Origin of the sequence: Litoribacterium kuwaitense, assembly GCF_011058155.1 — a bacterium.
GTDB lineage: Bacteria > Bacillota > Bacilli > Bacillales > DSM-28697 > Litoribacterium > Litoribacterium kuwaitense.
Genome location: NZ_JAALFC010000003.1, coordinates 1 through 57,671 on the forward strand (window position 1 = coordinate 1; position 57,671 = coordinate 57,671).

Below are 57,671 nucleotides of genomic sequence, written 5' to 3' on the forward strand. Positions count from 1 at the left end.
GGATTCAGATTAAGGGCTGAAAAGACAGCCTCAAAATGATTGGAAGGCTCCATCTCATATAATTCATGCATGTCAAATAGACTTAGTTGTCGTATAATGGACATAGGGCATCTCACCTCTCTGTTAGGTTAGTGTGGTAACTACCATTATACAGAATTTGGGGAGGTGCTCCATTTTTTGTGCCTTGAATACCTTGAGACTCAAGGGCCCTAAATTATGAAATTAACTCGGATGAGTTAACATTGTAACTTTCTTTCAGTGTTTATAATAAATCTCTTTTTGAGATCATTTTTTGTTTTTCAAACACAAACAAGGTAGGATTCACACCCTTCAAACTGAGAGGATAATATTCCAGACAAAAAAGCCCTAATCGTTTTACTTCCCAAAATAATTGATTGACACTCTCAGACAAAATAATAGCTCTTCCATTTGGCTTCAAGATTCTACATATTTCATTCATAATATGGTGATTGAACAATTCTAGATCCTCGTCAAGTGAAATCTGTCTCCCAAATGGCAGGTTAGTTACTATTTTATCGACACTACCATTAGAAAAAGGTAATTCCCGTGCATCCCAAACATTAATTTGCACCTTTAAATCGTCAAGATTACTCTTAGCAACCTTTGTGACTATATCAGATATATCTCCACCAACTATCTGATTTGCAGGGTATGTGGCTCGTTCAGACAAAATTGTGCCTGAACCACAACAAGGATCTACGAAAATATCTGTCGATTTAGGATCTGACAACCACACCATCGCATGAGCTACAGTAGGAAGTAATGATGCACGAGAGAACCGTCGATTCTCATTGCGAAAACGAAACGTCGCATCTGTAAGTCGAAATGAAAAAATCACATTATGATGTTCAATGTCGAGCCTGAATTCTACCTGATGATTTTGAGACGTTCCAATGTTCCAATCAGGGTACCGCTGTTTAATGCCCTCCATTGCTTTTTTTGCCACGTCAAAACGACTATAGGTTTGTTTTCCTTTACGACTTGCATTTACCCAATATGAATCTTTATGATCAATAAAATCCAAGTCTAACTGGGATATTTGCTTACTTACCTGAGATAAGTGCTTTTTATGTGGACCAATTTGAAATTGGTCAATTACCTGAAACAAATTATCTGCCGATTTTAAAGAACTTAAGCATGAAAAAGGCTCAGGTGTGCTAAAGAATACCTTCCCTCTATTTATTTGAATTACTTCAGAATCACGCAATTTGATGCTAATTTCATTTGATAAAACGTATTCTAATCCTGGTAATACGCTCGCAAAATAAAGAGTCATACTAACGCCTCCCAATTTTTGAACACCGTTTTGAGAACACAAAAAAGTCGTGAATGAACCAACCAAGATTCATCACGACCTTTTTGTAGACCAAATCTATAAACTGTTTTTACACGTAAGTGCAGACAGTATAATTAACGGCATTATGATGGTTTAGTTCATTGACTTCTGATGCTTGAAAAGTACACGACAAAATACCCCCATCTAAAAGAGGGGTTTTTCAAGTATCATTTTTATTCGATTTGTGATTATCGAATAACTGTCAAGAACACTGCCATCATCATAATTAGAATACCTCCACAAATTTAATCTAACTATTATCTTAGAACATTTGATTTTAAAAATCAATGTGGGACTGTCAAGAATTTTGTGTAAATAAGAATGCTTTTTTGTATACATTGTTTAGCTTTTCGTTTGAAACATGGCAACCAGTTCCGAACGTACCTGATCAAACCCACGGTGGCAACGGGTGGCGAGTACTGATCAACCTGGAAACCTAGAAACCGTTCAAGTGACTCTTCGCTCGGAAATTGTTATTACGATTACTATATTTCTTGATCTGTAAACCCTAACCTCCAGTAAAATAACATCACGATCTATTTTACCAAAGTAGTAGGTTGATTGAGCAAATGTGTAAAATCTAATCTGAATATCTTTAGGTGGTATTAACGAGAGAAGTTACCCGTTATGAATAAATGACCCTTTGTTTATAACGGGTTTTTTTAAAAATTTGAACAGTTTGTTGTAATAAGTTCCAAAATGACCTTCGGAAGCGAATAAACAGTTCAAAAAAACTGTGAAAATAACTTTTTTATGAAACTAAGTTGTCTACTCCACACTCTAATAAGTGTCAGATAAAAGGAGTGTTTCCCTAAATATGAAAACAGAACTTGAAGAACAATTTTTAAGAATGTTAGAGGAGAATAAAAATGACTTTTATAAGCTTTCATACAGTTATGTGAAGACAGAGGCTAATTCGTTAGATATGGTCAGTGAGGCAATTTATAGTGCATTAAAGTCACTTCCAGGACTTAAAGAACCTAAATATATGAAAACTTGGTTTTATCGCATACTAATCAATACGTGCAAGCAGTTTCTAAAAAAGAATAAGAGGATTGTTTATACAAGTGATCTTTTAGAGCATATTCCTGCTGATATGGTAGACAGAGACGAATTATTGAACCTTTATAATGAAGTACAACGACTTTCCCCTAAATATCGCGAGGTCATTTTTTGAAGTATTACCAACAAATGACGATTGAAGAGATATCAACAGTATTACAACGAAATCAAAATACAATAAAGTCTCGTTTGAAAAGAGCCATTGCTATGCTAAAAAAACAGATCGGGGGAAGTGTCATTGAATAAGAAATTAAATGAACTACACAAAATTTATAAACATATTGAAGTCCCTACAAAGCTTGATGAAACAATGAAAGGTGTAATTCAACAAGGACACGGAAAAAGGTTACAATACATAAATAAAAGAAATAAAAAAATAAAAATGATCGGGACTACGGCTGCTGGATTATTTCTTAGCGTAGCACTTGCGCTAAACACTAGTGCCGCTTTTGCACAAACGCTCTACAATATTCCCGGTGTTGAAGACATTGCTCGGTTAATTACATTTAGAGACTACGAATTTGAGAATGAAACATCAAAGGGAAGCGTTCACAGTCCCGTTGTCGATTATGAACAAGATAAGTCCATTGAAAATAAGATCAATGAAATTATTCAACAAAAACTCGACTCTGTTTTAAAAGAGCAAGAGCAATTAGATGCCGAATATAAAAAAGCATTTATTGAAACAGGAGGAAAAGAGTCAGAATTTCGCAAGGTAGAAACGACCATCGATTACAAAATAGGTTATTCAGACGAAACGATTCTATCTTTTGAAATATATAAACATCAAACATTAGCACCGGCTTATAATGAAAATGCCTACTATACATTTAACCTTGAAACAGGAGAGTTATTAACTCTTAAGGATTTCTTAGGACAGGACTTCAAAACCATTGTGACAGAGAAAGTAACAAAAGAAATGGAAGAGAGAATGAAGACAAACCCTGAGGATACTTATGATACTCATTTTCATGAAATATCTCCAATTGACGAAAATCATAGCTTCTATATCAATAAAGAAGGTGAGATTGTCGTCACATTTGCAAAGTATGAAGTAGCTGCAGGCTATATGGGCGTTCAAGAATTTTCTGTTGGACATATTGATAGATGAAATGTAAAGGTTTGGCTGTGATAAGCCTAACATTACCGTCTTCACATAAGTCCAGTTCATTTCTCAAAGAAACTAAAAAATCAATAGCTTGACCGATAAAAAACTGGTAATTTATACGAATTAATGAGAAAATGAGAAAAATATATTGTACACGTAGAAACATAATGTACATTGCAAACCGATGAGTAAGTAATTAAGTAATGAAATGAGGGGAACGATTGAATGAAAAGGTGGATTAATAAAACCTTTGTCGTCCTCGTCACAATGGCTACATTCGGTAACATTTCACCCCAAGGGGCGGTTGCGGATAATAGTGATACACACAATCATCAACAACCGAAAAACCCTCCATTTGCAAACGAGGTGGAGCCTCCTCAACTTCCAAAAGAATTGAACATGTTGAGTGTGGATTGGCCGGATGCTCTAGCTTGGCAGCAGGAAGCCGAACAATTTGAGAATCGAGAGGAACTGATTGCTTCATTTATTAATTATGCGACAGTGCATGCCTCGCAGGTCACTTCGACCAAATTTGGAAAAGCGATGGCGCCTCGAGTTCGCAAAGGATATGCTGAAGATGTGGAGCCAGGACTTAAAAACGTTCTACGTACACTGGCTGAAGGACTAGATGATCACCGCATTAAACAGCTCATGTTTACGAGTGTTCCTGCCGGCGGCACAGGTGAAAAAATCTTTCATATTTACGACGGCGAAACAGGAAATGATCTTTTCCGTTTTCACGTAAGAAGAGATCATCCTCCAAAAGATCAGTACTATTTTAACTTCCATTACCATACGAACCATGACAATTTTCAAGCGCATTATGAAATTGCCTCACTCCCATGGGGGATGAATACACCTCCCCACTGGACAGTGTGAAGACTTAAAACCTGCTTTAAAAAGCAGGTTTTTTTATTTGGCGAAGACGCTATTTTTTCAATGAAAGGGGATTCTAAGGGTCGCTCTGATTGCCTTCAACAATCACTTCTCAAGTCAAGTCGCGGCGGATGGTCCTCGGTCATTTTCAACGTGCCCTTGGATTCTGTGCGTGCAATTCGTATAACAAGGATTTCAGTAGTCATGTAAAGAAAGATTAATAGAAGGAATTGTAGCAAGGTCATTTTAATGAGGAGAGAGTTACTTAATGAGAATTCCTGAGGGTTGTTTTGAAAAAGCGACAGTATTTATGAAGTCAAAAGCTCGAGGATTAGAGCGCTCTCGGTTTGAATATCTGTTTGAAAATGCTAGTAAGGAAAGTGTGATCGCGCAACTAAAAGCTTATCAAAATGAGGACGGCGGTTTTGGTCATGGCATAGAGCCTGATTTTTGGCTGCCACTTTCCTCCCCTATGGCTACATGGGCGGCTGGGCAAATTTTGCTGGAAATAGATGCAGATGCAAATGAACCAATGGTTAAGTCAATGGTTTCTTATTTGGTAACTACATTGAATATAGAAACAGGGATGTGGGCCTCTGTACTACCCGAAAATAATGATTATCCACATGCACCTTGGTGGCATTGGCAAGAAGGTGTGCAAGTAAATTGGATGTTTAATCCAAGTGTAGAACTGGCTGCTTTTCTCGTGCATTGGTCTCCTGAAAAAAGCAAGGGTGCGGAAAAAGGCTGGACCTCAATAGGGAAAGCAATACATCGTTTGATGAATCAGACTGACATGGACAGACACGAAATTAACAACTATCAACAATTTCTAAAAATCATTAAACCTTATGAATCTACCTTTAGCACTAAATTTAAGTATACATTGGATACCGTTTCTGAAAAAATCGTGGCGTTAGCCGAACGTAGTATTGATAAGATCATTTCTACTTGGAAAAATGGATATAAAGCACTTCCTTTAGATTTTATTGATATTCCTGAGCACCCTCTATGTGACAGACTAGGTTTGTTGGTTGAACAAAATTTAAATCTATATGTTGAAGAAATGTCTGACGAAGGAATTTGGGACATTTCTTGGAGATGGGGGAGTTATCCAGATGAATTTGAAGTTGCACGAAAAAATTGGCAAGGGATTCTTGCCATTAATAGATATAAGCAACTTAGGGCTTTCGGTTATTTAGAATAGAAATTTTATATCAACTTTTTAATAACTTACATTACTAATAGATTTCATGAAACGATCAAGCAGATGAACATCCATCATGTTCAATAATCTAACTTATTTTCGTATTGTACATAAGCTGTTATAGAAGACATGCTGTAAATAGGGTTTGCTAGTTCAGTGAAATGGGAACGTCATAAAAGCAAACTCAGCTAGGTCTTCAACCCATTGAATGAGAGGGAGGAATCCGTATATGAATATCGCTTTTATCGGAACAGGTGTTATGGGAAGAAGCATGGTGCGCAATTTACTCAAAGAAGGGCATACCGTTCAGATATACACTCGAACGAAAACGAAGGCCGCTTCACTGATCGAAGAAGGAGCAGAATGGCACGACTCCGTGAAGCAGTGTGTGCGCAAGGTCGACGCCGTCATGACGATGCTCGGCTATCCCGAAGATGTTCGCGACGTATATCAAGGAAAACAAGGTATTTTACAATCGAGCTCAAAAGGAACGCTTTTAATTGATTTTACGACATCGTCACCGACGCTTGCTACACAACTGGCGGAAGAAGCAGAGGACAAAAAGCTACACATGCTGGATGCACCCGTATCTGGCGGAGACATTGGTGCACAAAATGGGACATTATCTATTATGGTTGGCGGAAAGGCTGCCACGGTGGAAGAAGTGAGACCACTATTTGAATGCCTTGGCACTCAAGTTGTCCATCACGGTCCTTCTGGTGCCGGACAATTGGCAAAGCTAAGTAATCAAATTGCCATTGCCTCTAACATGATGGGTGTCGTCGAGGCACTTCGGTTTGCAGAAGTATCAAGATTAGATCCACAAAAGGTACTACAGAGTATTCAAGGTGGCGCGGCAGGTAGCTGGTCGTTAACAAACCTTGCGCCAAGAATGCTTGCAAACGACACAGCCCCAGGATTTTACGTCGAGCATTTTGTCAAAGACCTGCGCATTGCTTTAGAAGAAGCGAAAAAACTCGACTTACCGTTACCTGGCTTACAGAAGGCAGCCGAATTGTATGAAGGGATGCTCCATGACAGCATGGGTCAGTTAGGTACTCAGGCACTCTACGTCTATTATCAAAATTTTTCTTGAAAAATGTCTTCAAGCAACAGTGTGACAGCACCGATGGCAGCTGCTTTGTCTTTTAATGCGGAAACAATGATGGGCGTATGCCTCACTTCTTCGGTGAGGCCGCGCCGTATAACGACTTCTTGCGCCTGAGGTAAAAAGAACGCGGCAGCATTTGACACCCCGCCGCCAATAATGATGGCAGAAGGATCAAATGTATGAATGACATTTACGAGTGCTAGACCAAAAACACGACCGGCTTCTTGAAAAACCGATAAGGCAACCTCATTGCCACGAAGGGCAAGATGACATACATCTTCTCCACATTCGAGGCGAGGCACGTTCGTGTCACCAGTGGCAAGCTGCTCTTTTGTGGATGATACTAAGGAAGGACCGGAAATATACGCTTGCAGACAGCCTTGTTGACCACACGCACAACGCGGACCATCCTCAGAGATCACCAAATGACCAATTTCACCACCGACATTATTCGCCCCATGATGTAGGGTTCGGCCCATAACAATGCCTGCACCAACCCCACGTCCAATATTTATAAACACATGTGAAGGCACATCCTTGCCATGACCAAACCATGCTTCTCCTAAAGCCATGGCCCGTGCATCATTTTCCACATGAACATTCGTTTGGTATATCTGTTCAAAATGATCACGAATTGGGATGTCACGCAAATTCAAATTGGGTGCGAACAGAGAACGCCCTTCAACAATGTCAACTAAACCGTGCATCGCAATGCCGATGCCGGTTAAGATCCGTTTGGAATCCTGTGCTTGAAGCAGCTCATCAGTCACCTGCGTAGCCGTTGCTAATAGTGACTCCTTGGAACAAGGCAATGGTAATGCTCGCTCAGTTGCGTCGATCACTTCGCCTAAAAGATTTGAGAGAACACCTTTGACCGCTGTCGAACCGATGTCCAGTCCAATGACCGAAAATACATCTCGATTTAATTGAAGCAAGGTTGGTTTACGCCCACCACTTGAAGGTCCAGCGGTCGTTTCACAAACATATCCCTCATCGACGAGTTCCTTGACAAGCTTTCCGACAGTAGGGGCAGTGAGCCCTGTTTCCTTGGCAATATCTGCCCGCGAGATCGGGCTTAATAAACGAATGGCATTTAAAACCGTTGCTCGATTCATCGTCTTCATCCGTTTAAAGCTACTAAGTGTCGTCATCACTTTCACCTACACCTTCATCTAATCAAAATAGTAAAAAAGCATTGCTTTCATTGTAAACAAAACTTATAATGAAGGCAAATACTTAATTAATTTAATAAAGTAAGATAAGAGGAGGCATTCATATGGCTGAATTAAGATATAACCCTTTGCTCGATGATTGGACAATGGTCGCAAGCAATCGGCAAAAGCGTCCAGATATGCCAAAGGGATCCTGTCCATTTTGCCCTGGAAGTGGAAAAGTGCCGGACGATTATGATGTTTACTTATATCCAAATGACTTTCCAGTGCTTTCTGAAAATCCTCCAGAGCCCGATGACGTTGGCGGTGGGGTTTACGAAACGAGAAAAGCCTACGGACGTTGTGAAGTCGTGTTGTATTCTAAGGAGCATACAGCAACCCTTCCCGACCTGTCGCGACCACATATGAACCGCCTGATGGACTTATGGACAGAGACGTATGACCGTTTACGTCAACAACCTAAAGTCGAATATGTCATGATTTTTGAAAACCGTGGAAGAGAAGTAGGTGTCACGATGCCTCATCCACACGGCCAGGTGTATGCGTATCCTTTTGTTCCAAAGAAGGTCAGAACTGAAATTGCCTCGTGTCAAGCACATTACGAAAAAACAGAGCGAAATTTATTTGCTGACATGCTGTATGAAGAACAGGTCTTTAAACAACGAATTGTTGCTGAAACGGCGCATTTTCTCGCTTTCATTCCGTTTTTTACTGATTATCCTTTTGGCGTCTACGTCGTCGCAAAAGACAACGTCTGCCATTTGACCGATATGGAAGAGAGCGTTCGTTATGAGCTGGGAGTCCTTTTACAAGATATTGTCGGCGGGATGGATCTCATCTATGACCGTTCATTTCCATACATGATGGTCATGCATCCAGCGCCGGTAAATGAAGAAGATGCTCAATCGTATTACCGTTTTCATATCGAATTTTATCCGCCGTTACGTGGGGAACAGGCGATCAAATTTAATGCGTCTTCAGAAACAGGTGGCTGGGCTGCAGCGAACCCGACGAAGGTTGAAGACAACGCAGCCATTTTAAAAGACTGCATTAAACGATTTCAAGTTACAAAGGGGGGAGAAGGATGACCGTCAATGTAAAAGAACAGGCCGCAGCCTTATTTTCGCAAGAAGCAAATGCATTTCTGACGTATTTTGCCCCAGGGCGAGTCAACTTAATTGGCGAGCACACCGATTACAACGGCGGCTACGTCTTTCCGGCTGCGCTAACAAAAGGCACCTATTTAGCCATATCCAAGCGTAACGATCAGCAAGTCGTCATGAAAAGTGCCCAATTTGACCAAACCGTTTCCCTTGACCTGCAGTCTTTGGATTATGATGATGCACATGACTGGGCGAATTATCCGAAAGGGATTCTGCGTGAATTTGTGACGAATCATGCGTTCGATACTGGCTTAAACTTTTATTTTCACGGAAACATTCCAAATGGCGCCGGACTATCTTCATCAGCATCGATCTGTTTAGTCACTGCATATGCCTTGAATGACCTCTTCCACTTCAAGGTGTCGAAAACAGACCTCGCGTTTTTATGTCAACGCGTCGAGAACAACTATATCGGTGTAAACAGCGGCATTATGGATCAGTTTGCCGTAGCATTTGGCAAAGAAGATCATGCCCTGTTCTTAAACTGCGAAACACTAGAAAAAGAGCTTATCCCTTTAACACTCGGTGCTTATCAACTCGTCATCTCAAACACAAACAAGCGTCGCGGCCTCGCTGATTCTAAGTACAATGAACGGCGCAGTGAATGTGACAAAGGACTAAAAGAGTTACAACAAGAGATTCCTACGCTGCAAAATTTAAGTGACGTTACGATCGATTTATGGAAAAAAAACCGTTCTGCTCTTACAGATCCAACTGTCGCAAAGCGTGTCGAACATGTCGTTCAAGAAAATGCCCGCGTCGTCGCCGCCGTACAAGCCTTAAAAACGAACGACTTAGAGCACTTCGGCAAGTTAATGATCGAATCACATGAATCGTTACGAGATTTATATGAAGTGACAGGAAATGAGCTTGATACAATGTTTGACCTCCAAAAAAAGGAAGCAGGCTGTTTAGGCACACGAATGACTGGCGCTGGTTTTGGCGGATGTACTGTAAGCATCGTACACAAGGACCATACGGATCAGTTTATCGACAATGTCACGAAAGCTTACGAAAAAGCGATTGGTTGGTCGCCGGAAATGTATGTTTCTAATATTGGCGATGGCGTAAAAAGTCTATAAGGAGGCGTTTTGTCGATGAGTATTCTCGTTACAGGTGGCGCAGGTTATATTGGCAGCCATACCGTGGAATATATGAAAGAACAAGGAAAGGACATTATCGTTTTTGATAACGTCCGCACAGGTCATCGAGAAAGTGTGCAAGGGACAACGATGATTGAAGGTGATCTCCTTCACAAAGATCAATTGGAACACGTTTTTTCCACATACGACATTGACGCAGTCGTGCATTTCGCTGCCCGCTCTCTCGTCGGAGAGAGTGTGGAAGATCCGCTCGCGTATTACGAAAATAACGTTGTGGGGACTTTTAATCTCATCAACACAATGGTGAAGCATGGAGTAAAAAAGATCGTTTTTTCATCAACAGCTGCCACCTACGGTAACCCTGAAGATGTACCAATAAAAGAAAATGCACCAACGGTCCCGACAAACCCATACGGTGAGACAAAGTTGGCGATTGAACGTATGCTTCATTGGTGCGAAAAAGCATACGGATTGAAATCCGTCAGCCTGCGCTATTTTAACGCCGCTGGGGCTTCTCCAAAAGGGACAATCGGAGAAGATCACACGGTAGAAACCCATCTGATTCCAATCATTTTACAAGTGGCTCTCGGGAAGCGAGAATCGATTTCAATTTTTGGTGATGACTATGAAACAGAAGACGGAACTTGTGTTCGTGATTATATTCATGTGATGGATCTCGCCTCTGCACACGATTTAGCGCTCGAATACCTTGAGCATGGTGGAGAGAGCGACATCTTTAACCTCGGGAATGGACAAGGCTTTTCTGTCCTTGAAGTGATCGATACGTGTCGTCAAGTTACCGAACATCCGATTCCAGCAAAAACCGCACCAAGACGAGCTGGCGACCCAGCAATTTTGATTGCCTCGGCTGATAGAGCGCAGAGAGATTTAGGGTGGACGCCTCAATATCCTGCCTTAAACAATATTGTCGAGCATGCATGGCGCTGGCATAAAGCGCACCCAAATGGATATTAGACCATGCGTCATTCATTTGTTAAACTAACATAAGCGGCGCTCTGAAACATTTGTTCCTAGAGCCACACGAAGCTGCAGATATTCATCTGCAGTTTTTTTAATAGAAGGAGGAATGACGATGATTTCAATGATTTGGGCAATGGACGAGGATCAGCGCATTGGTCAAGAAAATGATCTGCCGTGGCACTTGCCGAACGACCTCAAGTATTTTAAAGCAAAGACATTAGAAAAACCGATTGTCATGGGGCGGAAAACGTACGAATCTTTTGGTGCTAAGCCTTTACCGAAACGAGAAAATTGGATATTGACGACACAAAAAGGTGCGATTGAACCAAAGCCGAATGTCCATGTTGTTCATCATCTAGAATCCGTTGTGCAAAAAGCAAAAGAAGATGATCAAGAATGGATGATTATTGGCGGAAGCCAAATATACCGCTTATTTTGGCCCTATGCAGATCGGTTGTACGTCACGCGAATCCATCATACGTTTACTGGAGATACTTTCTTTCCAGAAGTGGACTGGTCGATATTTCAACTGGTCAATACAGAACAAGGTATTGTCGATGAAAAAAATAATTATGCGCATACATTTGAAATTTATGAAAGAAAATCGTAAGTTCTTTTGACGTAGCTTTATGAAATATGATTAAATAGGAAGAAAACGTTACAGGTGGCCAGCCACCTTGCCACGAAAGGAACATCCTATGATGACGAAAACTAAATTAACCCACATGGAAGAGATCATAGTGGCCAACCATACGCTGAAGGACGTTATTGTCCAGACGCCTTTACAGCGTAACGCTGTGCTGTCTGAGCGTTATCAGTGCAACGTCTATTTGAAAAGAGAAGACTTACAAATCGTCCGTTCATTTAAAATTCGCGGAGCCTTTAATGCAATTGCAAGTCTTTCTGAGGAAGAGCGTGCCTCAGGTGTCGTCTGTGCATCGGCAGGAAACCATGCCCAAGGCGTCGCCTATGCTTGTAGCGCATTGCAAATTCGCGGCAAAATTTTCATGCCTGCGCCGACACCACGCCAAAAGGTTAACCAAGTGCAGCGATTCGGCGGCTCCTTCGTAGACGTCATTTTGACTGGTGATACGTTCGATGATTCGTATCAAGAGGCGATGACTTGTCAAGAAGAAGAACAGATGACGTTTATTCATCCGTTCGATGATCATCGCACGATTGCTGGGCAAGGTACGATGGGCATTGAAATTATGAATCAAATGGAAGAGCAGATTGATTATTTATTTGCTGCGATCGGTGGCGGCGGCTTAATTTCAGGCGTCGGTTCGTATATTAAAGGGCTTAGCCCACACACGAAAGTGTATGGCATCGAGCCTAAAGGAGCACCAGCGATGAAGACGGCTTTAGAAAAAGGAGAAGTCGTCACACTGGACAAAATTGAGAAATTTGTCGATGGCGCCGCGGTAAAACGAGTCGGCGAACTGCCATTTTCAATTTGTCAAAACATCCTTGATGGTGTCACTGTCGTCCCTGAAGGTAAAGTCTGTAAAACATTACTCGAACTTTATAACGAAAATGCGATCGTTGCTGAGCCAGCTGGTACATTATCAGTCGCTGCCCTCGACCTGCATAAAGATGAAATTCGCGGAAAAAATGTCGTTTGTATCATTAGCGGCGGAAATAATGACATTGGTCGGATGCAGGAAATTAAAGACCGTTCGATGATTTATGAAGGCTTACAGCATTATTTCATTGTTCATTTTCCGCAACGCGCAGGCGCCTTGCGTGAGTTCCTGCACGAAGTATTGGGGCCGGACGATGACATTACGCGTTTTGAATACACGAAGAAAAACAACAAAGATCAAGGGCCGGCACTCGTCGGAATCGAATTAAAACGCGCAGAAGACTATTGGCCGCTCATCCAACGAATGGACAGCTCAGGTTATCAATATACTGACGTGAATAAAGACCCTGCGTTATTTGACCTTTTAATTTAATCATTGCAAAAAGAAACAGCCCTAGTTGGATCATAATCGATCCTTAGGGCTGTTTGTCATGTTTACAGATAACTGAGTAAGATAAGGGCGGGGAAGTGTTTCTGCCAGCTTACACGATAAGTATGTCGATCCTATTTCAATTATTTCATGATTAGATTTTTAAAATCTTATTCTATCCTTATTTGTTGGAATCCCATTTTTCACTTTTTCCCATGTGCCATTTTTAAATAATTCGTATTGTTCAAAAGCACAAGGCAATCCGTTTGCAGTAGCTACGTCACTACGATCCATTAGTTGAAAATGCAAATGTGGCGTAAAGGAGTTACCTGAATGACCCACTCTACCTATAACGTCACCTTTTTTTACATTCTGACCAACTGAAACCTGAATTGACCCTGTTTGAAGATGGACTAATCCAGCATATACATTGTCGCCACATTCTATCATGATATAGTTGCCAGCAATTGATCGTATGTCGTCTTTATCTAAGTCGAAATAATGAGCATTTTTATAAGCGTTAGACATATCTGATAGCCATTTTGTTCGTGTTCGTTCTTTATAACCATCCTCTGCTTTGACAATGATCCCGTCGCAGGGTGAATATACTTCTTGCCCCCAACAATAATATTCATCTAGGGGGACCCCAAAAAGTAAATATTTCGCCAAACTAACGCGATAAGCGGGCCACCCCTTTCTTGCCCAATCCACTTGTATAAAGTCAAAAGCATATCTAGATCCAAATTTGTTTGTGCCATGACTCGGAATTTTTGTCCCTGGGGTGTTTGGAGAGTGCCATTCTCCCCTCAAAGGAGACCCTACAATGATCGGCTCACGCGTATCAATCATCACATATCCCTCCTCAGTCGATTCTTTACCCTTATTAGAGCCACAAGGCAAGTGCCAGTACGACTCTCATAAGTACATGCATACGTTTTTTTCGAGTTGAACGCACATTCGCCTATTATTCATTGCTTCACATGTAGAATACTCTCAGCTCATTAAAAATGTCCATCAAGATCTTCACTTACATTTAAGCATCTTCATCAATTCACTTTGGAAAATGATCTACTACATCAATGTATCGATATTCTAAAAAAACAACATCATACTGCGTCCATATAGTGCTCAACGAAATAAAACAAAAAACCTTTCCTTTATATCTTGTTATACGATATAATCCTATATAACGACATAAAGGAGTGGTTTTATGAACAGTGACGTTTCACGATTAAATGAATATTGGACTGATATTTATTTTTATTTACATTATCCACACAAAGAAAAGATTACCCACCAAGTCGTGCGGATTCTGCAAATTGTAGATAAACGAAAAGAGGTAGGTGTAAGTGAGATTGCTTCTGACTTACACATTTCTCATAATACTGCATCAGAGCATGTTAAAAGAATCATCGACAAAAAGTACTTGAACAAGAAGAGAGATGCTCTTGATGAGAGAAAAGTCATTCTTTCCCTGACAGATCTCGGTAAAGAAGTGTTACACCGAAACACAAGTTTAGACGAAGGTAAATTAGAACAGATCATGAGCCAACTAGATGAAAATGAAAAAAATGGAATAGAACGAGCTCTAAAAACCTTAAGCGAGCGTGCAAAACAATGTATGTGATCATGAAAATTATTGCTTCCGCTACTGTAATCGGTATTGTAACAGAAATTGCGCGAAGATTTCCTTCTTATGGAGGGATCATAGCGGCTCTTCCATTAGTTAGTTTACTGAGCATCATTTGGCTGTACGTCCAGGGGGAAAAAACGGCCACGTTAAGCAAGTTTGCCTTAGGGGTGCTTTGGGGATTTCCGGCGACTGCCGTGTTGTTACTCATCGTTTATATTGCATTACAACATTCGGTCAATTTATTGATCTCTATAGGTTTAGGGGTGTCAGGATGGTTCATATTTTTACTGCTCCAAGACCTTGTTTTTAAATATGTCAGAGTTTTTTTCTTCAGCTAATATAGGGAGAGACAAATTTGCCTTTAGCGTAGGGGAAGCCACCTTTTCACATCCGCAAAGAGTGGATTGACATCAAAAAAGATGGCTGTATCTCTAAAAGCGATCATTTATTTGTTATCTGTCCTATAGCTAGGCTTTCCAAGTCTCGCTCGTGTAGAAAGTTCATACTTAGCACCTATTTAATTCGATATCATTTTTTTATTGTAGGCTTTACCGATCATGATTAACTTAAAAAGGCGTAAAAGGGTTTAACCTTCTACGTCTTTTTAGACTTCACGACTTTTTAAACATCCGGTAATAGACAAAACCGAGACATAATGCTCCGCCAATGGAGCATACATAAGGTAGGATGTCCACACGAATCATCTCCTGCTCGTTTCAGCATTTCAATGTAGTGTTGAACACGCCAATCATTCCTATACATTATTGCGCAAAAACGTGTCCGCCAATTTGTGTAATGGTTGCACGCGTAAAAATCCACTGCGACGTTGCTGTGTTCGGATTATAATAATACAGTGCCTGGCCTGTAGGATCCCAGCCTTGCAACGCATAATACACCGCCTCATAAGCCTGGTCATTTGGTTCTAAGGCATATTGCCCATCCTGAATGGCAGTAAATGCATTCTCTTGATAAATGACTCCAGAGACTGTATTCGGAAACTCTTGCGATTCAAGACGATTTAAAATAACAGCAGCCACGGCGACCTGACCCCGCATTGATTCTCCACGTGCTTCCCCATGAACTGCTTTTGCCATTGAACGGATTTCTTTTTTAGTAATTGTTTGTGAGTATAGCTTTTGCAATGTATCGTTCGTCAGCTCACCATTTGAATGCAAGCCGCGACTATCTTGAAATTGTTTCAGTGCATTTTCAGTTTGTGAAGACCATTGGCCGCTTTTTGAACCTACAGCATAGCCTAATGACTTTAAACGTTTTTGCACATCAACAATGGTTGTTTCGGTAAACATTTTCTCTGCTTTTGTATGAAATGGATGCAAGATGACAAGACAAATGGTACATAGTAGGATAGAAGTAATCCTTTTTATATGAATTCCTCCTTTCACATCACTCAGCGATGCGACTTGGTCACTTTTTTGATCATACATAAGCCATCCTACCGAAATGTATGCCGGCGTTCTATAGTGTTCTATTGGTGATAGAGGAGGACGACGTCCAAAAAAGGAAACGCATGGGCAAGGAGGAGATTGATTCTGAAAAAAAGCTTTTATCAATACGTTATGAAATACAGGCAGCCTAAAGCCGTTGATGATTATTCAGCCTTCGCTGAAGACCTATTTAAAGACCATCTATTTCCAAAACACTCTGGAAGTTATGAAGAAATCAGCCGATATTTAGAAGAGAATGCTCTGTCATTAAATGCTGTTCAAGTTTTTGATGACTTGTGGCGTTTATATGAAGAGGAAGAAGTGTAATAAGTAAGTAGTGCTGTTTTTGATAATGAAGTGAGAGGAGTTTTTCCATGAGCATGATGGACACAAAGCAGTTAATCGAACAAACATTCCAAGAACTCGCAAAGGACCCAACGCTTTTAGCTGATATAAGCGAGGCAGAACGCGAAAAGTTCTTAGACTCTGCTGAAGAAATTTTAACGACGACAGACAAAGTAATCAAAAGCTACATACGAGTCACACGTGATAATGGGTCCGTCATCCGTATTCCTGCCTATCGTGTACAACACAGTAATGTCAGCGGTTTCTATAAAGGCGGAATTCGCTTTAGTGAAAATGTCAACGAAGATGAAGTGGAAAATCTCGCTTTTTTAATGACGCTAAAAAATGCCCTTCACGAGCTTCCATACGGAGGTGCCAAAGGTGGCGTTGGCATCCAGCCACGCGACTTTTCCGATCGAGAGCTGTACAGCATTAGTAAAAAATATGTACAACGGTTCTCGCCAGATCTTGGACCAACGCATGACATACCGGCTCCAGATGTAGGAACAAGCGCACGTGTTATGGACTGGATGGTCGGTGAATATAAAACAATTCATCCTGGTGATCAATACTTAAACGCATTTACAGGGAAAAGCGTCGAAAACGGGGGCGCTCTTGGTCGTCGTGAAGCCACAGGACGAGGCACTTTCCTTAGCTATTTTTGGCTTTTAAATAGCTGGCTTGACCAAAAAATGAGCCAGTCTCAAGAAGACCTCCCTAAGATTATGCAACACAAACAGTGGAATACGCTGGATGAACTGAGACAAAAGCACTCCGCTTCAGATCCGATTGATGTCGCAATCCAAGGGTTTGGTAATGTCGGCAGTGTGGTCGCGAAAGAAGCATTTGACGCAAGCAAAATTAACCACCGTGTTATCGGTGTTTCCGACCGCTACACGACCCTTTATCACCCGAATGGCTTAAACATTCCAAAACTGATCCAATATACGGATAAACATATCGATCTGCCAAAAACGGAACAAGATTTATTAGAAGCTGGCATTGAAGCGACGATTTATCCACCGGAAGACGTGTTAACACTTGATGCCGAAGTGCTGTTTCTTGCTGCCATTGAAAACCAAGTGCATGAAGGAAACATGGAAGATATTAAAGCAAGTATTCTCGTTGAAGGGGCAAATGCGCCAGTGAACGCACAAGCTGACAAATATTTGCAGGATAAAGGTGCACTCGTGATCCCTGATATTCTTGTCAATGCCGGCGGCGTCATTGTCTCCTATCTAGAATGGAAACAAGCAAAAATTACTCGCATTTACAGCGAAAAAGAAGTCCATGAAGAAATGGCAAAACAGTTGATCCAAACATACCAAAAGGTTTATGATGCTTACTTTTACGGTGAATCACAATCTATGCGTAAAGTGTGTTACACATTGGCATTAAAACGTCTGATTACCCTGCTCCATCGCCTCGGAAAGCTTTATTAAATTCAACATTCTTGGGGGAGAGATCATGAAGACGATTCCCATTACGAGTATTGAAGGCGTGCGGATTGGCCAAGTGTCAGATCACGACAATTTGACAGGCTGTACGGTTTTATTTTGCCCCTCTGGTGCTGTTGGCGGTGTGTCTGTTCGTGGAGGCGCTCCTGGAACACGTGAAACAGATGCCCTTCACCCTTCGCGTCTCGTTTCTGAAGTGCATGCGATCTTTTTAACCGGCGGATCAGCCTACGGTTTACGCGTCGCTGACGGTATTATGGATTATTTAGAAGAGCAAGAGATTGGCTTTGAAACAGAAGCCGCACGTGTGCCCATCGTCAGTGGAGCCGTCATCTATGATTTAAATGAAGGAGCGCCACATGTCCGTCCCGACGCTGCGATGGGAAGATTAGCATGCGAACGGGTGTCGAACGCATTTGACGTTGGCCGCTATGGTGCAGGTACTGGTGCGACTATTGGAAAAGTGAGAGGGAAAGAAGGACAAATGAACGGTGGCATTGGCGCCGCCGCCTGCCAAATAGGCGATGTGAAAATGGGAGCCGTCGTCGCGGTCAATTGCTTTGGGGATGTGTTCCATCCACTCACAGGGAAACGTTTAGCAGGTGTGACTGGTGAGCAATCCGTCGAAGATATCTTGCTTTCCGGCAATATTCCTGATCAAAAGCGTGAGAATACAACGATTGGGGTCATTGTTACGAATGCTTCGTTAAGCAAAGAGGAAAGCACAAAATTAGCGGATATTGGTCACAATGGATTCGCCCGCACCATCCGTCCTGTACACACAATGGTGGATGGAGATACGCTATTTTCCATGGCGACGGGAGCCGTTAAAGACTACTCGTTCCTTCAGCTCAGCGTACTAGCTGTCAAAGTCGTCGAAGAAGCTGTTATTTCTGCCGTCATTGCTGCAAATGACCTCGATCTCTCTGAGTAAGGTGCTTTTCATTTTCACTTTTTTTTGCTATGATTAACTGTTGTATGAACGGTGAAATAGAAAGGTGAAGAGAATGACACAAAAAGCGTATCGAGTGTTGCTGTACTACCAATATGTAACCATTGATGATCCAGAAACATTTGCTGCAGAGCATTTAGCTTACTGCAAAAATTTAGGAATTAAAGGACGTATTCTTGTAGCTCATGAAGGAATAAATGGCACAGTATCGGGGACAGTTGAACAAACTGAAGCTTACATGGAACATGTCCGGAGCGATGAACGCTTCAAAGATATGGCATTTAAAATAGATGAAGCCGATAAACATGCCTTTAAAAAGATGCACGTACGTCCGCGACCAGAAATTGTTAATTCCTCGCTCAATGAACATATTAACCCTAATCGACAAACGGGGCGCTACCTAGAACCTGAAGAATTTAGGAAAGCGCTAGAGGATGATGATGTTGTCATCATCGATGCTCGTAACGATTATGAATATGACATTGGACATTTCCGTAATGCCATTCGACCAGACATCAAGACGTTTAGAGAGCTACCTCAATGGATTAAAGAGAATCTAGCAGATCAAAAAGACAAAAAGATTCTTACTTACTGCACGGGCGGGATTCGTTGTGAAAAATTTACCGGCTTCCTGATTGACGAGGGTTTTAAAGACGTCAACCAACTTCACGGTGGCATTGTCACTTACGGAAAAGATGAAAAAGTTCAAGGCGAGCTATATGACGGCAAATGTTTCGTCTTCGATGAGCGTATGTCTGTTCCAGTCAACCAAAAAGAAGACGTTGTCGTTGGGAAATGCTATCATTGTGGCAAAGCAGAAGATCGCTATGTAAACTGCGCAAATCCAGAGTGCAACAGGCTATATGTTTGTTGTGAGGAGTGCGAACCAAAATATCGCCGTTCATGCTCAGATGACTGCCGCACACACGGTAGAAACCGTTATGTTGATCCAGAAGAACCGCAAAGTCAGCAAGTCGGATAAATGCTACTTTCAAGTGTAGACAAAGTTAGGCTACTTTTGTCTACACTTATTTTCATTTACAATGTTTCTGCTTATATTTGCAACATGAAACAGGCGGAGCACTAAGGCCATTTTAGGGTCATGCTCAAAATAAAAAATGAAGCCGCAAATATTGTTGTATAAAGAGGATTTCTCTCACATATCTCGAATTGATTTGTGTAGAACGCCATTAAGATTAGGGGAGAGACATCATATGAAAATTGGATTAAGCTCATACAGCATCGTGAGAGCATTAAATGAGGGGACTTTTGACATTTTCGGGGCGATGGACTGGATGAAGGAAAAAGGGGCAGAGCATATTGAAATTGTACCCTTTGGCTTCGACATTAACGTAGAAGTCGCTAAACAAATCAAACAAAAAGGGCAAGACATCGATCTTGATATTTCCAATTATGCTATTGGGGCTAACGTCTTAAATGAAGATGGAAGTGTCAATCGCAAGGAAGTGGATCGCTTAAAAGAAGAAGTCGATATTGCACACGCCCTCGGTGTAAAACGGATGCGCCATGACGTTGTCGGCCATCGTGACAACCCACTTGATTTTAATGCATTCGAGAAGGATCTGCCTAACCTTGCTGAAGCATGTAGAGAAATCGCTCAGTATGCGCGCGAAGCTGATATCGTCACAAGTATTGAAAATCACGGATTTTACGTCCAAGGTTCTGACCGAGTGTCGAGACTGATCCATGAAGTAAACGAACCAAATTTCCGCCTTACACTTGATGTAGGTAACTATTTATGTGTCGATGAAGATCCTGAAGCCGCCGTTGTGAAAACGCTTGATCTAGCATCTATTGTTCATTTTAAAGATTTTCTTATTCGTAAAAACTGGAATCCAGGCAATCACTGGTTAACAACACCTTTTGATACATATTTGCGAGGGTCGGTCATCGGGGAAGGGGACATCAATTTACAAAGGGTCGCTCGTCGTGTCGCTGAATCGTTTGACGGCTATGTGTCCGTCGAATTTGAAGGCCCAGAAGACTGCTTATGGGCTTCTGAGATTTCGATGAACAATGTACGACGTCTGTTTGCAGAAGTACCATCGACTAACGAAGGTTAAGAGGGCAAAACTCATCTTCTCTAAGTCAAAGTGATCGTTTTATAGCATGCAAGAAAAGCATCCCTACTTAAGGGATGCTTTTTCGTTGAACGGAAATCTCACGAGGCCCGAATAGCGTATGCATTAGTGTGTCTGTTTCCACCTCATTCAAAGGAACTAAAGGAAGGCGTACATTTCCTGCCGGAAGTCCTTTTCGGTACATCGCTGCTTTTAGCGGCACCGGATTTGGTGAGGAAAAGAGAGCATTCATCCGCGGTACGAGATCGCGGTGGATTTGACCCGCTAAGGCCGGTTGTCCGCCAAAGAAGGCATGCAGCATTTGCTTCATTTCCGGTCCAAACAAATGACTTGCCACCGATACTGCGCCGGAACAGCCGACAGCGACTGCTGGCAGGGTCAAATGATCTTCACCAGTATAAATATGAAAATCGTGTGGTGTTTTTTCCACCATTTCAGCGATTTTAGCAAATTCGTCGCTTGCTTCCTTTAAAGCAACAATGTTTGGTAGCTGCGCAAGGCGAATCAGCGTTTCTGCTGACAGATTGGAAGCAGTTCGTCCAGGGACATTGTATAACATGACCGGCAGAGAAGTCGCCTCAGCTATTGCTCTAAAATGCTGATACAATCCTTCTTGACTTGGCTTATTATAGTAAGGCGCGACGAGCATAATCCCTTGAACACCGAGAGCTGCAGCTTTTTTTGTCATCTGAATCGATTGTGCAGTATTATTTGAGCCAGTACCTGCGATGACCGGAATTCGTCCAGCAGCGGCCAGAACCGTTTCCGATAAAACGACTTGCTTTTCATCCTCACTTAAGACAGGGCTCTCACCTGTTGTCCCGCAAGCAACAATAGCATCGGAACCATTTTCAATGAGATGATTTACAAGTCGATGAATACCAGGAATATCGACCTCATCATCAGCCGTAAAAGGGGTGACCATCGCTGTAATTAGTTGTCCAAAATACATAATAAAACCCTCCAGGAGAAAAAATAAAAATCCTTTGGTCTACCAATGAAATAAATGACCAAAAAAGGGCTTCAGACGCAGGCTGCAATACATAAAAAAGCAGCATAAGAATCGCAATCGCTATCCTCATGCTGCTTGAAACGTATTCGCTTCTACATACATGTGATAGCCCTCCATATAGTTTAAAAACAAACTATATGACAGTTCTGCATTTATTTAATGCAAAACCAGCAGTCTCGTGTATGAGTGCACGATTGACTTGCTTCGGCGGCTTCCCCTTTCAGCTGTCTTCTTCGGTCTCATCTCCTCCAACGGCTTACTGATGGCTTCCGCACCTCTATCGTTCTTATTCAAAATGTGTTTAAGCACTTTTAACGTCATGTTATGTAACAATATATCAGAAAAAATCTAGTGACGCAATGCGATTTATCTACGTTACTCAATTCTGTCAAATAAATGTAAAGGTCGGAACGTTTAAAATGAAGAAGCAAAGGGAAAAATGTCAAATAATCAAAAAACGATCATGGAGGTGTGTCGGTTGACCATTGAACGGATCGCATTAGTTATTGACAGAGCTCCCGAACAGCTTCAAGGTATTGATGTCGTTGCTCCCCTTGTTGAAATGTATTCTGCTCACCTCACACTGTTATACGTTGCCAGTGAAAAGCGCAAACATTCTACGGCTTTCCAAGGCATGAGCCACCTGTTAACTGTAGCCGCTAATAAACAAGTATCCGATGAAAAAATGCTTCTCATACAACAAAAGAGGGTGGAAGTGGAAGGAGAGGATGTCTATCGGTCTGCGCGGATCAAGCTATGGAAAAATGGAATTCAAGCTCATTTCAAAGCCATTTGTGGCGACTTCCCTTATGCTGTGTCTGATTTTGCAATTCAAGAGAATATCGATTTAGTCGCCCTTCACAAAGCATCCTCCGCATCATCGCTTTGGCCTCTCCGCCGAAAAAAGATGAGGATCGATTACTTGACATTTGTTCAAGACCTGTCATGATCATCAATAAAAAGTCAGTAGATCGGTTTCTATATGTTCAAGCTGAAGAATCAAGCTCATCTACAAGTCATTCGCACACAAATACACCTGTTTAAATGCATAAAATCTTAATAAAAGGAGTTTTCTCAAATGGTTTACGAACAGTTCATCTTTGAAATCTCTAAAGATTTCAACTCGCTATTTGTTGATTTTGAAGAAGCGTTGCTGCTTCAGGAGCGTATTGATACATTTGATGAATATTTTCATGAAATAACACAGGACGATGACTTAATGAACGAGATTATTGTAGAAGCTGAACGGTTTGGGCGTCCGAAAGATTTATTCTTAGACGATTTATATCAATACGTCAAAAATTTCAATGGGGCGATCGAAAAACACATTACCCTTATTGAGCACAAGATAGATGCCGGTGAAATGCAAAAAGAAGAACAATTAAAAGCACGCTTTAATAAAACACGCCTAGAGCGAGCGTTGGCATAATTCGTCATCGATCGCCAAAACAATTCAAAAAGTAGCATATTTGTTACAAAAGGTTTATACTATAAGTATTGTGGGAATATTCATTCTAAGCAAGACAACAGCTCAGCTTTTTAAATAGTGAAGGGAAGGTGAACGACAGTGACACAAAACCATTGGTTAAATGTCGGCGACTGGGTTAGTGGAAGAACAGTAAATGATGAAATATTTATCGGCTTTGTTGAGTCATTTGAGAATACAAACGGATCCGTAAAAGTGACAGTAACTGAATGCGATCATACTTCCCTCATTCATAAACGAATTGTCACTTTTCAAAACCTCATAAAAAAACTTCCTATTTTTGACATTCAAGAAAAAGGGCAATTGCATAATTTAATAGATATTGCGTTAATGGAAAAAGACCGTGAAACATTCATGCAGCTCACAAGACGATTGCAAGAAATGGAAAATTCGAAAGATCCGGTCGGTGCTATATAATCTTATTGAAACACATTTGAACACAGCGGACACTCGCTGTGTTTTTTTGCTTAATAAAAGGCTAATCTCCGCATATTTCTTGACACATCACCCTTCGTCTCATGATACAATGCCCAAAAAGAGGGGTGACTTCCATTGATTATTCGCCATGAGTCATCAACTGAATTGCATTTTTATCGTCAGCACGATCATGGGATTATTTCCGGCACATTAGCGACCTACTTGCAAGATCGTCTTTTACCTTTTCCAAACGCAGTACGAGATCAATGGCTTACAGCTGTCAGAGACCATGATATTGGTTGGACTGAATTAGACGAGGAGATACTTTGGGACGAAGAAAAGCCAGAGCCTTATCAATTTGAGCATTACCCAGCTCTCGCTAAAACGAGGGCATATGAACGAGGCATTAATCAAGTTGAAAAACAATCTATATTGGCAGGACTTTTGTGTAGTATGCATTTAAGCTCATTTTTTGAAGGAGCGACCAGCTTACTTCCAGAAGAAAGAAATTTTTTAAATAAGGAACATCAAAGACAAGAACAGCTCTATTTACAACAGCCTCTTACGAAAGATCAGCTTGATGCATCACTTCATTTACTTCAATTTTGCGATCATCTGTCTTTATACATTTGTCAAAATAAGCCTGGGAGTTATAAGATCAACGAATTCCCCTGGTATAAAGAAGGGTTTGCGTACCGCTCAGGAGCATTACGAAATCATCCTATTCTCGGCTGGTGGACAGACGAAAATCGTGTCGTTTTGCACCCTTTCCCATTCAAATCGTCTGTTAACGTTTTGATGCCTTACAAAAGGCTCGAAAAAGAAGGATTACACCCGAACAATATTAACGATCGATTTCATCGTGCTTCAGTAGAATATTTGACTGTGCAATTCGCCCCAATTGAGGAGGAAGACGTATGGCAAAAGCAATTTTAAAAAACGATTGGGCGGAGGTCGTTGGCTCAGAATTTACTAAAGACTATTACACAAGGCTTCGCCAATTTTTAAAAAAAGAGTATCAAAACGAGCGTATTTTTCCGCACATGAACGATATATTTGAAGCCCTTCACTTACGTCGTATAAAAATACAAAAGTGGTTATCCTTGGTCAAGATCCTTATCACGGTCCTCACCAGGCACATGGATTGAGTTTTTCAGTTCAAAAAGGGGTTGCGACCCTCCGAGCTTACAAAACATGTATAAAGAACTGTCCGATGATCTTGGCTGCCCAATACCACACCATGGCTCACTAGTAAAATGGGCAGAGCAAGGCGTCTTACTATTAAATACGGTGCTTACTGTACGTCAAGGTCAAGCAGCCTCCCACCGCGGGAAAGGCTGGGAAAATTTCACTGACGCTGTCATTTCTGCGCTGAACGAACGAGAGACACCCGTCGTTTTTTTATTGTGGGGGAGGCATGCTCAACACAAACAGTCCTTACTTGATCTTAATCGCCATCGAGTGATCACGTCACCACATCCGAGCCCGTTGTCTGCTCACCGTGGCTTTTTCGGAAGCAAACCGTTTTCCCGTACAAATCATCACTTAAAAGAGATTGGACAAACACCAATTGATTGGTGCATCGATACATAATGAACTCAGCTAGTTTTAATGTCGTTGGACTAGCTGAGCGACTTTTTTCATATACTGTGTCACGAATAGCGCTTCACAGGAGGACACAGAATGAAAAAATACTTTGCCATGTTTTTTGGCAGTTTTTTCGTCAGTATAGGGATCAATGGCTTTATTATTCCTCATCATCTGTTAGACGGCGGGGTCATTGGCTTAAGTTTATTGCTTAAATATACGTTTGGTACGAACATCGGCTTGACAATCCTCATCATTAGCTTTCCAATTTACTTATTTGCCTGGTTTTATTTTCGTATGTATTTTATGAATGCGATTCAAGGTCTCCTTGCTTCAACGTTATTTATTGACCTTCTTGCGCCAGTGCATAGCTGGTGGCACTGGCCGGTATATATGAGTGCCGTATGGGGCGGACTTTTTATCGGAATCGGTGTAGGCATTATGCTAAGAAACCATACAGGCACTGGCGCAATTGATCTGTTGGCGCAGTGCCTTGCTAGTGTCACTTCAATCCATGTCAGCTATTTTATTTTGGCTATCGACGCCGTTATTATCTTATCTGGTGGTTTCGTCTTAGGTGGTGGATCGTTGATGTATTCGATGATTGTGATCATCATCGTCGCTATTGTCACAAATTTAATCATGCGTGTGAGAGCAATTCACATCTTATCTTAGGCATCACCGCAATACATTTTTCGGCTGATACCCCGCACTTCGGAGCGAGCGTTCCAACCACACCGATTGCGTTAGCTCATCGTCATACCAGACAATCAAATCTCCATCGGTCGTCAGATAAGTGTTTTCAACGCCAAGCAGCCTTTTCATTACTTGATCGGGAGCTGTTTCACAATCTTCGCACGTGCCGACCACTTGTTTAAAAATCATCTTTTCTTGCCCAGCACGGGCATGCGGCTGATTCCCTGTAAAAATAGACATGAAAAAAAGTGCGCTCAACAACGTGCTAATGAGCAATACGTGCTGCCACATCGATTTGTTCATTGGCTATTCTCTCCTTTTTAGATCATTATGATCATAGATTGTGTAAAAAATAGAGGAATATGCACATATGGTTTACTTCGGGCAGTTGTTTTTTTGCGGCAATTACGGCTACAATAAATACAGACACAGTCGACTAGAACATATGTTCCGGTTGTGCTACAATATAAAGCAGAGCTTGTAGAAGGGGGGCCGCCATATATGACGACCTTTGATTATAATGATGATGCGATCCAAGTACTCGAAGGGTTAAATGCGGTTAGAAAAAGACCAGGGATGTATATCGGCAGTACAGATGCTCGCGGCTTGCATCATCTCGTGTTTGAAATCGTAGATAATGCTGTTGACGAAGCATTGGCTGGCTTCTGTACGGAAATTTCCATCAGGATACATAAAGATCAATCGATTACGATTACAGATAACGGGCGTGGAATGCCTACAGGGATGCATAAGACCGGGAAGCCGACGTCTGAGGTCATTTTCACTGTCCTGCATGCCGGTGGTAAATTCGGCCAAGGTGGCTATAAGACGAGTGGAGGACTGCACGGTGTAGGTGCCTCTGTTGTCAATGCTTTGAGTGAAGTTCTTGAAGTGACCATTCATCGTGATGGCAATCGATTTGTGCAACGGTTTGAGCACGGCGGAACGCCAGTGACGACATTAGAGAAAAAAGGACCGACCAAAAAAAGAGGCACAGAAATTCACTTTAAGCCAGACCCGCAAATATTTACGACGACACAGTTCCAATTCGAAACACTTTCCGAGCGTTTCCGTGAGTCAGCCTTTTTGTTAAAAGGGTTAACCATTACCTTTACAGACGAACGACAGGACGTCACTGAATCCTATGTATATGAAGACGGCATTCGTGCCTTCGTTTCCTATTTAAACGAAGATAAAGATCCGTTGCATGAAGGCGTTTATTTTGAAGGAAGTCATGGTGACATTGATATCGAATATGCTTTTCAATTTCATGATGGCTTTTCTGAAAACACGATTTCATTTGTAAATAATGTGCGGACAAAGGACGGCGGAACGCACGAAGCTGGTGCAAAAACAGCAATGACGCGCGTGTTTAACGAGTACGCACGCAGCATCGGTTTATTAAAAGAAAAAGACAAAAATTTAGATGGCACGGATATTCGTGAGGGGATGACTGCTGTCATCTCTGTTCGAGTGCCAGAAGATAAGCTTCAGTTTGAGGGACAAACAAAAGGGAAGCTCGGTACACCGGAGGCTCGCTCATCGGTAGATACACTACTTTCGGAGAAATTGAGCTTTTTTCTCCAAGAAAATCCTGAGATCGGTTCATCACTTATTAAAAAATCGATTCGAGCACAACAGGCTCGCGAGGCAGCACGCAAAGCAAGGGAAGATGCACGAAACGGCAAGAAACGCCGTCGTAAAGACGCCCTCCTCAGTGGCAAGCTGACACCAGCCCAATCAAGAAATCCTGAGCGCAATGAACTGTACTTAGTCGAAGGGGATTCGGCTGGCGGCTCAGCGAAACAGGGGCGAGATCGAAAATTCCAAGCTATTCTTCCGTTACGCGGAAAAGTGATTAACACAGAAAAAGCAAAAATGCAGGATATCCTTAAAACGAAGAAATTAATACGATCATTCATGCGATCGGCGGTGGCGTCGGTCCAGAATTCGCCATTGAAGATACACTGTATGATAAAATTATTATTATGACTGACGCGGATACAGATGGTGCCCACATTCAAGTGCTCTTATTAACATTTTTCTATCGGTACATGCGTCCACTTATTGAAGAAGGAAAAGTCTACATAGCCCTTCCTCCGTTGTATCGAGTGAGTAAAGGTACAGGCAAAAATGAAAAAATCGTTTACGCCTGGGCAGAAGAAGAACTGAAGGAAGCAGTGAAAACCATAGGAAAAGGTTATTCGATTCAACGGTATAAAGGTTTAGGTGAGATGAACGCTGGACAACTTTGGGAAACAACGATGAATCCTGAAACAAGGACACTGATCCGCGTGCGCATTGAAGACCTTGCTAAAGTTGAAAAACGCGTGACAACGCTTATGGGGGATAAAGTCGAGCCGCGACGTAAATGGATTGAGTCACATGTCGCATTTGGCATGGAAGAAGATGGAAGTATTTTAGATAATGAGACGGTGTTGTAACATTGAAAAATTGTAAACGAATGACGAGTGAAATGATGAATAAAGGGGTTGTCCTACGTGCCAAACTCAGAAATCTTTAAAGAATTGCCACTTGAAGAGGTGCTGGGTGACCGTTTTGGACGCTACAGCAAATATATCATTCAAGAGCGAGCGCTTCCGGATGCCCGAGACGGATTAAAACCGGTACAGCGTCGAATCTTATATGCGATGCAGCAAGAAGGTAACTTAGCAGACAAACCCCATAGAAAATCGGCTAAAACTGTTGGTACAGTCATCGGTAATTATCATCCACATGGTGACTCTTCAGTCTATGAAGCGATGGTACGGATGAGCCAAGATTGGAAGGTTCGTGAAACGCTGATCGAAATGCACGGAAACAACGGCAGCATCGATGGTGATCCACCAGCCGCTATGCGTTATACCGAAGCACGCCTTTCAAAAATTTCTTCAGAGCTTTTAAAAGATATTGAACAAGAAACCGTCGACTTCGTACCAAATTTTGACGATACAGCAGAAGAACCAGTCGTATTCCCAGCCATGTTTCCAAACTTGCTCGTTAACGGTTCGACCGGGATTTCCGCCGGTTATGCAACAGACATTCCGCCACACCACCTCGGCGAAGTGATCGATGCAACGATTCACCGCATCGATCGCCCTGATTGTACCGTTGATGACTTAATGAACATCATTCAAGGACCGGATTTTCCGACTGGCGGGATTGTGCAAGGTAAAGAAGGTATTAAGAAAGCGTACGAAACTGGAAAAGGCCGGTTTGTAATTCGCGGCCGCTCAACAACGGAAACTTTGCGCGGCGGAAAAGAACAAATCGTCATTGACGAAATTCCTTACGAAGTTAATAAAGCAAATCTCGTCAGAAAAATGGACGAGCTCCGCATGGATCGAAAAGTGGAAGGCATTAATGAAGTGAGAGATGAGACCGACCGCAGCGGATTACGCATCGTCATCGAGCTCAAAAAAGATGCTGATGCACAAGGTATTTTAAACTACCTGTACAAAAATACCGATTTACAAGTATCCTATAGCGTCAATATGGTCGCGATTAACGACCGGACACCAAAATTAATGACACTGCCTAATGTCCTTGATGCATATATTACACATCGCAAAGACGTCATTACAAGGCGCTCAAAATTTCAGCTCGATAAAGCACTTACGAGACAACATGTCGTCGAAGGGCTCATTCGCGCGCTGTCCATTCTTGATGAAGTTATTCAAACCATTCGCGCTTCAAAAGATAAACGCGATGCCAAAAACAATTTAATGGAGCAGTACGATTTTACAGAACCTCAAGCTGAGGCCATCGTATCCCTCCAGCTATATCGTTTAACGAATACAGATGTCACATCGCTTGAAAAAGAAATGAAAGACTTAGCAGCCGAAATTACAAAGCTTGAAAAAATTCTCTCTAAAGAGTCTATGCTTTTTTCGGTTATCAAAAAAGAACTTCAAGCTTTGAAGAAACAATATGCGAACGAACGACAAACGATCATTCAAAGCGAAATTGAAGAGCTTGAGATAAAGCTGGAAGTGACTGTGCCCCAAGAAGATGTCTTCGTGACGGTCACAAAAGAAGGTTACATTAAGCGCACGAGCCTAAGATCTTATGCCGCTTCCAACGGGCAAGATTTCGGCATGAAGGAAAATGACCATTTATTGTTCCATGAAGAAGTGAGTACAACTGACACGCTACTCATCTTTACAAATAAAGGGCAGTTTCTCTATTTTCCAGTTCATGAACTCCCAGACATCCGCTGGAAAGAACCTGGACAGCATATCGCGACATTAATGTCTGTGCAGAGTGAAGATCAAATTGTTCAAGCCATACGAATTCAATCCTTTGATGAAGAAAAAACAACATTTTTTACATTCGTGACGAAAAATGGCATGCTTAAACGAACACCTGTACAGCAATACCAAGCCTCACGCCATTCAAAACCATTAATGGCCATTCAATTAAAAGGTGACGATGAACTCATCGCAGTCGCAAAAACGACTGGTGAACAATCCGTTTTTATAGCGACGAAAACTGGGTACGGTCTATGGTTTCCTGAAAACGAAGCAAATCCCGTTGGCATACGCGCTGCTGGCGTTAAAGGAATATCTCTTAAAGAAGGAGATGCTGTTGTCTCAACAGCCTTTTTAACTGAAGAAGATATAAAGACAGGCTGGTTGCTGCTAGTAACCCATCGAGCCGCGGTGAAATGATGGCTTTGACAGAATTTGAGCAAGGAAAACGCAGCAACCGCGGTGTGATCATGTTGCGTGAGCTAAAAACGAACCCGCACCGTGTCGCCGGATTGGTGTTTGTTACGCGTGATGACTCTGTGACATTATTTACACCGTCCATACTTCATACAGTTCACATCAACGAACTCAAGCCTAAAGATCGGTACAATAATGGATCTTTCGTGCTTGACGTCAGCAAAACAGGTGATGTCACAGGTGTCAAAAAAGATGTAAAGCTCCCAGACCGTAAATAACAGGCTATAATAAGAAATAATCGAAGAAAACAGCGAAGACAAGGTCGTTAGAGTTTAGACGTACTGCGGGAGGAGAAAGAGATGGATAGCATAGAGCGTTCACTCAAGCTATTAATTGTTCTTTCCAGAGCGCATCGCTCTGTTCATGATTCCTTGCAAAAGAACATTGCGGATAAAGGATTAAATCTTTCGGAATTCGCTGTTCTTGAGCTTTTATACCACAAAGGAGAGCACTCCATTCAAAAAATTGGGGATCGAATTCTGGTGAGCTCTGGAAGCATGACATATATTGTCAATAAGCTTGCCAAAAAAGGGTATGTTCATAGAAGGCAATGTACGGAAGATCGCCGAGTCTATTATGCTTCTATTACAGAGATTGGCTCAGCGCTCATGGATGAATATTTCCCATACCACGCAAAACAAATCGAAAATATGTTTAGCGTGCTCGATTCCCGGGAACAACAATACTTAATTGAAGCTTTAAAGAAAATCGGCTTATCAGCACAATTGGACTGATAAGCTTGTTTTCAAAAATATATCTTGATATTAAGATATATTAAAAAAACTAAAACGAAGGAGTGATGATTAATGAACGTTCTAATTGCTTACTACAGCTCTACAGGCGCCAATTACACGATGGCTTCATGGGCATATGATGCTGCCAACAGCTTAAATGTCGAAGCAAAACTTGCTCGGTTCGCAGAGACTGCCCCAGAAGAAGCCATTGCCAGCAATCCGGCATTATGACGCTACAAAGGATTCTGTCGCAACGATAACACTGGACGATTTAGAGGCAGCTGATGTCATCATTATGAGTACACCAACACGCTTCGGAAACGTTCCGTCACAAGTCAAAGCTTTTCTCGACACAACAGGCGGTTTGTGGGCACAAGCAAAACTCGCGGATAAAGTGTTTACAGCGATGTCATCAGCAAATAATCAAAATGGCGGACAAGAGCAAACATTAACCGCGTTATATACGACGATTTATCATTGGGGTGGGATCGTCGTGACACCTGGATACACAGACGAGTCCATTTTTGCTGCTGGTGGAAACCCATACGGAACAAGTGCAACTGTAGATGGTGAAGGAAACGATATTGAAAAAGCCGTAAAACATCAAGCCAAACGCGCGGAGATCCATCCAGTGAATTTTTAATTTTGTCTCAAAACTATAAGTAAACTTGAATTTTGATATATAATCATTCAACTTCCGATAATATATATTATGTTAACTAGAATTTTTAAAAAGTCATTCGCATGATGACATGATTGATGATTCATCTACCCTTCCCCATAAATATATCGTAAAGGTCTTGTTGCACCATCTAACAACTGCTTGCGAAAACCATCCAATGATTAGTCAGCACTAATATACTGAACCTTTACGCCAAAAAATTCTACCTAAGTGATTGCCAGATGTGATGTTCCAATGGCTAATCGTATGAATGAATAATGATCATCAATTTCGACTTTGACCTTTGAACTTGCCGTTTTTTCATTTTCGGATTTTTATTTACTCCATAATGCACATCCATGAAGCTAAATCCGTTCTCCTCTCGAGTCATGAAAACACCGTCAAAAAATGCTAAGCCTTTCATTTAAACACGACGACATTCATTACAACTCGCTTTTTTTGAATCACAACAATCATCCGATTCAAAAGCGTGTTCATATTCATCATGACGACGAAGCCACGTCTTGCCATTGCCATCATCTCGTCCCGATGGCTTTTCCCAATCCTCCTGCCTGCCAAGAGCTGTTAAATCGAGGTAATTGAAAGTGCCGATGAGCAAGTCCGTTCCACGGGCGTAAGTCGTATACGTATGAAAAATTCTTTCACCCTTGCAAAGAAAAGTGCTAAAGCAAGGTACTTCCATTGACTGGAGAGAATCAAGGGGTACGCCCTTCTGAATAAGCTCATCTTTCGTTAAGTAATTGTATTCGATCTGAGCGACGGATTCGTCCAGCGTAGCATGGAAGTCATAGTTAAAGTCGCTATCAAAAGATGAGTACCAATGTATCTCCCAATTCATACGTTCCTTGTAACATTGGAGCTTAGGAAATGGCGCACGTGATATTAGGGCCAGAGACGTGTTTCGTGCATGCAGGTGTGAAAGATGGCCGATGTTGTCCACAGCAAGTGAGCAAGCCGGACAACCTGCTTCCCAATCAGGATCAAACATAAAGTGATGAACGATCAATTGCGGACGTCCTTCGAACAGATCAAGCAAACTCGTTTTACCATGCGGACCATTAAATACATAGTCCTTATGAATCTCTACCATTGGCAGGCGGCGGCGTTCTTCATTCAGTGCATCTCGTGCTCTAGTAAATTCCCTCTCTTTGGCCAACAGTTTCTTACGATCCACAAGCCATTCGTCTCGTGACACAACATTTGGTAACTGGAGATGATTTTGCGTTTTTTTCATATAATCTCTCCCCTTTCAGTTTTTTTAAGCTTATCACAAGCGTTGGCTTTAGATTTCTTCTTAATTGCTAAATGCATTTTTTCAAATTAGATAGAGGAGAGATAATATCCCTCTTTCTCTTGCATCACATTTATTTGATCGCAAAAGATCTCCTTGTAAAGCTTCTAGAACCGCACGAATGTATATGTAAATATTTTGTAAATGCGATATTAACCGCATTTTAATTTTTTACAAAATAAGAAAAATTTTCTTGACAACGTTTTCAGTACTTTGATAAATTTGATTTAAGTTAATATTTTGTATATGAGATATGGAGATCCGCAGAAAATTTGCCTCGCTGTATAAGGAGGGGTGTTTTTTGTGGATTCGTTTGTTTTAGGGAGGTGTTTTTAATTCATAGACTTAAGCAGGTAAATTATAACAAAGGGGTGGATATACGTTTTGGGAAAGGCGACAAACGGTGGTTATCATAACAGCAAAAAGCTATTCTGGACTGGCATGCTGTATTTATCCCCCGCTTTACTTTTACTTGGTGTCTTTCTTTTTTATCCGATGTTTAAGACACTCTATTTCAGCTTTTTTGAAGTAAGCGGTGGTGGTACAGTTGGTGATTCGGTTGGCTTTGGACATTATGTAGAGCTCTTTCAGTCCAGTGAGTTTCGTAAAAGCATGATAGGCACCTTTTTATTCGTGCTTTATACTGTACCAGCTGAGATCATTATCGCCCTGTTTTTAGCAGTGATCGCGAGTGAAAAGTTGAAAGGGATCGGCTTTTTCCGAACAATTTTCTCTTCCACGTTAGGTGTGTCTGTTGCTGCGGGTGCAACGATTTTCTTGTTTTTATTCCATCCGTCTTTAGGTGTTTTAAATAGCATACTTGGATTTTTTGGCATTAACGGGGTTGAGTGGTTGACTGATTCGAAATGGGCATTAATGTCTGTCGCAATCACGACAGTTTGGATGCACCTGGGGATTAATTTTATCATCTTGCTTGGTGGTCTTCAAAATATTTCGCGTGAATTATATGAAAGTGCCGACATTGATGGGGCTGGGTATTTCCAAAAGCTCTTTAAAATTACACTCCCAATGCTATCACCGGTGTTGTTCTTTGTGATTATCATCGGTGTGATCGGCGCATTCCAAACGTTCGGTCAGATCGACATTTTAACAGGTGGCGGACCTGCTGGTTCAACCAATATTATCGTATATTCTATTTATCTTGAAGCATTTTCGTATGGAAACTTTGGGTTTGCGAGTGCACAGGCGATTTTGTTATTTCTCATTATCTTAATCGTCACCATTATTCAATTTAGAGTCGGCGAAAAGAAGGTGCATTATCAATGATCAAAAAGTTCACTTTATACATATTGCTCAGCTTATCATCATTGATCCTTTTCTTCCCGATTTTATATGCGATTTCCGCAAGCTTTATGACGCCGCAGGAAATTTACGCCGGGAAGTTATTACCCTCGTCAATTAATTTTGATGCCTATAAAGATGTATTTGATCGTGTACCATTGATCCATTACTTAACAGTAAGCTTCTGGGTCGCGTTTATCGTCATGGTTGGGCAGCTAATTGTTTGTAGCCTATCGGCGTTTGCATTTGTATTTATCCCTTTTAAAGGAAGAGAATTGATCTTCTTTATCTTTTTGGCGACGATGTTAATCCCTTGGGAAGCGACCATCATCCCTAACTTTTTAACAGTTCTTAATTTAGGATGGGTCAATACGTATGCCGGGTTGACGTTACCGTTCTTCGCATTACCATTTGGTATTTTCTTATTAAGACAACATTTCTTAACGATTCCAAAAGAATTATGGGAATCTGCACAGGTAGATGGCTGCTCTCGATTCCGTTATTATTTAAGGTTTGCCCTTCCTTTATCAAAATCATCCTTAAGTGCATTAGGAATCTACGGCTTTTTAACGACGTGGAACCAATATTTATGGCCACTGCTCGTTACAAATGACGATACGGTTCGCACCGTACAAATTGGATTAAAAATGCTGATTGCCAATGAAAGTTCATCATCTTGGAATTTAGTCATGGCCGGCGTTGTTACCATCTTAGCCCCGACTCTACTCCTATTATTCATAGGTTTAAAGTATATTAGAGAAGGTTTAACATCAGGAGCTTTAAAAGGATAGACCCTATTTGAAAGAATGTTGCTATTTACATAAATGTGGAGTGACGAGTCGTGATTGCCTCCTCCCTTCTTTTTAGGTGGAGAGCTAAAAGGCACTGTGAGTGCAGCAGAGCCCGGAACATACGCTCAATTCACATTGTGCGAAAAAATCATCTCGCCAATGAGGTCACTCCAAAACGACCATGAATCAAGATTAACTTCAAAAAGCAACACTCTTTAACAAAAGCTCAAAATGAGAAGGGAGAACAGGAAATGAAGAAATTTTTATTTAGTTTTGCGATGTTGTTTGTACTCATGGTTGGACTAGCGGCATGCAGCAATGACCAAAGTGCCGGTGGTGATTCTGGAGGTGGAAGTGATAATGGTAACGGCAGCGGAAATGGAGATGGTGATGCAGCTGAAGAAAAAACAGAGATCTCCTTTTGGCATGCGATGAGTGGAACCAACGGAGAAGCCTTGGAATCTATTGTTGACAAATTTAATGAGCAATCCGAGTCTGTATCCGTAGAAGCCATTTACCAAGGAAGCTATGACGATTCTTTAAATAAGCTTCGTGCTGTTGGTGGGTCAGATGAAGCTCCCTCGATTGTACAGGTATTTGAAATCGGAACGAAGTACATGAGCGAAAGTGGATTTATCACACCAATGCAAGAATTCGTCGACAAAAATGATTTTGATGTGTCGGTTTTAGAAGAAAATATTCTTTCCTATTATCAGTTAGATGGACAATTGTACTCAATGCCTTTTAACACATCAAATGCCGTGATGTTTTATAACAAAGATATGTTTAGAGAAGCTGGGCTGGATCCAGAAAATCCGCCAAGCACATTCAGTGAAGTTGCTGAAGCGGCCGAAGCGCTCTCAGGAGACGACACATACGGATTTACAATGGCAACAATCGGTTGGTTCTTCGAGCAGTTACTTGCTAACCAAGGTGCGTTATATTTAAACAATGACAACGGACGCAGCGGCGATCCTACTGAAGCATTAGTTAATTCTGAAGAAGGACTTAATATCTTCAATTGGCTTAATGACATGAACAACGCAAATACATTCCGTAACTACGGTAGTAACTGGGATGATGCACGCGGTCCTTTCTTCGCTGGTCAAGTGGGGATGTACTTTGATTCCACAGCGAACACAGCACAAGTACTAGAAAACTCTTCATTTGAAGTAGGTTCAGCTTTCTTACCTACGGTGGACGGAACAGACCCACAAGGTGTCATCGTTGGCGGTGCCTCTCTCTGGATTACAAATCAAGTGTCTGAAGAGGAGCAAAACGCCGCTTGGGAATTTGTTGAGTTCATGACCAATGCAGACGTCCAAGCTGAATGGGCTGCAGCGACCGGATACTTCCCGATTACCCCTGCTGCCTATGAAGAAGATGTGCTGAACGATGTTTATGAAGAATACCCAATTTATACAACAGCAGTAGATCAGTTGAAAAACACGACCGTCAGCCCTGCGACTCAAGGTGCTTTAACAGAAGTTTTACCAGAAGCACGTAAGATCATTGAAACAGCTTTAGGAGAAATGTATGAAGGAAAAGAACCAAAGCAAGCATTAGACGAGGCAGCACAAAAAATTACCGATGCTTTAGAATAAAAGAGGATTATAACGGTTTTAATTAACACATAGGGGCTCTCTAATCGAGGCCCCTAAAAACAAACCCTCGACAGCATAATGTTTTTGAACCATCCCTAAATATACTCCATATGGAGGCAAATGATGAGGTTACCATCTCGCTTTATTTTGATCGCATCTCTCCTCCTCCTTCTTTCCGCTTGTTCTCATCAAGCAGATGTCGGCGTACGAGAAGTAGATGCAGAAGCCGTTTTTGCAACAGATGATTATGAAGGACAATTACAAATGCGTTTTTTTCATCTGGAACCAGAGGAAACAGAGAAGACCGGAATGTCAGTGCTGATTACAACGCCTGAGGGACAAAATATCTTAATTGATGCGGGTACTCCAACTGTTGGACCGCTCCTGGACGATCACTTAAACAACTTAAATATCGACACAATTGATGTAGCTATAGCCTCTCATCCCCATATTGATCATATCGGCGGTTTCCATACGCTTTTTGAAACAAAAAATATTGGCAAACTCATTGAAACCGATCTACCTTATGATTCAAAGACGTACGTGGACTATCAACAGCTCATTCAAGAAAAAAGCATTAACGTAGAGTTTGCCGAAAAAGGGGATATCATTGAGCTGGAGGAAGATATGACGCTAGAGTTTTTAAATCCAACTCAGGATAAAATTGATCGTTACGTAGAGGTGTTCGATGACTTTTCTGCTGGGATAATTAATGACTTATCTCTAGTCGCGAAACTGACCTATAAAGACAAAACGTTTCTCTTCCCTGGTGACATCTATGATGCTGTTGAAAGTGAGCTTGTGGAAGACTATGGTGAAGATCTAGATGTCGATGTTTTAGTTGCACCACATCACGGACAGCATACATCCTCGTCAGAAAAGTTTATCGAAAGTGTACAACCTGAAATTACGATGATTCCAATTAACTTGCTGTACAGTCGTCCGACCTATGAAGATTATTTAGAGTTTGGCAGCGAGGTTTATGTTTCTCAATATCACGGGAACGTACTGCTCGTTTCAGATGGGGAAAATATTGATATTTACAGCGAATTCGAACATAAAAGTGAAGACACCAACAATTAAACTGCATAGACAAAAGCTAAACAGCCTTGCTTTTAAGCAAGGCTCAGCCTATTGCAACGTTTTCTTATATCGCCCGTTCGCTTTTCCTGTAGAACAAGCGTTTTCAAGTCAAGGCTGAAAAAAAGAAGCATTGCGCTACGGGGTGTAACAAATGTAGACAAGTCATAAATTGACTCTGTCTACATTTGTTCATTGACTGACAAACATCCTTGATCTCGTCCGTCGCCTTGTCCAATTTTCCGCTATGGGATGCAGTATTCAGGACATGTATGTCTTAATTTCCCTGTCAAAACATGCATGCGATACCCTTACACTGATGTGACTGTCCGCCTCTCTCCTATGTAAAAGATTCCGAAATCTACACGGATAACGCTTTTAACGCTACGTCTAGCGGACTGTCACGGTTTGCTGAAAGCACACAATAGCGGCTAACCTATTTGCTTCATCGATCTGACATGAATTATTGAGCAAACATGCCGCCATCTACGACGAATTCCGAGCCTGTAGAATAGCTCGATTCATCAGAAGCAAGATATAATACTAAATTCGACACTTCTTCTGAACTTGCGATGCGTTTGAGAGGAATTGCTTGTACAAGTTGATCACGTAACTCCGCTTGGCCCTCACCTTCAATCATCGGTGTTTGAATAATGCCTGGGTGGACAGAATTCACTCGAATATTGTACTCAGCAAATTCCATAGCAGCTACTTTTGTCATCCCTCTAACTGCAAATTTAGAAGCATTATACGCAATAATACCTGGCTGTCCAATTAAACCACCTAAAGAGGAAATGTTCACAATCGAACCGCTCTCTGTTTTACGCATCGATGAGACGACCGTTTTCATGCCTAAAAAAACAGACACTTGATTAATATCTACGACTTTACGATACTCTTCTTCAGTAATCTCTTCAATACTTTTAGTAATTGCAATGCCTGCATTGTTGACCAAAACATCAATGGGACCAAATTCTTTTTCCGTTTGATCGACAACATTTTGCCAATCTGCTTCTTTAGTTACATCATGTTTGATAAATTTAACATGTTCGCCGAGCTCTTCCGCTAAAGCTTGTCCTTCTTTTTCTAAAATGTCTGTAATGACAAGCTTCGCACCTTCTGTCGATAATCTTCGAGCGTGCGTAGCTCCCATACCACTAGCTGCACCTGTAATGACAACGACTTTTCCTTCCAATCTACTCACTTAGATCTACTCCTTTATCCTGATCATTAAAGAGCTTACACTTAAATGTTAAACCTATTTAGCACCTTTCGCAATTAACACGAACGAAACCATGTGAAGATGTAATATTGCTTCAATGGATATAATTAGGAATTATCGCGCTATCTATGATGAAAAGCCTTGCATGTCAGCAGGACTACAACTGTTCAAATATAGCACATTTTCAATGAGCTCAACCAAGCATTGTTGAACGAGCTTAGCGGTTCCACAAAAAGCACTATCTCGTCGCCCAAACCATACCTCTTTTCATGAGTTTTATCACTTCAGGCATTCGGACAATATCGGCGACATGCCCCAAGGAATTGTAGTAAACGTTGCCTTTTCCCCATTTTTTCGTCCAAACCACTGGCATATCCACTTCACCATTTGCTTGATAAGGACCTTCTGCTACAGGAAATCTCGTCGTCGCATGTACGCTCACTGCCGGATCTACATGCAGATAGTATTGTTCTGAAACGACCGTGAAGTCTGCCATTCCGTCAGTTAATGGATGATCAGCATCAATGATATTCACTGTGTATCGAACACCGTCATTTCCTGGATGAGCCACCCACTGCCCCCCTACCATGAATTGATAGTCAACAGATGTACGAAACGAATCACCCATACCACCATGAAGACCGGCTAACCCAGTCCCTTCTGCGACAGCTTTCAGTAATGGCTGCAGTTGTTGATCAGTTATTTCTCCTTGCGTCCAGTTCGGAATAATCAAATCATAAGCAGACAAATCTTCTTTTACTAACGTTTCGAGCGTATCAGTGATCGTGACTTGATAGTTTTCTTCTTTTAAAATATCAGCCAGAATATGAGCCACTGCTTCGGGTTCGTGTCCTTGCCAACCGCCTTGAAAAATTAACGCTTTTTTCATTATCTTATAACCTCCTTGCGAAAGAACAAATGATATAAATTATTTGGAATTCATATTATTTTACCACATGTTCACTTTTTAGTATGTTGTTTCTCCCATTTGCTCCATAATATACTTTCCCTATAGCCTTCAAATGCTTCTTCATCACCTTAATGGTTCTTACGATGATGTAAAAAAAGCTTGTCGATATCCACTTTGAGACATTGACAAGCTTTCGTATCTACTGTTAAACCATTTCAAACTTTATGCGTTTAACTTTACCCGCTGGAGACGCAATGCATTTAAGACAACCGACACAGAGCTAAAGGCCATGGCGGCACCTGCGACCCATGGGGCTAAAAATCCAAGCGCAGCAATCGGAATCCCAGCACTGTTATAGGCAAATGCCCAGAACAAGTTTTGTCTAATGTTGCGAATGGTTTTGTGACTCATCAAGATTGCATCAGCAATACTATTGAGGTCACCACGGATGAGTGTAATATCAGCGGCTTCCATGGCAACGTCTGTTCCTGTGCCGATGGCCATGCCGATATCTGCTTTGGCAAGAGCTGGGGCGTCATTGATACCGTCGCCGACCATCGCGACTTTATGCCCTTTTTCTTGAAGCTTTTGCACTTCATCTGCTTTTCCTTCAGGTAACACTTCCGCAATCGTTTGCTTAATTCCGACCTCTGTGGCGATCGCTTCGGCGGTTTGCTTGTTGTCACCCGTAATCATGATGACATCTAAGCCCATTTCATGCAGCCTCGAAATGGCTTTTTTAGATGTATCTTTAATGGTATCTGCAACAGCCACCAGCCCGGCGAATTGACGATCGATCGCGACAAGCATGGCCGTCTTGCCCATTTTTTCTAAGGCGACCATATCGTTTAACGTCTCATCCGCCAGTGCAATTTGCTCTTGATTAATCAGACGACGCGTGCCAATGTGCACCGTTCTTCCATTGACGGTCGCTTGTATCCCATGACCGGGGATGGCTTCAAAGGATTCAGTCGTCCCTAAAGCAATTCCGCGCCCAGCAATGCCTGCTACAATGGCTTGCGCCAGAGGATGCTCAGATTGTTTTTCGGCCGCTCCCACCAACGAGAGAAATTCCTCTTCTCCCCAAGTAGTAGCTACATCAGTGAGCTCAGGTGTTCCATTTGTCACTGTCCCAGTTTTATCTAAAATCACTGTATCAATATGGTGGGTTTGTTCAAGGTACTCTCCACCTTTAAACAAAATGCCATATTCGGCTGAACGACCAGAGCCAGCCATAATCGACGTAGGTGTCGCTAGACCGAGAGCGCATGGGCAAGCAATGACAAGAACGGCGATAAATTTTTCGAGCGCTCCAGCAAAATCACCTGGCGCTACGACCATATACCAAATGACAAAGGTCACAATTGCAATCCCGACGACAATAGGAACAAATATGCCCGAAATGCGATCTGCCAATCGTTGTATCGGCGCTTTCGATCCCTGCGCTTCTTCTACGACCTTAATAATTTGAGCGAGCATCGTATCCTTGCCGACCTTTGTCGCGCTGATTTTCAAAAAGCCATTTTTATTCACCGTCGATCCGACCACTTCATCACCAACAGTTTTGTCAACTGGAATGCTTTCCCCTGTCAGCATTGATTCATCTAATGCCGATTGTCCTTCAATAATCTCTCCATCGACAGGAATTTTCTCACCTGGCTTCACATGAACAATGTCTCCAGCTATAACTTCCGTGATCGGTATGACCATTTCCTCACCATTTCGGACCACAGTTGCATTTTTAGCTTGGAGACCCATAAGCGTTTTGATCGCTTCGGAAGAGCGTCCTTTTGCCCGAGCTTCAAACAGCTTTCCGAGTAAAATAAGGGTGATTAAAACGGCACTTGTTTCAAAATAGAGTTCAACCATTTGCCCTTGTTGACCGATCGACTTAAAGCTTAAATAAACACTGTAAAAATAAGCGGCGGATGTACCCATTGCGACGAGAACATCCATATTAGCGCTTTTGTTCTTTAAAGCTTTATAGGCTCCTACATAAAATTGCGCACCAATGATAAATTGTACCGGTGTCGCCAACGCCATTTGAAACCAAGGGTTCATAAAAATGTCCGGCAGCCAAATGAATGAAGTAAACTCAAAATGACTGACCATCGCCCATAATAAAGGAAGTGATAGCAACGCGGAAATGATAAACTTATTCGTTTGCTTCTTAATTTCCTTTTCTCGATGTTCACCGTGTGAATCTTCTTCGTTTTTAGCTTGTAATCCATAACCAAGATCTTTGATGGCAGCTATCATATCTGAAATCGAGATATCCTCAGGATTATACTCAACGGTTGCCGCTTCTAAAGCTAAATTTACATTTGCCTGCGAAACACCTGTTAAACGATTGAGCTTTTTCTCAATACGGTTTGAACAAGCGGCACACGTCATTCCAGAAACATTAAACTCAGCTTTTTCTTTTACAACATCGTAGCCGAGTGATTGTACTTTCTCTTCAAGCTGTTGAAGGTTGGTTTTCGCTGGATTATAGGACACTTTTGACTTTTCAAGAGCGAAGTTTACATTCGCATCCGATACACCCTCTACTTTTTTGAGCCCTTTTTCAATACGGTTCGCACAAGCTGAACATGTCATCCCTTTGATTTGCAGGTTGGCGACATCAACGTTCGCTTCTTTTTGTGCTTCCATGAGGACCTCTCCTTCCATATACCGCTCAGGGGTATATATTTACCGAAAAAGGAGATCGTGCAAAGTGAGCACGATCTGCCTCTTATCAGCTTATGACACAACATCGTATCCTTGATCATCAATAACATCTATAATTTTGTCTAAATCGACTTGTGCATCATCAAAGGTAACATCCACTTTTCCATTGCTTAAATCGACAGACACCTTTTCTACACCTGCCAATTGACCTACGTGATTCTCTATCGCACTTACACAATGTCCGCATGACATGCCTTGAACATGAAGCTTTTTATTGACCACAAAATACCCTCCTAAGGTTCATTTAGCCATATAGTAACATACCCCCTTAAGGTATTGTCAAGCGAGCGGTTCTTCATTTCAAAATCTTTCTCTTTGATATAACCCTTCATTAAAAGCTTCCCTGCATGATTTTTATACCCATCTACAGTCACTGTCACACACTTAAACACATTTGCAGAATGTCGTTGAATATTAAAGCATCAGTAAACGTGCCGGTTAAAACATGCTTCCTTAATCATTTCAACAATCGCTCCTGCTATTTTTTAATTCATCATACGATCAACAGGTATGGAATAAGGTTTGAATAATGAATTCTACGAACAAAGGAGACGTCTGATATATGTCTATCTCTTTACCAGAAAAACTGGAGAAACGTTTTTCATCTCTCCCGCAAAAACCTTCCGCCAACGAGTTAAAGTGTGCTTTAGACGATCTATCTTTAAGCGCAGAGGAAGTCCTTCCTTATGCCAACTCTCCAAACGGCAAACCTTATGGTCGAAAAGTTCTTTACCAATCTCCTTTTATTGAAGTGATTTTGATGCAGTGGTCTAAAGAACAAGCCTGTGCTCCTCACGATCATGGAGATTCTTTCGGTTGGATCTACATTTTATCAGGAGCGTCTGAACATACACTCTTTAAAGAACAGAACGGTTATGTTCCCGAAGCAACAATCACGCGCATCGAAAAAACTGGGGATTATGTGTTTACGCCTCGCAAAAAAATCCATCAGATGGCTAGCTTTCAAAAAGAGACGCCATTATTAACCCTCCACGTATATACACCGCCGATTCAAAACATGAAAGTTTATGACCTGAACAAATGCGCTGCTTGTACCGTTTCATCTGACTGTGGAGCATGGTGGCCGGAGGAGCAGCGACAAAAGCTTAGAGAATTAAAGCTCCAAAAAGCAGATGAATAACTAAACAAAGAGACGAATATCACATCAATAAAAGGCATGAGTTTGGGGTCAACCAATACTCATGCCTCAGACCATATTAAAAATATGTCGTTTTTACATCGTGTAAGAACTTTTACTCAACAATGCCTTTTTCTTGCAAATAAGTGGAAGCAACCTTACTGACATCTTGCTCTCCAAAGTCCACCTTGTGACTTAATGAAACCATTTCTTCATTTGTCAAAATGTCCGTAAGCGGCTTTAACAATTCAGCAACCTCAGGCTTTGCCTCATAAAGCTCTGCACTCATGGCAATGGCTGCTGTGTAGTCCGGGAATACTTTTTTATCATCTTCCAAAACGAGAAAATCATACTCAGCCACTTGCGAAGCGGTCGTAAATCCTACCGCACTGTTCACTTCTCCGTTATTTAGCGCCTCATAGTTTAACCCAATCGCCATTTGACTGACTTGTTCACTTGGAAGCTCAAATTCATAGACACGCTCAACCGCAGGCCAACCATCTTCTTGACGTTCGGCAAATTCTGAATCAAAAGCAATCGTTATTTCACCAGGATTGTTGTTTATATACTCCGCATAATCAGAGAGACTTTGAATGCCTAGTTCCTCTGCTAATTGACGAGGCATTACAATCGCATACGTATTGTTTACTTCGGTCATATTCGTCCAAACAATCCCCTGCTCAGCATCGATTTCTTTAACCTTTTCAAATGATTCTGTAGCATCAGAGATCGGATCTTGTTTGTTATAGTTAACAAGACCAGTTCCCGTATAATCGAACGTAAAATTGACTTGGCCTGATTCTAAAGCTTGACGCATCGCATTACTGCCAAGTCCATCCTTTACCTCAACCTTCATACCTTCTGCTTCAAAGATTTGCTTTGCCATTTCAGCAAAAAGGTACTGTTCCGTAAAGTTCTTTGCACCAATTGACACTTTATCTGTCGATGCACCACCACAAGCACTTACAACGAATAACATCACTATAGCAGGAATCCATAACAAACGTTTCTTCACAAAAAATGACCACCCTTATTTATAATCGAAATTTTTATGCTTTCTGTGCCTTTTGCGCCAGCTTCAACCCTTTTGGAACGAGTAACTGTTGAAGCCCTCTAAAAAAGTAATCAATGACAACCGCTAGCAAGGTCACCGGTACAGCACCAGAGATTAACAGCGTATTATCAAACAACGAAATTCCTGAAAAAATCCAATTTCCGAGACCGCCTCCACCAATTTGATAGGCTAAGGCTGCCGTACCAACATTAATGACCATCGATGTACGAACGCCAGCAAGGATCGAATCTACAGCGTTTGGCAATTCAACCCGAAAAAGAATTTGAGCATTCGTCAGCCCCATACCTCTAGCCGCATCCACCGTCGCACGATCGACTGAATAGATGCCGGCGATCGTATTTTGTAAAATTGGTAGCACAGAGTAGACAAACAAAGCAAGAACTGCTGAAGTCATGCCAATGCCGAAAACACTCATCGCCAAGGCAAGAACAGCAAGACTTGGAATCGTTTGACCAAGGTTGGCAATATTGACGACGAGCCATTCTGATTTTTGAAATCTTGGTCTCGTCACAAAAATCCCCAAAGGTACTGCTAATAAAATAGCCAATCCGCCTGAAATAGCGACAAGCTGGACGTGTTGACCTAACAAAGTGAAAAATTCATTAGGCTCGTTTATAATTCGGGAAAACAAATTCTCCGAAAAAGCCCAAATAAAAAATAGCAAAACAGCGATCCAACAAATGATTTTTATCGACCAATTGACAATCGTTCTAACTTTCAAAATGAAATTGCTCCTTCCTTAAGCAACGGGTTTTCCCTTGATTTCATGGTGAAGGAACTGTTCAATTAAATCCATTGTAAGCATACCGATATGTTCGCCAGCTTCATCCGTGACAACGAGATAATCCGCTTCTTGATTTAACAACGCTGAAATGCCTACGCGTAATGACGTTTGATTATTCACTTCTTTGAACTCACCCAGTTTGTTCGTTAGCGGCTCAAGGTTGAGTGCTTTTTGCAAATCCGCCACCGAATACAAGCTCATGCTTTTGAGCACACGATCTTGGCCGACAAATTCTTGCACGAAATGATTTTTTGGATGATTTAATAAATTGACTGGCGTGTCAAACTGCTGAATTTCTCCTTTACGAAGCAGAGCAATTTGATCTCCCATTTTGATGGCTTCATCAATATCATGACTGACAAAAAGAATGGTCTTCTTCACTTCTTTTTGAATTTGTAGAAATTCTTCCTGTAGCTTAGTGCGGATAATTGGATCGAGCGCGCCAAAGGGCTCGTCCATTAACATGACGGGGGGATCGGCAGCTAACGCACGCGCAACACCTACACGCTGCTGTTGACCACCTGAAAGCTCATGGGGGTAACGCTTTCTGTATTCATCGGGATGTAGGCCAATAAGTTCCATCAAATAACGGTAACGTTCTTTCTTTTTTGCACGATCCCAACCTAGGAGATCAGGGACAATGCCGACATTTTCTTCAATCGTCATATTGGGAAAAAGCCCGTTACTCTGGATGACATAGCCAATTTTGCGGCGCATTTGTATTTTATCAAGCTCACTCAGAGGGTTTCCTTGAATTCGAATGGCTCCCTCTGTGACCGTTTCTAATTGGTTGACCATACGTAATAGGGTTGTTTTTCCGCAGCCTGAAGGACCAATCAAAATGACAATCTGCCCATCTGGCACTGTAAAAGAGACATCATTGATCGCTTTTACATCTCCTTCGTACACTTTAGTTACATTTTCAAACTCTATCACAAGCTCACCTCTAATTTTTTACGCCTTTTGCGGTATAACGATTTTGAATGTATTTTAAAATTAAATCCGCGATAATTGCTAAAATGGAAACGAAGACAGCCCCCGCTAAAATTAAGTTTGTATTGGAGCGGACGATTCCTTGGTTAATTAATGATCCAAGCCCCCCTGAACCAATATAAGCAGCAATGGCTCCAATACCGATATTTAGTACTGTCGCTTGTCGGACACCTGCCATGATCAGTGGCATCGCATTAGGGATTTCCACTTTAAGCAGCCGTTGCATTGGGGTCATGCCAATTCCAATAGCGGCATCTTTGATATTAGGATCCACATTACTAATCGCCACATACGTATTTCGAACGATCGGAAGCTGAGAATACAACACAAGCGCTATTAGTGCCGGGACAAAGCCGATCCCTTGACCGATCGTCGAAAGAATGGGGATCATGATACCAAAAAGGGCAATACTCGGGATTGTCATAATGACCGAAGTGATTTGAATGACGGTCTCTGCCAACTGTTCGTTCGTCGAAAGATAGATGCCAAGGGGAACGCCGATCGCAATAGAAATAATAATGGCCAATCCAACAAGTTGAGTATGTGTCCATGTTTCCGCCAACACCTCATCATAATTCGTCGAGAGGTACGTTAAAAATTTTGTAAGTGTTTCGATAAAGCCATTCAATTGATTTCCGCCTCCTTTCCTTTTGTGATTTAGCCTACAAACACACTACTAAAATTGTAACAATATGACGATAAAGTACCAACCGCAGTAAACTTAACTTAACAAAGCCATGAATGAGTTCTATGGAGGGATATCTATTTTATGAAGGTAATATGAAGGATTTTTCGGATTTATCGACTATTACAAAAGATTTTCCGAAAAAGCAGACTTGATTTTTTCACATTTTTCAACTTATACCCTCTTGACAAAGGAAAATTTTCTTGATGAAAATGCTTCATAGCAAAATGGCACTTAAGCGCAGTCATTTCACTTCCTTAAAATAGCTTCATTTTTTCTCCAATAAAAAGGAATTTCACACAATTGGCCAGCACATTTATCCATTGTTGCTCGTCTTCTATCAAATTGAAGCTTCGCTTTCCTTTACACCTAACTGAAAAGTGTTTTCAAGTCAGGATAAAAGAGCTGCGAAGCGGACGCTAAAAAAGTGTAGACATCATCTATCTACACTTTGCGAGCAAAATGATTTGAAATAGACCATTATTTTTTAGGCCGACCTCTTCCGAATCGTTTATTGCCAACTTCAAACAAACCAGTGGCGGCAAGGCCAGCCAAGCCGCCAGCCCAGAGGCGAAGCCCGAGCTCTAAGCTCATAAACGGAAATGCGACTCCACCTAAAAAAAGGCCTATGACGACGGAAAGCAACGGTAGCACATGTTTTGGCAGACGAAAGGCTCTTTTAAAAATCTCAACAAGGGCAGTAACAATAGGGGCCAGCGTGGTGGAAAGCAATAATAAATTTTCGATAATGCCTTCACTCCTTTACGTTAGGGATACTTACTACAACGTATGAAGATCAGGACATGATCAGTACTTACAACTTAGACGACCCAATCAATTTTAAAAAATGACTTTATCCACTTAAAATGAAATGCGCCCTCTAGCGAATTGTGCAATAGTAAAAATAAAGATTAGAGCCGCCAGAGTGAAGCTCGTAACGTCTACAATGCTAGACGCTGATTTTACAGCGATGGCAACATATGCCCAAACAAACACGAGTGGATACAACCCGTCTCGCTGTTTAAGGAGCATCGCTAAGGCAATGCCTGTACCGACAAGCAAGACAATAGCCGCAACAATGTCTATGCCTAACCCAGTTTTTCCTGGAAAAGCTCGCGTTAAGACAACAGCGACATTTTGAATTGTGGCGACCGAAATCCATCCAAGGTAAATGGAAAAAGGTACGGAAGCGATCCAGCTTCGCGGAGTGATTTGCCGAACTCGTCGATAGAGTACAATTAACGTTACAAGTAAAGCGACCATGACTGGCAGCGTTGTGTAAAAATAAAGCGCATGCCAAAGAACTAGCCAAAGTACATTTAGAATAGAAGACAGTATGAACAAGCCGCCCACCACTTTAAATTCGGGCTTGCTTCCTATCCGTGGGACACATTGGGAGACGACCCAAATCGCAAGCAAGACATAAATGACAGACCATATGATGAAAGCATAGCCTGCTGGCGTTAAAAGGTTTTCAGCCATAGCTGAGACTTCGGCAGTCGACCTGCCAAAGAGCGGGAGACTGCTGGCAAAAATATTAATAACGACCATGATTAAAAAGAAAAAGACATTCATTGAACAACGAAAGGGATGCGATGACATCACAGATGAAAACCTCCTTTATGTATGTGTATGTTTGACTAATAAGGTATTCCCTATTCTTTTTAAAATGAACCTTCTTGGAAAGATATTAACGATCCACACTTGGCTAATAAGTGAAACAAAGCCTCTCTTTCAAGGAGTTATGTCAAACAACATAGAAGCACAAAAAAGCCTGCTCCAAAATGGAGAGGCTTTTTTGTGCTTCTTATAAATGAAGTCTTATCCTTCAAGCAACAATTGCTCAGGATCTTCAAGCATGTTTTTAATCGTAACGAGGAACTGTACAGCCGTGCTACCGTCAACAATTCGGTGATCATAGCTAAGGGCAATGTACATCATTGGACGTACTTCCACCGTATCTTGATCGTCAACTACGACAGGACGTCTTTGGATTGTATGCATACCAAGAATACCTACTTGTGGAGCATTCAAAATCGGTGTTGACACAAGTGAACCGAATACCCCACCGTTCGTAATTGTAAATGAACCACCTTGAAGGTCTTTCAGCTGCAATGTATTGTCTTTTGCTTTTCCAGCAAGAGTATTAATCTCTCTTTCAATCTGAGCGAAGCTAAGACGGTCAGCATTACGAACAACAGGAACGACGAGTCCTTCTGTTGCGGCAACCGCAATACCGATATCATAATACTGCTTTTTCAAGATCTCATTACCTTGAATTTCTGCATTGAGCATCGGGAATTCTTTCAAAGCACCGACAACTGCTTTTGTAAAGAAAGACATAAAGCCAAGGCGCACATCATGCTTGTCCTGGAATGACTGTTTACGACGCTTACGCAAATCCATGACCTTTGTCAAATCAACTTCGTTGAACGTCGTCAGCATAGCTGCCGTATGTTGTGCTTCAACAAGATGTTTCGCAATCGTTTGGCGACGTCGCGACATTGGAATACGCTCAACCGGCTTATCTGGATTCGTCGGTTGCTGTGCTTTTGGGGCACTCGCTTCTTTCGCCGCAGGCTTAGGTTGATTTTTGCTTGCTGCTTGGCGTTCCACATCCTCTGTGCGTACACGTCCTAGCGGATCACGTGATTGTACTTCATTTAAATCAATGCCGAGCTCACGAGCTCTTTTTCGTGCAGCCGGAGAAGCAACAGGCTTTTCGGAAGACGTCGCTTCAGTGTCCTCTTTTGCTGCCGGCTTTTCTTCAGCTGGCTTGGCCGTTTCTTCTTTCGGAGCAGCTGGTGCCTCTTCAGCCTTAGGAGCTGCTGAGTCTGCACTGCCTTCTCCGAGCATTGCAACAACTTCTCCAACCTCAACGGTGTCACCAGGCTGCTTCATTTGCTCCTGTAATACACCGCTATGCTCACTATTCACTTCAATGTTGACTTTGTCGGTTTCAAGCTCAAGCACGGCTTCACCCTGCTCAACTTGATCTCCAACTTGTTTTAACCACTGGGCAATCGTACCTTCTGTTATGGATTCAGCAAGTTCTGGTACTTTAATTTCCGTCACGATCCATTGTCCTCCTTAGGCTTTGCGTTAATGATCGGTTTGTAAAGCTGTTCTAATAATTCGTTCTTGTTCACGCTTATGGACATCTGGCTCACCGGTCGCTGTACTAGAACGTTCGCGGCGACCTACATACGTCACAGGCACACCTTCTGGAGCAAGCTTACGAAGGCGAGGTTCCATAAATGTCCAAGCACCCATATTTTTCGGTTCTTCCTGAGCCCAGACAATCTCTTCTAAATTGTCAAAGCTGCTGAGAAATTCTACAATTTCTTCTCTAGGGAATGGGTAAAGCTGCTCGACCCGCAACACGTGTGTATTCTTTAACTCATCAGCATCTAAATCTTCAATACTAGTTGCCAAATCAATTGATAATTTTCCACTTGCCATTACGACCCGCTTAACACCTTCAGAAGCCGGATTCAAGCTTAGTTCAGGGATGATTGTTTGAAAACGCCCTTCTGTAAACGCATCAGCACTGGAAGCAACACGTGGATTCCGAATTAAGCTTTTCGGAGTCATCATCACGAGCGGACGCACTTCCTCTAACGGCATGATCTTCGCCTGGCGACGCAAAATGTGGAAGTACTGAGCCGCACTCGTTACATTGGCTACAGTCCAGTTATTCTCAGCGCATAACTGCAAGAAACGCTCTAAGCGCGCACTCGAGTGTTCTGGACCCTGCCCCTCGTAACCATGAGGTAACAGCATCACTAGACCAGATTTTTGACCCCATTTTGCCCGAGCCGCTGATAAAAATTGGTCATAAATGACTTGAGCTACGTTCGCAAAGTCACCATACTGCGCTTCCCAAATCACAAGTGTTTCCGGTGCATGAATAGAATATCCATATTCAAAACCTAACACTGCAGACTCAGATAGAGGTGAGTTGTAAATATCAAACGTAACCTCCGCATCAGATAGACCATGCATCGGTGAATACGTATTTCCATCCTCAGAGTCGTGCAGAACAATGTGTCGGTGGGCAAAGGTTCCCCGCTGACTATCCTGTCCAGTCATACGAATCGGTGTGCCATCCTTTAAGATTGAGGCAAATGCTAAAGCTTCCCCGTGAGCCCACTCGATTTTCTTACCTTCATCAAGCGCATTTTCACGTCGTTTCAAAATACGCTCAAGCTTTGGATAAACATTGAAGTTTTCCGGCCATTCAAGGAGCTCGCGGTTGATTAATTTTAAAGAATCGAGTGAAAGAGCCGTGTCAACTTTCGGCAGACGTTCTTCCGTCAGTTTTTTAGGCGCTTCCTTCTCTTCCACTTCTCCTTCTTGCTGAGAAACGTCATCATATAGTTTTTGCAAAGTAGCATGTAGCTCTTTTTGCATCGCTTCAGCCTCTTGCGCTTCAACAATACCTTCTTCTTGAAGACGTTTGCTATACAACGTTGCAACAGTATCGTGATTATGAATCAACTTGTATAGTTTTGGCTGTGTTGCTTGAGGATCATCCATTTCATTATGACCATAACGGCGATAACCGACTAAGTCAATTAAGAAATCTTTCTGGAACTTTTCCCGATACATATACGCTAACTTAACCGCTGCCATACAAGCCTCTGGGTCATCAGCATTTACATGAACGATGGGAATTTCATAGCCTTTAGCTACGTCACTCGCATACTTTGTCGAACGAGCATCCCGGCGCTCAGTCGTAAAACCAATTAAGTTGTTGGCAATAAAATGAATCGTCCCACCAGTTTGATAGCCTGGCAAACGACTAAGGTTCAGAGTTTCAGCGACAATGCCTTCCCCTGGAAAAGCTGCATCTCCATGAATTAAAACCGTAAAGGCCTTGTTAAAGTCAGCTTTTGCATAACCACGCGCTGTTCGGTCATCCTGAGCCGCACGTGTAGACCCTTCGACAACCGGATTGACGTACTCAAGATGCGAAGGGTTATTCGCCAAAGTGACACGAGTTTCGTGCTCATCAGCTGTAATTTCCCGGTTTGCCCCTAAATGGTACTTCACATCACCAGTCCAGCCTTCGCTGATTGTTGAAGAGCCCTCAGAAGGAATCATGTCTTTGTTTGGCGCATGATGGAATTCAGCTAAAATCATTTCATAAGGTTTACCGAGAACGTGCGCAAGCACATTCAAGCGACCACGGTGGGCCATCCCTAGAATGATTTCACCAACATTACTATCATTGCCGCGTTTTACTATATCATCAAGCATCGGAACTAACATATCGATACCCTCAATGGAGAAGCGCTTCTGTCCAACAAACGTCTTATGAAGGAAATTTTCAAAGCCTTCTACTTGATACAATCGGCGTAGTAGCGCTTTACGCTCCTCGCTCGAAAGTTTAGGATATTCTGCTTCCGTCTCAACGGTCTGTACGAGCCATTGTCTTTCTTCTTCGATATGAACATGCGTAAATTCAAACGTGAGCTTACGTGAGTAAATGTCACGAAGACGCTGAATTGCTTCGTACCCGTCTGATATGGAATCGGGCGCATTGGACCAAATCACCTTCGCAGGAATTGCACGAAGGTCTTGCTCAGTAAGTCCGAAGTCCTCAGGCGTTAGTGCATGCTTTTCTTTTTTCAAACGAGACTTTTGATCATAAAATGGATACACTTGTGCAGACAAATGTCCGTACGCACGAATGTTTCCCACAAGCTTCGTAGCTGCCACGACTTTTTCAGGATCAAAGGCAAACGAAGCCTGCCCATTCACTAGTGGCGTTTCTGGACGCTCAGCTGGGGGTGGTCCCCATTGGTCGAACAACTCTCGTAGATCACTTTCTACAGCTTCTGGATCGGAACTATACACATCATATTGTTCTTCCAAATACCCAAGGTTTGGGCCGCTGAGGTCACTCCAAGGTGCTGTGTTACGCCCGTTTTCTGCTTTCGACATCTTTCAGTAATACCCCCACGACTCATGTTATCAAGCATATAAATTCTTGATTCAAGCCAACCTAACAACGATTGCTTACATAAGTAACACTTTTTTATTGCGTTTTCATAAAAACACAATGAAAATAAACACTTCTACCATTGTAACATGTTTTGACAAGAAACGGCATCGAAAAACAAAGTGACTTTTTTAATCACCCGTCTTCAAATGCAATTGTCCCAAACACCTTAAGATAATGCAAATCAACGGCAGATGAACCTAAAAAAACATGTGGAATCTTTCTCCCACATTCTAACACAAAAGTCGCAGAAAAACCTAAGTTTTTGGGTGGTCTAATACAATGAATGTATACGCAAGCATCGTTTTCACTAACTTAACAGTTATTGAGCAAAAAAAGCTGCCCTACTGAGTGAACTGTCCCCATAAGATGTTCAGCTTGTAAAAAGTCCTAGGCAGACAATAAACGACTTCGCTATTGATGTCGCGTTATCTTTTTATTGACCATTGATAGTAGATAGTATGATTGTTGTAGTGCTTCATATATTGACATATGACACTCTATAGTTCACCCATGATGAACATATTTTGATGTCGAGTTCTTTCTTCATATGCCCATAAACGATTCCATTGGCATGCTATCCCAACAGTTTTCTTTCGACGAGAGCTGTCCGCAAATTAACTTGACACTCGATAAAACAAAATTTCTCTCGTCGTCTTTGACGGCTTACAAGCTACTTGACCTTTTCTTTAAATAGGTGATGTTGTTTGTCAGAAACATTGAAGCACTAGATGTGGTACACATTGCTCAAAAGGACGCTTTAACATTATCCTTGTCTTAGCTCTTGAGAATACAAAAAAACCGTAATAAGGTTCACTATTTTTAAGTGTTCCTTATTACGGTTATATTTCAAATTATCCAAACTCATATCCAGGATCATTAAATGTTTCTGTGGGAGTATCAGGATCTAAAGGGGGATCAATAGGCGGGTCAATAGGATTCATTGGAATCTGAACAATTAAGAGAGCAGTTAAAATTAATGAATAGACAAAGTTTTTCACAAGATCAAACTCCTTCTATTTAATTTAATAAGCATATTAACTATCAGTTACTTAACACCCGAATCAATGCCTTACTTTCACCAAGTGCTTTTAATTCGTTAATAGAAATTTTTTTAAAGTAGCTGTCACCCGCAAAATTGAAATGAAGAATTGATTCATAAAACATCTCTTTATCTTCAAGTACAAGTCCGCGATAATAATAATGAAATCCCTTTTGCATATCATTCAATTTTGTTTGATCCATCGAATTAAGAATATGAATACTTTTGTCTTTTTGATTATTTCTTGCGTAGTAAAAAGCAACCTCATGAATGTCAGATACATGATCATTAGAAAAATTAAGGTAGAGAGGAGGCTTAAATGAAAGGTTACTTGCAAAATTATGACTACGCTTAACTTCAGCTATAAAATGCTCATTGATCACTTTGTTATGCTCGTAAGAAAGCACTGTATTGAAATGGTGCAGTGCCTTGTCGACATCACTTATAATGTAAGTATTACCGATATGCATATGAAGAAAACAAATCAATGGCAATTGATAAGTTGTCTTCAATGTTTTAGTACCTAACTCTCTTGCTTCTTTGAGCAAAGAGAGGTGCGTATAGATGCCCGTATAGATTAGCCCCAACCTTGAAACATAAGATTGCTTTAAATAGCCTTCCTCCAGCTCATTAATGTATTTGTTTTCTAATGAGGAAAGCTGTATCACATACTTAATTAATCGCTCTCGATTGTAAACAATTATTTGAATAACTTCTCTAAATGCCTTCATTTGATACGTCTTTAAGTTCAAACTATACATTTTTTCGATCGCTAGCATACCTGGAATTTTTCTTAAACTCACCTCGAGAGCAATCGCGTATAAAGCACTCCACTCTTTTGAAGTTTCGCTAGATGCGACCGAGAGACGCTTTAGGAGATATCTTTGCAAGTCATAAAAGCGATGCACATTAGAATACTCCAAAGCCATGCGTGCTGCATTTTCATTCGGATCCAAATGTCTGCAATAGTCTTCCATATATTCGCGCTCTTTCTCCGGAAAAAGGGCACGAATGATTTTGAGAAGGCCGTGAAAATCATCTAGCTCTTGAAGAGGCTCTTCAATGAAGCGAATGAGCTCTTGTTCGTCTTTCGATTGAAGTAATGGCGTGAGACGATGTATAATCTCTGTATTCATTTGAATCTGTTGTCGAATAGCGTCTTTTAGAAGCCTCACCACTGCCCCTCCTTTTCCCTACAGTTACACTATTCGCCATTTTCTGTCATATCCCTTTTTTTTCTGTAGATTTTTTTATTTATTTTTTTTGGAAATCACTTGGTCGAACAAATGAATCATTTCTGTACCATCTGTATATTGAGCAGCAGTCCGCATACGCTCCAGATAGCCCTCTTTTTCTTTGTAAACCGCGTTTATATTTACGACCAACGAATCAGAAGTAAGCTCATCCTCTGATAAAACCGCAGCGAAGCCCTGCTTCTCGAAGGATTGCGCATTTTCCACTTGATCCCCTCTGCTCACCTTTGGAGACAACGGAATGAGCAGCATCGGTTTTTTCACAGCCAAACATTCATAAATTGTATTGGAACCTGCCCGCGAAACGACGACATCCGCTGCGGCAAGCAGGTCGTTAAATTCTGACGATACGTATTCAAATGAACAATATCCGTAACGCTGCACAGATTCGTCTACCTTTCCTTTTCCGCAAATATGAATGACATGAAAGGTATCCAGCAATGTGTCTAATGAAGCAACTATGGCCTCGTTCATTTTTTGTGAACCAGAGCTTCCACCAACGACTAAAAGCACCGGTTTTTGCGAAGATATATTACACAGCGAAAGTCCCTTCGTTCGGTTTCCTGTAAACAGAGCCGGCCTCACGATCGCTCCCGTGTGTAGCGCTTTTCCTTCTGGAAGTAAATCGACAGTTTCTGGAAACGTCACACAAATTTTTTCGCAAAAACGAAGAGCAATCTTATTCGCAAGCCCGGGAGTCCGATCTGATTCATGTAAGATCGCCGGAATCCCTAATGATTTAGCCGCGATGACGACCGGAACAGAAACAAAGCCTCCTTTTGAAAAAACAATGTCAGGACGCAGCTTCTTTAAGACCTGCCTCGCTTCCATCACCCCTTTGACGACTTTAAACGGATCTTTCCAATTGTCTTTATGTTTATACCGTCTGAGCTTACCTGTCGATACGGCGTAATAATCGACTCCTTCTTCTTCCATAATCTCTTTTTCAATACCATCTTTGGACCCGATATAGCTAATGGCGTAACCACTTTTTTTAAGTTGAGGGAATAAGGCGAGATGCGGTGTGACATGACCCGCAGTCCCTCCTCCCGTGCAAACAATATGTTTATGCAAACAAAACACCTTCTTTTTACTAAAAATATTTTTTACTAAAAATTAACCCATGAATCTTGCCAGTGAAGATTGGGTGTTAAAATCATTTGCTTTTGAAATGCCGATGCATGCTCTTTATCCTCTGAAAACAAGCTTTCTGTCAAGAAATAACCCGCATAAAAATACGGAACTTCTTGATATGTAATCGGTGGATTCATAAAACGACAACGTTCATCGCCGTCCAGGCAAGCGATGCGTATATTGCGTCCAGGAGTAAGCCCTCGATCTATACAAGCTTTTAACCCCCCTAGCAATATTGTCTGATTCCCAAATATGATGCT

The 57,671-nt window shown here is 41.7% G+C and carries 52 protein-coding genes, 5 pseudogenes and 1 riboswitch (1 of these 58 running past the window's edge); of the genes and pseudogenes, 33 read left to right on the forward strand and 24 right to left on the reverse strand.

The annotated features are described in order from the left end of the window. Nucleotides 1-262: 262 nt before the first annotated feature. Together G4V62_RS02965 and G4V62_RS02970 are read right to left on the reverse strand one after the other, a co-directional pair. Nucleotides 263-1,297 (reverse strand): EmtA family 23S rRNA (guanine(2470)) methyltransferase, encoded by a 1,035-nt coding sequence (locus G4V62_RS02965; RefSeq protein WP_165199276.1) that lies wholly within the window; start codon nucleotides 1,295-1,297, stop codon nucleotides 263-265. A gap of 402 nt (nucleotides 1,298-1,699) precedes the next feature. After that, a pseudogene (locus G4V62_RS02970) lies at nucleotides 1,700-1,859 on the reverse strand (IS256 family transposase); the annotation flags it as partial. A 315-nt stretch (nucleotides 1,860-2,174) separates the two neighbouring features. Here G4V62_RS02970 and G4V62_RS02975 point away from each other — a divergent pair. The 6 genes from G4V62_RS02975 to G4V62_RS03000 all read left to right on the forward strand — a co-directional run bounded on the left by G4V62_RS02975 (nucleotide 2,175) and on the right by G4V62_RS03000 (nucleotide 6,706). Continuing rightward, complete coding sequence (locus tag G4V62_RS02975) at nucleotides 2,175-2,534, forward strand: sigma factor (RefSeq protein ID WP_165199277.1); 360 nt, start codon at nucleotides 2,175-2,177, stop codon at nucleotides 2,532-2,534. Further along, complete coding sequence (locus tag G4V62_RS02980; RefSeq protein ID WP_165199278.1) at nucleotides 2,531-2,665, forward strand: RNA polymerase sigma factor; 135 nt, start codon at nucleotides 2,531-2,533, stop codon at nucleotides 2,663-2,665. Before G4V62_RS02975 ends, G4V62_RS02980 begins: the two co-directional genes overlap by 4 nt. After that, nucleotides 2,658-3,530, forward strand: a complete 873-nt coding sequence (locus G4V62_RS02985) for a PdaC/RsiV family protein (protein WP_165199279.1) — start codon at nucleotides 2,658-2,660, stop codon at nucleotides 3,528-3,530. The genes G4V62_RS02980 and G4V62_RS02985 overlap by 8 nt, the downstream gene beginning before the upstream one ends. A 222-nt stretch (nucleotides 3,531-3,752) precedes the next feature. Continuing rightward, nucleotides 3,753-4,406 (forward strand): YpjP family protein, encoded by a 654-nt coding sequence (locus G4V62_RS02990; RefSeq protein WP_165199280.1) that lies wholly within the window; start codon nucleotides 3,753-3,755, stop codon nucleotides 4,404-4,406. A gap of 265 nt (nucleotides 4,407-4,671) precedes the next feature. After that, nucleotides 4,672-5,610 carry a hypothetical protein gene (locus G4V62_RS02995; RefSeq protein WP_165199281.1) on the forward strand — a complete coding sequence of 313 codons (939 nt, stop codon included), beginning with the start codon at nucleotides 4,672-4,674 and terminating at the stop codon, nucleotides 5,608-5,610. A gap of 208 nt (nucleotides 5,611-5,818) precedes the next feature. Beyond that, on the forward strand, nucleotides 5,819-6,706 hold the full coding sequence (locus G4V62_RS03000; RefSeq protein ID WP_165199282.1) for an NAD(P)-dependent oxidoreductase: 888 nt from the start codon (nucleotides 5,819-5,821) through the stop codon (nucleotides 6,704-6,706). On the opposite strand, the gene G4V62_RS03005 is transcribed toward G4V62_RS03000, so the two are convergent. Then, the gene (locus tag G4V62_RS03005; RefSeq protein ID WP_246218234.1) at nucleotides 6,691-7,872 is read right to left on the reverse strand and encodes an ROK family transcriptional regulator; all 1,182 of its coding nucleotides are present in this window, start codon (nucleotides 7,870-7,872) and stop codon (nucleotides 6,691-6,693) included. The two genes, G4V62_RS03000 and G4V62_RS03005, sit on opposite strands and share 16 nt — an antisense overlap. A gap of 125 nt (nucleotides 7,873-7,997) precedes the next feature. Here G4V62_RS03005 and galT point away from each other — a divergent pair, with 125 nt between their 5' ends. The 5 genes from galT to ilvA all read left to right on the forward strand — a co-directional run bounded on the left by galT (nucleotide 7,998) and on the right by ilvA (nucleotide 13,098). Continuing rightward, nucleotides 7,998-8,981, forward strand: coding sequence for a galactose-1-phosphate uridylyltransferase (gene galT, locus G4V62_RS03010; protein WP_165199284.1), 984 nt, complete (start codon nucleotides 7,998-8,000; stop codon nucleotides 8,979-8,981). After that, nucleotides 8,978-10,138 carry a galactokinase gene (locus tag G4V62_RS03015; protein ID WP_165199285.1) on the forward strand — a complete coding sequence of 387 codons (1,161 nt, stop codon included), beginning with the start codon at nucleotides 8,978-8,980 and terminating at the stop codon, nucleotides 10,136-10,138. Before galT ends, G4V62_RS03015 begins: the two co-directional genes overlap by 4 nt. Before the next feature lie 15 nt (nucleotides 10,139-10,153). After that, complete coding sequence (gene galE / locus G4V62_RS03020) at nucleotides 10,154-11,134, forward strand: UDP-glucose 4-epimerase GalE (protein ID WP_165199286.1); 981 nt, start codon at nucleotides 10,154-10,156, stop codon at nucleotides 11,132-11,134. Between the two features lie 118 nt (nucleotides 11,135-11,252). Further along, nucleotides 11,253-11,750 (forward strand): dihydrofolate reductase, encoded by a 498-nt coding sequence (locus tag G4V62_RS03025; RefSeq protein ID WP_165199287.1) that lies wholly within the window; start codon nucleotides 11,253-11,255, stop codon nucleotides 11,748-11,750. Between the two features lie 88 nt (nucleotides 11,751-11,838). Next, on the forward strand, nucleotides 11,839-13,098 hold the full coding sequence (gene ilvA / locus G4V62_RS03030; RefSeq protein ID WP_165199445.1) for a threonine ammonia-lyase IlvA: 1,260 nt from the start codon (nucleotides 11,839-11,841) through the stop codon (nucleotides 13,096-13,098). 159 nt (nucleotides 13,099-13,257) lie between these two features. Here ilvA and G4V62_RS03035 read toward each other — a convergent pair whose 3' ends face one another. Next, nucleotides 13,258-13,944 carry a M23 family metallopeptidase gene (locus tag G4V62_RS03035; RefSeq protein ID WP_165199288.1) on the reverse strand — a complete coding sequence of 229 codons (687 nt, stop codon included), beginning with the start codon at nucleotides 13,942-13,944 and terminating at the stop codon, nucleotides 13,258-13,260. Nucleotides 13,945-14,305: 361 nt separating this feature from the next. Here G4V62_RS03035 and G4V62_RS03040 point away from each other — a divergent pair, with 361 nt between their 5' ends. Beyond that, entirely contained in the window at nucleotides 14,306-14,722 is a 417-nt protein-coding gene (locus G4V62_RS03040; protein WP_165199289.1) for a MarR family winged helix-turn-helix transcriptional regulator, read from the forward strand. Further along, complete coding sequence (locus tag G4V62_RS03045) at nucleotides 14,713-15,066, forward strand: DUF3147 family protein (RefSeq protein WP_165199290.1); 354 nt, start codon at nucleotides 14,713-14,715, stop codon at nucleotides 15,064-15,066. Before G4V62_RS03040 ends, G4V62_RS03045 begins: the two co-directional genes overlap by 10 nt. A 423-nt stretch (nucleotides 15,067-15,489) precedes the next feature. Here G4V62_RS03045 and G4V62_RS03050 read toward each other — a convergent pair whose 3' ends face one another. Then, nucleotides 15,490-16,173 carry a cell wall hydrolase gene (locus G4V62_RS03050; RefSeq protein ID WP_165199291.1) on the reverse strand — a complete coding sequence of 228 codons (684 nt, stop codon included), beginning with the start codon at nucleotides 16,171-16,173 and terminating at the stop codon, nucleotides 15,490-15,492. A 99-nt stretch (nucleotides 16,174-16,272) separates the two neighbouring features. Here G4V62_RS03050 and G4V62_RS03055 point away from each other — a divergent pair, with 99 nt between their 5' ends. The 5 genes from G4V62_RS03055 (at nucleotide 16,273) to G4V62_RS03075 (ending at nucleotide 21,011) form a co-directional block, all read left to right on the forward strand. Continuing rightward, nucleotides 16,273-16,500 carry a YozE family protein gene (locus G4V62_RS03055; protein WP_312855421.1) on the forward strand — a complete coding sequence of 76 codons (228 nt, stop codon included), beginning with the start codon at nucleotides 16,273-16,275 and terminating at the stop codon, nucleotides 16,498-16,500. A 47-nt stretch (nucleotides 16,501-16,547) separates the two neighbouring features. Further along, entirely contained in the window at nucleotides 16,548-17,960 is a 1,413-nt protein-coding gene (locus G4V62_RS03060) for a Glu/Leu/Phe/Val family dehydrogenase (RefSeq protein WP_165199292.1), read from the forward strand. Between the two features lie 25 nt (nucleotides 17,961-17,985). Continuing rightward, nucleotides 17,986-18,909: a P1 family peptidase gene (locus G4V62_RS03065; protein WP_165199293.1), complete on the forward strand. Its 924-nt coding sequence runs from the start codon at nucleotides 17,986-17,988 to the stop codon at nucleotides 18,907-18,909. A 73-nt stretch (nucleotides 18,910-18,982) separates the two neighbouring features. Continuing rightward, entirely contained in the window at nucleotides 18,983-19,909 is a 927-nt protein-coding gene (trhO, locus tag G4V62_RS03070; protein WP_165199294.1) for an oxygen-dependent tRNA uridine(34) hydroxylase TrhO, read from the forward strand. 232 nt (nucleotides 19,910-20,141) lie between these two features. Continuing rightward, entirely contained in the window at nucleotides 20,142-21,011 is an 870-nt protein-coding gene (locus G4V62_RS03075) for a sugar phosphate isomerase/epimerase family protein (RefSeq protein ID WP_165199295.1), read from the forward strand. Nucleotides 21,012-21,078: 67 nt separating this feature from the next. Here the strand turns inward: G4V62_RS03075 and dapA are convergent, their stop codons facing one another. Continuing rightward, nucleotides 21,079-21,981 carry a 4-hydroxy-tetrahydrodipicolinate synthase gene (gene dapA / locus G4V62_RS03080; protein ID WP_165199296.1) on the reverse strand — a complete coding sequence of 301 codons (903 nt, stop codon included), beginning with the start codon at nucleotides 21,979-21,981 and terminating at the stop codon, nucleotides 21,079-21,081. Between the two features lie 158 nt (nucleotides 21,982-22,139). Further along, nucleotides 22,140-22,329, reverse strand: a riboswitch (Lysine riboswitch). A gap of 190 nt (nucleotides 22,330-22,519) precedes the next feature. Here dapA and G4V62_RS03085 point away from each other — a divergent pair. The 6 genes and pseudogenes from G4V62_RS03085 (at nucleotide 22,520) to G4V62_RS03110 (ending at nucleotide 26,206) form a co-directional block, all read left to right on the forward strand. Then, nucleotides 22,520-22,990 (forward strand): hypothetical protein, encoded by a 471-nt coding sequence (locus tag G4V62_RS03085; RefSeq protein ID WP_165199297.1) that lies wholly within the window; start codon nucleotides 22,520-22,522, stop codon nucleotides 22,988-22,990. Between the two features lie 129 nt (nucleotides 22,991-23,119). Next, nucleotides 23,120-23,470 carry a hypothetical protein gene (locus tag G4V62_RS03090; RefSeq protein WP_165199298.1) on the forward strand — a complete coding sequence of 117 codons (351 nt, stop codon included), beginning with the start codon at nucleotides 23,120-23,122 and terminating at the stop codon, nucleotides 23,468-23,470. Nucleotides 23,471-23,608: 138 nt separating this feature from the next. Next, nucleotides 23,609-23,944 (forward strand): IDEAL domain-containing protein, encoded by a 336-nt coding sequence (locus tag G4V62_RS20510; RefSeq protein ID WP_165199299.1) that lies wholly within the window; start codon nucleotides 23,609-23,611, stop codon nucleotides 23,942-23,944. Between the two features lie 135 nt (nucleotides 23,945-24,079). After that, complete coding sequence (locus G4V62_RS03100; protein WP_165199300.1) at nucleotides 24,080-24,880, forward strand: DUF3891 family protein; 801 nt, start codon at nucleotides 24,080-24,082, stop codon at nucleotides 24,878-24,880. Continuing rightward, nucleotides 24,862-25,537 (forward strand): annotated as a pseudogene (locus G4V62_RS03105) (uracil-DNA glycosylase). Before G4V62_RS03100 ends, G4V62_RS03105 begins: the two are co-directional and overlap by 19 nt. A 90-nt stretch (nucleotides 25,538-25,627) precedes the next feature. Then, nucleotides 25,628-26,206 (forward strand): YitT family protein, encoded by a 579-nt coding sequence (locus G4V62_RS03110; RefSeq protein WP_165199301.1) that lies wholly within the window; start codon nucleotides 25,628-25,630, stop codon nucleotides 26,204-26,206. A gap of 3 nt (nucleotides 26,207-26,209) precedes the next feature. On the opposite strand, the gene G4V62_RS03115 is transcribed toward G4V62_RS03110, so the two are convergent. Further along, nucleotides 26,210-26,530, reverse strand: coding sequence for a hypothetical protein (locus tag G4V62_RS03115; protein ID WP_165199302.1), 321 nt, complete (start codon nucleotides 26,528-26,530; stop codon nucleotides 26,210-26,212). Nucleotides 26,531-26,728: 198 nt separating this feature from the next. Between G4V62_RS03115 and parE the strand changes: the two are divergent. The 4 genes and pseudogenes from parE (at nucleotide 26,729) to G4V62_RS03135 (ending at nucleotide 32,331) form a co-directional block, all read left to right on the forward strand. Further along, nucleotides 26,729-28,671: pseudogene (parE, locus tag G4V62_RS03120) on the forward strand (DNA topoisomerase IV subunit B). Between the two features lie 57 nt (nucleotides 28,672-28,728). Then, a pseudogene (gene parC, locus G4V62_RS03125) lies at nucleotides 28,729-31,172 on the forward strand (DNA topoisomerase IV subunit A). 81 nt (nucleotides 31,173-31,253) lie between these two features. Further along, nucleotides 31,254-31,688 (forward strand): MarR family winged helix-turn-helix transcriptional regulator, encoded by a 435-nt coding sequence (locus tag G4V62_RS03130; protein WP_165199303.1) that lies wholly within the window; start codon nucleotides 31,254-31,256, stop codon nucleotides 31,686-31,688. 72 nt (nucleotides 31,689-31,760) lie between these two features. Next, nucleotides 31,761-32,331, forward strand: a pseudogene (locus tag G4V62_RS03135) (NAD(P)H-dependent oxidoreductase). Nucleotides 32,332-32,773: 442 nt separating this feature from the next. On the opposite strand, the gene G4V62_RS03140 reads toward G4V62_RS03135, so the two are convergent. Next, the gene (locus tag G4V62_RS03140; RefSeq protein ID WP_165199304.1) at nucleotides 32,774-33,604 is read right to left on the reverse strand and encodes a DUF899 domain-containing protein; all 831 of its coding nucleotides are present in this window, start codon (nucleotides 33,602-33,604) and stop codon (nucleotides 32,774-32,776) included. 498 nt (nucleotides 33,605-34,102) lie between these two features. Between G4V62_RS03140 and G4V62_RS03145 the strand changes: the two genes are divergently transcribed. From G4V62_RS03145 to G4V62_RS03160, 4 genes are all read left to right on the forward strand, one after another. After that, nucleotides 34,103-34,948: a carbohydrate ABC transporter permease gene (locus G4V62_RS03145; protein WP_165199447.1), complete on the forward strand. Its 846-nt coding sequence runs from the start codon at nucleotides 34,103-34,105 to the stop codon at nucleotides 34,946-34,948. After that, complete coding sequence (locus G4V62_RS03150) at nucleotides 34,945-35,754, forward strand: carbohydrate ABC transporter permease (RefSeq protein ID WP_165199305.1); 810 nt, start codon at nucleotides 34,945-34,947, stop codon at nucleotides 35,752-35,754. Before G4V62_RS03145 ends, G4V62_RS03150 begins: the two co-directional genes overlap by 4 nt. 251 nt (nucleotides 35,755-36,005) lie before the next feature. Beyond that, entirely contained in the window at nucleotides 36,006-37,358 is a 1,353-nt protein-coding gene (locus G4V62_RS03155) for an ABC transporter substrate-binding protein (protein ID WP_165199306.1), read from the forward strand. 123 nt (nucleotides 37,359-37,481) lie between these two features. Beyond that, nucleotides 37,482-38,441 carry a ComEC/Rec2 family competence protein gene (locus G4V62_RS03160; protein WP_165199307.1) on the forward strand — a complete coding sequence of 320 codons (960 nt, stop codon included), beginning with the start codon at nucleotides 37,482-37,484 and terminating at the stop codon, nucleotides 38,439-38,441. A 460-nt stretch (nucleotides 38,442-38,901) separates the two neighbouring features. On the opposite strand, the gene G4V62_RS03165 is transcribed toward G4V62_RS03160, so the two are convergent. The 4 genes from G4V62_RS03165 to copZ form a co-directional block, all read right to left on the reverse strand. Continuing rightward, nucleotides 38,902-39,642: a glucose 1-dehydrogenase gene (locus tag G4V62_RS03165; RefSeq protein ID WP_165199308.1), complete on the reverse strand. Its 741-nt coding sequence runs from the start codon at nucleotides 39,640-39,642 to the stop codon at nucleotides 38,902-38,904. A 256-nt stretch (nucleotides 39,643-39,898) separates the two neighbouring features. Next, nucleotides 39,899-40,549: a ThuA domain-containing protein gene (locus tag G4V62_RS03170; protein WP_165199309.1), complete on the reverse strand. Its 651-nt coding sequence runs from the start codon at nucleotides 40,547-40,549 to the stop codon at nucleotides 39,899-39,901. A gap of 243 nt (nucleotides 40,550-40,792) precedes the next feature. After that, complete coding sequence (locus tag G4V62_RS03175; RefSeq protein WP_165199310.1) at nucleotides 40,793-43,222, reverse strand: heavy metal translocating P-type ATPase; 2,430 nt, start codon at nucleotides 43,220-43,222, stop codon at nucleotides 40,793-40,795. Nucleotides 43,223-43,312: 90 nt separating this feature from the next. Then, complete coding sequence (gene copZ, locus G4V62_RS03180; RefSeq protein WP_165199311.1) at nucleotides 43,313-43,522, reverse strand: copper chaperone CopZ; 210 nt, start codon at nucleotides 43,520-43,522, stop codon at nucleotides 43,313-43,315. A 340-nt stretch (nucleotides 43,523-43,862) separates the two neighbouring features. Between copZ and G4V62_RS03185 the strand changes: the two genes are divergently transcribed. Then, the gene (locus G4V62_RS03185; protein ID WP_212508647.1) at nucleotides 43,863-44,441 is read left to right on the forward strand and encodes a cysteine dioxygenase; all 579 of its coding nucleotides are present in this window, start codon (nucleotides 43,863-43,865) and stop codon (nucleotides 44,439-44,441) included. Between the two features lie 112 nt (nucleotides 44,442-44,553). Here the strand turns inward: G4V62_RS03185 and G4V62_RS03190 are convergent, their stop codons facing one another. The 12 genes from G4V62_RS03190 to G4V62_RS03245 all read right to left on the reverse strand — a co-directional run. Continuing rightward, a complete protein-coding gene (locus G4V62_RS03190; protein WP_165199312.1) occupies nucleotides 44,554-45,453 on the reverse strand; it encodes an ABC transporter substrate-binding protein in 900 nt (299 codons plus the stop codon). 34 nt (nucleotides 45,454-45,487) lie between these two features. After that, complete coding sequence (locus G4V62_RS03195) at nucleotides 45,488-46,234, reverse strand: ABC transporter permease (protein WP_165199313.1); 747 nt, start codon at nucleotides 46,232-46,234, stop codon at nucleotides 45,488-45,490. A gap of 18 nt (nucleotides 46,235-46,252) precedes the next feature. Further along, nucleotides 46,253-47,233: an ABC transporter ATP-binding protein gene (locus G4V62_RS03200; protein ID WP_165199314.1), complete on the reverse strand. Its 981-nt coding sequence runs from the start codon at nucleotides 47,231-47,233 to the stop codon at nucleotides 46,253-46,255. A gap of 10 nt (nucleotides 47,234-47,243) precedes the next feature. Then, complete coding sequence (locus G4V62_RS03205) at nucleotides 47,244-47,918, reverse strand: ABC transporter permease (protein ID WP_212508648.1); 675 nt, start codon at nucleotides 47,916-47,918, stop codon at nucleotides 47,244-47,246. Nucleotides 47,919-48,455: 537 nt separating this feature from the next. Beyond that, the gene (locus tag G4V62_RS03210; protein ID WP_165199450.1) at nucleotides 48,456-48,722 is read right to left on the reverse strand and encodes a holin; all 267 of its coding nucleotides are present in this window, start codon (nucleotides 48,720-48,722) and stop codon (nucleotides 48,456-48,458) included. A 114-nt stretch (nucleotides 48,723-48,836) separates the two neighbouring features. Beyond that, a complete protein-coding gene (locus G4V62_RS03215) occupies nucleotides 48,837-49,577 on the reverse strand; it encodes a TspO-related membrane protein (protein ID WP_376768258.1) in 741 nt (246 codons plus the stop codon). A 219-nt stretch (nucleotides 49,578-49,796) separates the two neighbouring features. Next, a complete protein-coding gene (gene odhB, locus G4V62_RS03220) occupies nucleotides 49,797-51,050 on the reverse strand; it encodes a 2-oxoglutarate dehydrogenase complex dihydrolipoyllysine-residue succinyltransferase (protein ID WP_165199316.1) in 1,254 nt (417 codons plus the stop codon). A gap of 27 nt (nucleotides 51,051-51,077) precedes the next feature. Further along, the gene (locus G4V62_RS03225; protein WP_165199317.1) at nucleotides 51,078-53,924 is read right to left on the reverse strand and encodes a 2-oxoglutarate dehydrogenase E1 component; all 2,847 of its coding nucleotides are present in this window, start codon (nucleotides 53,922-53,924) and stop codon (nucleotides 51,078-51,080) included. A gap of 912 nt (nucleotides 53,925-54,836) precedes the next feature. Further along, entirely contained in the window at nucleotides 54,837-54,983 is a 147-nt protein-coding gene (locus tag G4V62_RS03230; protein ID WP_165199318.1) for a hypothetical protein, read from the reverse strand. A 43-nt stretch (nucleotides 54,984-55,026) separates the two neighbouring features. Further along, a complete protein-coding gene (locus G4V62_RS03235) occupies nucleotides 55,027-56,199 on the reverse strand; it encodes an AimR family lysis-lysogeny pheromone receptor (RefSeq protein ID WP_165199319.1) in 1,173 nt (390 codons plus the stop codon). A 75-nt stretch (nucleotides 56,200-56,274) separates the two neighbouring features. Continuing rightward, the gene (gene murG, locus G4V62_RS03240) at nucleotides 56,275-57,351 is read right to left on the reverse strand and encodes an undecaprenyldiphospho-muramoylpentapeptide beta-N-acetylglucosaminyltransferase (protein WP_165199320.1); all 1,077 of its coding nucleotides are present in this window, start codon (nucleotides 57,349-57,351) and stop codon (nucleotides 56,275-56,277) included. A gap of 35 nt (nucleotides 57,352-57,386) precedes the next feature. Beyond that, nucleotides 57,387-57,671, reverse strand: partial view of a LacI family DNA-binding transcriptional regulator gene (locus G4V62_RS03245; protein WP_165199321.1) — the end only. The gene runs 636 nt beyond the window's last position; only the last 285 of its 921 coding nucleotides appear in the window; the start codon falls outside the window, past its right edge; it ends in the stop codon at nucleotides 57,387-57,389.

Bases quoted from the DNA above. Each gene is read 5' to 3' on its own strand.
- G4V62_RS02975 (WP_165199277.1), top strand. From the start codon at position 2,175: ATGAAAACAGAACTTGAAGAACAATTTTTAAGAATGTTAGAGGAGAAT.
- G4V62_RS03040 (WP_165199289.1), top strand. From the start codon at position 14,306: ATGAACAGTGACGTTTCACGATTAAATGAATATTGGACTGATATTTAT.
- G4V62_RS03045 (WP_165199290.1), top strand. From the start codon at position 14,713: ATGTATGTGATCATGAAAATTATTGCTTCCGCTACTGTAATCGGTATT.
- G4V62_RS03150 (WP_165199305.1), top strand. From the start codon at position 34,945: ATGATCAAAAAGTTCACTTTATACATATTGCTCAGCTTATCATCATTG.
- galE (WP_165199286.1), top strand. From the start codon at position 10,154: ATGAGTATTCTCGTTACAGGTGGCGCAGGTTATATTGGCAGCCATACC.
- G4V62_RS03185 (WP_212508647.1), top strand. From the start codon at position 43,863: ATGTCTATCTCTTTACCAGAAAAACTGGAGAAACGTTTTTCATCTCTC.
- G4V62_RS03215 (WP_376768258.1), bottom strand. From the start codon at position 49,577: ATGTCATCGCATCCCTTTCGTTGTTCAATGAATGTCTTTTTCTTTTTA.
- galT (WP_165199284.1), top strand. From the start codon at position 7,998: ATGGCTGAATTAAGATATAACCCTTTGCTCGATGATTGGACAATGGTC.
- G4V62_RS03110 (WP_165199301.1), top strand. From the start codon at position 25,628: ATGAAAAAATACTTTGCCATGTTTTTTGGCAGTTTTTTCGTCAGTATA.
- G4V62_RS03065 (WP_165199293.1), top strand. From the start codon at position 17,986: ATGAAGACGATTCCCATTACGAGTATTGAAGGCGTGCGGATTGGCCAA.
- G4V62_RS03160 (WP_165199307.1), top strand. From the start codon at position 37,482: ATGAGGTTACCATCTCGCTTTATTTTGATCGCATCTCTCCTCCTCCTT.
- dapA (WP_165199296.1), bottom strand. From the start codon at position 21,981: ATGTATTTTGGACAACTAATTACAGCGATGGTCACCCCTTTTACGGCT.
- G4V62_RS03075 (WP_165199295.1), top strand. From the start codon at position 20,142: ATGAAAATTGGATTAAGCTCATACAGCATCGTGAGAGCATTAAATGAG.
- G4V62_RS03000 (WP_165199282.1), top strand. From the start codon at position 5,819: ATGAGAGGGAGGAATCCGTATATGAATATCGCTTTTATCGGAACAGGT.
- G4V62_RS03035 (WP_165199288.1), bottom strand. From the start codon at position 13,944: ATGATTGATACGCGTGAGCCGATCATTGTAGGGTCTCCTTTGAGGGGA.
- G4V62_RS03090 (WP_165199298.1), top strand. From the start codon at position 23,120: ATGGTTTACGAACAGTTCATCTTTGAAATCTCTAAAGATTTCAACTCG.
- trhO (WP_165199294.1), top strand. From the start codon at position 18,983: ATGACACAAAAAGCGTATCGAGTGTTGCTGTACTACCAATATGTAACC.
- G4V62_RS03145 (WP_165199447.1), top strand. From the start codon at position 34,103: ATGCTGTATTTATCCCCCGCTTTACTTTTACTTGGTGTCTTTCTTTTT.
- G4V62_RS03025 (WP_165199287.1), top strand. From the start codon at position 11,253: ATGATTTCAATGATTTGGGCAATGGACGAGGATCAGCGCATTGGTCAA.
- G4V62_RS02990 (WP_165199280.1), top strand. From the start codon at position 3,753: ATGAAAAGGTGGATTAATAAAACCTTTGTCGTCCTCGTCACAATGGCT.
- G4V62_RS03155 (WP_165199306.1), top strand. From the start codon at position 36,006: ATGAAGAAATTTTTATTTAGTTTTGCGATGTTGTTTGTACTCATGGTT.
- G4V62_RS02995 (WP_165199281.1), top strand. From the start codon at position 4,672: ATGAGAATTCCTGAGGGTTGTTTTGAAAAAGCGACAGTATTTATGAAG.
- G4V62_RS03005 (WP_246218234.1), bottom strand. From the start codon at position 7,872: ATGACGACACTTAGTAGCTTTAAACGGATGAAGACGATGAATCGAGCA.
- G4V62_RS03060 (WP_165199292.1), top strand. From the start codon at position 16,548: ATGAGCATGATGGACACAAAGCAGTTAATCGAACAAACATTCCAAGAA.
- G4V62_RS03050 (WP_165199291.1), bottom strand. From the start codon at position 16,173: ATGTATGATCAAAAAAGTGACCAAGTCGCATCGCTGAGTGATGTGAAA.
- ilvA (WP_165199445.1), top strand. From the start codon at position 11,839: ATGATGACGAAAACTAAATTAACCCACATGGAAGAGATCATAGTGGCC.
- G4V62_RS03175 (WP_165199310.1), bottom strand. From the start codon at position 43,222: ATGGAAGCACAAAAAGAAGCGAACGTTGATGTCGCCAACCTGCAAATC.
- G4V62_RS03130 (WP_165199303.1), top strand. From the start codon at position 31,254: ATGGATAGCATAGAGCGTTCACTCAAGCTATTAATTGTTCTTTCCAGA.
- G4V62_RS02965 (WP_165199276.1), bottom strand. From the start codon at position 1,297: ATGACTCTTTATTTTGCGAGCGTATTACCAGGATTAGAATACGTTTTA.
- G4V62_RS03140 (WP_165199304.1), bottom strand. From the start codon at position 33,604: ATGAAAAAAACGCAAAATCATCTCCAGTTACCAAATGTTGTGTCACGA.
- G4V62_RS03115 (WP_165199302.1), bottom strand. From the start codon at position 26,530: ATGAACAAATCGATGTGGCAGCACGTATTGCTCATTAGCACGTTGTTG.
- G4V62_RS03170 (WP_165199309.1), bottom strand. From the start codon at position 40,549: ATGAAAAAAGCGTTAATTTTTCAAGGCGGTTGGCAAGGACACGAACCC.
- G4V62_RS03015 (WP_165199285.1), top strand. From the start codon at position 8,978: ATGACCGTCAATGTAAAAGAACAGGCCGCAGCCTTATTTTCGCAAGAA.
- G4V62_RS03225 (WP_165199317.1), bottom strand. From the start codon at position 53,924: ATGTCGAAAGCAGAAAACGGGCGTAACACAGCACCTTGGAGTGACCTC.